Raw genomic sequence first — 56,544 nt, 5'->3', positions numbered from 1 at the left:
TGGCCAGACGGCTGCGCAACCTCTCCCACGCCCTCAATGTGCAGTTCCTCAGGCTGGGCCTGACCCGCGGTCTGCTCCCCGTCGGTCTCCTGGATGCGGCCCTCAGCGGGCAGGTGGAGCCCCTGCAGGCGCCCCCGAACCTGCTGCGGCTCTCCGTTCCCGTGGCGGTGGAGCCGGGGCCGGAGTCGGGCCCGGAGTCGATGGATCTGGTCGCTGTGCTGCTGCGCCTCCCCGATCTGGAACTGGAACAGCCCCAGCTGCGCACCTGCCGTAGCCGACTCCTCCAGCACCGCCAGGAGGTGCGCAGAATGGCGCAGCAGTATCGCCGCGTGCAGCGGCGGGTTCGGACCCTCGAGGCGGAGCGGCTGTGGCTGGAGGACAACCGCAGGCCCACGACCACCGGGGAGCAGAAGCAGCCTCCGCCGGACACCAGCCCCTCGCCGCCACACCCGAGAGCTGGCTGAGCACCCTGCAGCAGGCACTGCAACTGGAGGCGGACCGGGGCTTCACGGACCTGATGGGCCGCCGGGAGCGCTTCAGCGGCTTTCTGGCGCGCAACCTGCGTGAGGCCGACCCTGCAATGCCCGAGCCGCAGCAGCGTCAGGAGCTGGCCGCAGCCTTCGAGGGCTACGGGGAGCTGAGCCCGGGCCGGCGCCAGACCCTCGTGCGCCGCTGCCGGGAGCACCTGCACGCGCTGCGGCGCTCGCTGCAGCCGGCCACCCCGATGGGCCCGCCGCGGCTCCGCCTCACCGCGACGCCCTCGGCCCCTCCGGCCTCAACGGAGGGACGCGGCGGAGCGCCGGCTCCTGCCTGGAACCCGGAATCGCCCCTTGGCGAGATCCGGGGCATCGGTCCTCGAACCGCGGCGCGGCTGGCTCAGCTGGGCCTCTTCGTGGTGCGCGATCTGGTGCATTACTACCCCCGCGACTATCTCGATTACGCCAACCTGGTGCGGATCACGGGCCTGGAGGTGGGGCGCACCGCCACGATCGTGGCCACGGTGCGGCGTTGCCATGGATTCAGCAGTCCCCGCAACCCCAATCTGGCGATCCTCGAGCTCCACCTGAGCGACCCCACCGGGCGCATCCGGGTCAGTCGCTTCTTCGCCGGCCGGCGGTTCGCCAGCCCGGGCTGGCTGAAGAGCCAGGAACGGCAGTACCCGCCCGGAGCCACCGTGGCCGTCAGCGGCCTCGTGAAGGAGAGCCCCTACGGGCCTGCCTTCCAGGATCCACTGATCGAAGTGCTCGAAAGCCCCCAGGCCCCGGTGCGGCACAGCGCCATCGGCCGGCTGATGCCCGTCTACGGGCTCACCGAGGGACTGGGTGCGGACAGGTTGCGCCAGGCGATGGCCGCGGTGCTCCCCCTCGTCGAGCAGTGGGGGGACCCTCTGCCCGCCGACCTGCGGCGGGTGGAGCAGCTGATCGATCGGCCCCAGGCCCTGCAACAGATCCACAACCCCTCGACGCAGGAGCTGCTGCGGGCCAGCCGCCACAGGCTCGTGTTCGACGAATTTCTGCTGCTCCAGGTGGGCCTGCTGACACGGCGACGCGAACTCACCAGCCGGCCCGCCCAGCCGCTGCAGAGCCCCGGCGGCGACAGTCTGGTGACGCGCTTCCTGGCGTTGCTTCCCTTCCCCCTCACGGCGGCCCAGCAGCGGGTGCTCGATGAGATCCGCGCCGACCTGGCCCGCGAGCAGACCATGGCCCGCCTCGTGCAGGGGGACGTGGGCAGCGGCAAGACGGTCGTGGCGATCGGCGCCCTGCTCACGGCCATCGATGCGGGCTGCCAGGGCGCCCTGATGGCCCCCACGGAGGTGCTCGCCGAACAGCACTTCCGCAAGCTGGCTGCCTGGTTGCCCCAGCTGCACGTGAGTTGTGCTCTGCTCACCGGTTCCACGCCGGCGCGGCGGCGGCGGGAGCTGCTCACGGACCTGGCCAATGGCCAGCTGCAGCTTCTGGTCGGCACGCATGCCCTGCTGGAGGATCCGGTCGCCTTCGCCCGGCTGGGGTTGGTGGTGGTGGATGAGCAGCACCGCTTCGGAGTCGCCCAGCGGAACCGACTGCTCGCGAAGGGCCTCCAGCCCCATCTGCTCACGATGACGGCCACCCCGATCCCACGGACGCTGGCCCTGTCCCTGCACGGGGATCTCGAGGTCAGCCAGATCGATGAACTCCCACCGGGGCGGACGCCGATCCGGACCACCCTGCTGCGGGGCTCCGAACGGGATCGGGCTTACAGCCTGATCCGGGACGAGGTGGCCCGGGGCCAGCGGGCCTATGTGGTGCTCCCCCTGGTGGAGGAATCGGAGAAGCTCGATCTGCGCTCCGCGGTGGAGGTGCATCGGCAGCTGAGCCAGGAGATCTTTCCCGACCTCATGGTCGGGCTGCTGCATGGCCGCATGGCCAGCCAGGAGAAGCAGAAGGCGATCCAGGCCTTCGCCGCCGGCCAGAGCCAGGTGCTGGTCAGCACCACCGTGGTGGAGGTGGGCGTCGATGTGCCGGAGGCCTCGGTGATGGTGATCGAGCATGCCGAGCGCTTCGGCCTGGCCCAGCTGCACCAGTTGCGCGGCAGGGTGGGCCGGGGTGCGGCGGCCTCCCATTGCCTGCTGCTCAATGACAGTCGCCAGGCCCAGGCGAAGCAGCGGCTGGACGTGCTGGTGCGCTCCACGGACGGCTTCGAGATCGCCGAGATGGATCTGCGCCTGCGGGGCCCTGGCCAGGTGCTCGGCACCCGGCAGTCGGGCCTGCCGGATCTGGCCCTGGCGTCCCTGAGCGACGACGGGGCGGTGCTCGAGCAGGCCCGCCGCGTCGCCCAGCAGATCCTGGGACAGGACCCGGAGCTCGCCCACCATCCCCAGCTCGCGGCGTTGCTGGCCCGCCAGCGGGCGCGGCTGACTGCCGCCGTGCGGCTCAACTGACAGGTGCCAGCCAGCCACGGACGCGGCTGGCCCAGACTGGACGCTGCCGTTCGGCCCGCGATGGCGCTGCGTCCCTGGAATGGCCTGGCGATCCAGCCCAGCTCCGAGCCCCTCTGTCCCCTGCCCGCGGAGCTGCTCCGTCTGGAGCCCCATCCCTACAGCGCCCTCGGGGCGCCCTATGGCGCCGCTGCCGGACCGTTCCAGCTGCGCCAGGGGGTGATCGAGCGTCTGCTGATGGCCCAGGCCAGCCTGCAGCGACTCCGGCCGGAGTGGCGGCTGGCGATCTTCGATGGCTGGCGCCCCGTAGCCGTGCAGGCCTTCATGGTCGAGCACACCATCCGGCAGCGCTGCGCCGAGCTGGGCCTGGACCCTGACGCGGCATCACCGGCACGGGAGGCAGTGGAGGTGGAGGTGGCTCGCTTCTGGGCCCCCCCGAGTCCGGACCCCCTCAGCCCTCCCCCCCACAGCACCGGTGCCGCCGTGGACCTGACCCTGGCCGATCAGTCCGGGCTCGAGCTCGCCATGGGATCTCCGATCGACGCGCTCGGGGCGGTGTCCGAACCGGATCACTTCGGCGCGCTGGCGCAGCGCAGTGTTGACCAGCAGCAGCGGCAGGAGGCGCTGCTCTGGCACGGTCGCCGCGCCCTGCTGCGCCAGGTGATGGAGGCGAGCGGCTTCGCCCAGCACCCGAACGAGTGGTGGCATTTCAGCTGGGGAGATCAGCTGTGGGCCTGGCGCACCGCGCAGCCCGCCGCGTTCTACGGACGGGTGGAGCCGGTGGTCTGAGCGCTGACGAGCTCCGTCCACAGCGCCGAAGCCGTCTCCCTGTCCATGAGGCCCTTGCTCACACAGCGCTGCAGACTGGAGCGCGTCATGTCGAGCTGCACCTTCCGCAGTTGCGCCAGCACGGTGGGGCTCTGGCTGGCGTAGGGCTCCAGCTGCCGCTCGAACGCCTCCCGGATGGTGGCGGGCTGGCAGGTGAGGGGATCGGGGTCGTAGATGGTGGGCTTCGAGGCCGGCAGGGCCGGTGCCCGGCGCCCCTGGGCCTGCAGGGGCAGCTCGGCGTGACTGATCAGCAGCAGGGCACCGAGGAGGGAGCTCAGCCCCATCAGGAGGTGCCCCATGGTTCAGGCCGCCGCCAGCATGGCTTCGACGGCCGGGCGGCCGGTCCTGGCGACGAAATCACCGAAGCTGCGCCGCCCTCCGGCGCTCTGCCAGGCACGCAGCAGGGGTTCAAGCGTGGTCTCCAGCTCGGCCAGAGGCAGGCGCTCCAGGTAGGGCTCGGCCAGGCGGCTGAGGTTGGGGGTGCCGCCGAGCCACAGCTGGTACTGGTCCACGCCGCTGCCCACCAGACCGATCTCCGCCATGTAGGGCCGCGCACAGCCATTCGGACAGCCGGTCATCCTGACCAGCACCGGTCGGGTGATCCCGAGGGTCTCGAAGAGCACCTCCAGGCGCTCCAGCACATCGGGGAGCACGCGCTCCGCTTCGGTCACCGCCAGCCCGCAGAGCGGCAGTGCCGGACAGGCGAGGGCGTGGCGGGCCAGGGGGCGGGGAGCCTCGGGGGAGGCGAATCCGAGCTGCTCGAGTTCGGCGCGGATGCTGCTGCGCTGGGCCGCGCCGATGTTGCACAGCAGGATGTCCTGGTTCGGGGTGAGCCGCAGTTCCAGCTTGTAGGTGTCAACAAGGCGCCGCAGACCCGGCTTCAGCTCTCCGGAGATCCGACCGCAGAGGATCGGCAGGCCGACGAACCAGAGGCCCTGGCTCTGGCGGTGCCAGCCGAGATAATCCTCCAGCTTCGCCTTCGGCTCTAGGCGCATCCCCTTGATCGGATGGGCGAAGTACGTCGCTCTGAGCTCCTGGCGGAACCAGTCCACGCCCCGGTCGTGGATGAGGTACTTCATGCGGGCATGGCGGCGCAGCTGGCGGTCGCCATGGTCCCGCTGCAGGGCCACGATGGCCTGCACGAGCTCCAGCAGGTGCGGATAGGCCACATAACCCAGAGGGTCGGCCGTGCGGGCGAAGGTCTCCTCCTTGTTGTGGGTGCGGCCCATGCCGCCGCCGACGTAGACATTGGCCCCTTGCGGGCGCCCCTGGGGGTCGGTGAACAGGACCAGGCCGATGTCCTGGGTGAGCAGATCGACCGAGTTGTCTCCCGGAACCGTCACCGCCACCTTGAACTTGCGGGGCAGATAGGTGGCCCCGTAGAGGGGTTCCTCGGAGTCGCCGCTGTACACCCCACTCTGGTGCTGGGCCTCCTTCACCTTCCGGGCCGCTGGGCTGGGTTTGATGCGGTAGCTGAGGTCCCCATCGACCCAGAGATCCAGGTAGGAACCCTCGGCGGCCTGGGGGGCCAGCAGATCCGCGATGTCGTCGGCCAGCTGCCGGGCCGCGGGGTAGCCGCCCTTGGAGAACGGGGCCGCCGGAGCCATCACGTTCCGGTTGATGTCACCGCAGGCGGCCAGGGTGGAGCCCAGGGAGCGCACGATGGTGCCGATCACCTCCTTGAGGTTGTCCTTGCGCACCCCGTGCATCTGGAAGGCCTGGCGCGTGGTGGTGCGCAGGGTGCCGTTGCCGAGCCGGTCGGCCAGCTCGTCGATGGCCAGGTAGAGCTGTGCCGGCACCCGGCCGGCCGGGTTGCGCAGGCGCAGCATCATCTGCCAGTCCTTCGACTGGCCTTTCTGACGGTTGTCGCGGTTGTCCTGCTGGTAGCTGCCGTGGAACTTCAGGATCTGAACGGCACTGTCCGTGAAGTTCGGATCCGCATTGGCGAGTTCCGTGAGCAAGGGCTCGCGAAGATGCCCACTGGTGGCCTTGAGTTGCTCGAACTTCGTCGACCCAGACGTCACGGTTACGGCAACCACCCGATATCCGCCTGACGGTAGCGAACGGTGCAGGTCCTGAAGTCGGTCCGCCAGGGTCGGCTCCATAAAGTTGGCTGCTGCCGAAGCCCATCCCTTGTCGACGTTTCTGCTGGAGATCGGTACCGAGGAACTGCCGGCAGATTTTGCCCGGCTGGCCCTGCCCCAGCTGGAGACGGCCGTGCGGGCGGACCTGCGGGATCAGCGCCTGGTCCACGGGGCCATCCACTGCACCAGCACGCCGCGACGGCTGGCCCTCAGCGTGGAAGGACTGCCGGAGCGTCAACCGGATGCCAGCGAAGAACGCAAGGGTCCGCCGGCGGAGCAGGCGTTCAGGGACGGGCAGCCCACGCCGGCGGCGATCGGCTTCGCCCGTCGCTGCGGGGTGGAGCCCGAGGCCCTGGAGGTGAGGGCGACGCCCAAGGGCCCCTTCGTCTTCGCCAGCCGGGTCGAGCCGGGCCGCAGCACCGCTGCGGTGATGGCCCAGCTCATCCCGGCCTGGATCCAGGGGCTCCAGGGGAGGCGGTTCATGCGCTGGGGCGAGGGCGAGAGCCGCTTCTCCCGACCGTTGCGCTGGCTGGTGGCCCTGCTCGATGAGACGGTCGTCCCCCTGAGCCTCCCAGGTACGGATCCGGAAATCCGCTCAGGCCGCCTCAGCCGCGGACACCGGCTCCATGCCGACGCGGTTCCGATTGCGGCCGCCAACGCCTACAGCCAGACGCTCGGAGCGGCTGGGGTCATGGTGGAGCGGGAGCGCAGGGCCGCGCTGATCCGCTCCGGCGTGGAGCAGGCCGCTGCGGCACTGCAGGCCCGCCCCGACCTGCCCGACAGTCTCTTCGAGGAGCTCACCGATCTGGTCGAGGCCCCCCAGCTGATCGAGGGATCGATCGAACCCTCCTTCCTCTCCCTCCCGGCCGAGGTGCTGTGCACCGTGATGCGCGCCCATCAGCGCTACATCCCCCTGTACCGGCAGGGGGCGGCGGTCGACCCGCTGGCCTTCGAGGCCGCTGACGCACTGCTTCCCAGGTTTCTCTGCATCGGCAACGGGCTCCCCGCCGCGGACTCCCTGGTGCGCCGTGGCAATGAACGGGTGCTCAAGGCGCGGCTGGCGGATGCCCGGTTCTTCGTGGACGCCGACCGCGCCGTTGCGAGCATCGACCGGCGCGACCAGCTCGCCCGGGTGACCTTCGCCGAGGGGCTGGGGTCCCTGCGGGACCGGGTCGAGCGGATGGAATGGTGCACCGACGTGCTGCTGGAGGCCCTGCCCCTGCCGGACGTCGACGCCGACCATGCCCGCCGGGCCGCCCACCTCTGCAAGCACGACCTCGTCAGCCAGATGGTGGGGGAGTTCCCTGAACTGCAGGGCGTGATGGGCGCCAAGTACCTCCTGGCGGAGGGGGAGCCCCGGGAGGTGGCCGTGGCGGTGCTGGAACACTACCTGCCGCGTGGGGCCGGTGATGCCCTGCCGGCCACCGCAGCCGGTGCGGTTGTGGCCCTGGCCGAGCGGCTGGAGCTGCTGCTCAGCATCTTCGGAAAAGGGGAGCGTCCCACCGGCTCCTCCGATCCCTACGCCCTGCGTCGAGCCGGTAACGGAATCCTCCAGATTCTCTGGTCGCAGGGGTGGCGCGTGGATCTGGTCGCCCTGCTGGAACGGTGCACCAGCCACTGGGCGACGCTTCTGCCCGAGAGCCTTCCCGATCCCCAGGGGCTGGCGCTGGAGCTGATGGAGTTCCTCCGCCAGCGGATCAGCAGCCTGCTCGAGGAGGAAGGCCTCGACAGCGACCTGGTCCAGGCCGTGGCCGGTGAGTCCACCGCCACGGGGCGACTGCTGGGCGACCCCGGTGACGTGCGCGTCCGGGCCCGGCTGCTGCAGGATCTGCGCAGCCGGGGCACGCTCATGGCGATTCAGGCCGTCGTGACCCGGGCAGCACGGCTGGCGGACAAGGCGGAGCTGGCCCCGGATCTGCTCAGCCCCGCGCAGGTGGTGAACCCGAGCCTGTTCGAGAAGCCGAGCGAGGGGGCGATGCTGGCCGAACTGCAGCGGCTGGAACCCCTGGCTTCGGCCTCCACGGCCCAGGGATACGCAGGTCTCGCGGCTGCCCTGGCTGACAGTGCGCCGGTTCTGGCAGCCTTCTTCGATGGGGAGACCAGCGTGATGGTGATGGCGGAGGACCCCGGCGTGCGAGCCAACCGGCTGGCCCTGCTCGGGGTGCTCCGCAACCAGGCCGCGGTGCTGGGAGACTTCAGTCGCATCACGGGCTGACCCCCCCGGGACATGACGCCCGCCGCGGAACGTGCTTGGCGTGAGGTCCTCAGGGTGAGGTCCTCAGCGGGGCGCGTTCAGGGGCGCGCCCTCGCCTGCGCCAGGCTCACTTGCCGGAGAGAACCGGCTCGCGGCTGTCCCGCTCGACCTCCACGGCATCACGGCCGCCGGCCTCGGAGCCTGGGGTCGGCTCGCCGCGCATCCGGATGCCGCCCTTGATGGTGCTGACCGCGAGCATCGCATTGACCTCATCGTCGTCCCGCACGGCACTGTCGACCGGCTTGTAGCTCTGGGGAGCCAGGGCATTGCCCCGCAGGACGGCGCCGAGGGTGAGGAAGGTGAGCTTCAACTGCTGCCAGGGGTTCATGGCCACCACCCGCTTGTAGAGGTAGCTGTCGAAGGTGAGCCGCTGCACATCCTTGTCATCGCACATCTCCACGAAGGCCTCCCGTGCGGCATCGTTGCGGTAGAAGATGTTCTGGAGGATCTCCAGCACCTTGTAGGTGGCGCCGTACTGGCGGTCCCACTTCTTGAGGTACTTCTTGAGATCCGCCTCGGTGGGGATCCTCTGGCCGCCCTGGCTGGACTCCACGATCTGCTCGGCGCACATCCGGCCACTCTTGGCCGCGAAATAGATGCCCTCACCGGAGCTCTTGGTGACGTAACCGGCGGCATCGCCCACCAGCGCCATGCGTCCCACCACCCGCCGGGGGCGGGGATGCTCGGGAATGGGATGGGCCTCCACCTTGATGACTTCACCATTGGCCAGCCGCTTCCTGGCGCGCAGCCGGATGCCCTCCTGCAGACCCTTGATCAGGGACTGGTTCTCCTGCATGGTGCCGGTGCCGACCGCCACATGGTCGTACTTGGGGAACACCCAGGCATAGAAGTCCGGGGACACGTCGGTGCCGACGTACATCTCCGCCAGATCCTCGTAGTAGCTCATCTCCTTGGCCGGGAGCTTGATCCGTTCCTGGAAGGCAATCGCCACGTTGTAGTCGCCCGCATCCATGGCCTTGGCCACGCGGCTGTTGGCCCCATCGGCGCCGACGATCAGGTCGACCTCCAGGGTCCTGGTCTCGCCGGTGGCCTCACCGGTGCCGTAATCGGAATAGGTGAGCGTGTAGGGGCCCTGGCGGTTCGCCCCGGTGTCGATCTTCGTGACCAGGCCGTTGACGAGATGGGCACCCAGCTCGGCCGCACGGTTGCGCAGGAAGGCATCGAGCACCTCCCGGCGGCACATGCCGATGTACTCGGCCTCATTCTCGAGATTGATGTCCACCTCCCGGTTGGAGGGCGAGATCATCTTCATGTGGCGCACTTTCCGGTCGATGATCGATTCCGGAAGGTCGAATTCAGACACCATGCAGAGCGGGATCGCGCCGCCGCAGGGCTTGGCGTTATCGAGCTTGCGCTCGAAGATCCAGGTTTCGATGCCGGCCTTGGCGAGGACCTCGGCGGCACAGGAGCCACTGGGGCCGCCGCCCACCACTGCGACACGCAACATCGGACAAACGCTCCGCCAGAAATGGTTCTGGCCGGAAGCTAACACTGTTGCTCGGCCCGAGGACGCCCATTCCGGCCTCCGCCCATAGGATCGTCACGCTTGGAATCTCAAGGGGTGATCGGTGCCAGGCGGCAGGGCGCGGGCGGAGCAGCGGACGGGTCCTCAGGCAGGTCGTCAGACCGGTCCTCAGGCCGGTCCGGGATGGGGTTCGATCGCGGGTCGGGCCAGAGGTCGGGCCGGAGTCGGGCGGGGAGGTCGGCCTTGACGCCCCTGCGCAGCGGCAGCCGCGCCAGCTCCCGCAGGGCCTCCGGGACAACGGTGGAGGACATTCCGGTCGCCCGGCGCTCCGTACCGGCGACGCCGAAGGGTCCCGGACTGCTTGGACGGCTGGCCCTGGGGGCCGGAGCCATGGCCATCGTGGCCGCTGGCCTGGCGCTCGTCTTCCCCCAGCCCCTGCGGCGGCTGCTGGCACCTCCCCCGGTCGCCGGCCTCACTGCCCGCCCAGGAGCCGATGGACGCCTGCTCGGCCATTTCCCCTACCCGGAAGCACCTGCCAGCGCGCTGGTGAGCGTCGGCCCGGGCCAGCGCCTGCGCCGCGATGCGGCCGAGGCCCTGGAGGCGATGCGCCGGGCCGCCGCCGCTGATGGCATCGAGCTGGAACTCCTCAGCGCCTTCCGTTCCCAGGACCTGCAGAAGACGATTTTCTTCGACGTCAAGTCGGAACGGAATCAGAAGGCCGTGGAACGGGCCCAGGTGAGTGCCCCGCCGGGGTTCTCGGAGCACAGCACCGGCTACGCCGTCGATCTCGGTGACGCGCGGATGCCCCACACCCATCTCAGCCCGAGCTTCGACCAGACCGAGGCGTTCGCCTGGCTCGAGAAGCATGCGGCCCGCCACCACTTCATTCTTTCGTTCCCACCTGACAACCGCCAGGGCGTGAGTTACGAGCCCTGGCACTGGCGCTTCGAGGGCAGCGGCGAGGCGCTGCAGCTGTTCGAGCCGGCCCAGAGGCTGGCCCGCTGATGCAGCCCTTCCAGCCTCAGCGGAATCCGGAACTCCTGGCTCCCGCCGGGCACTGGGAGGCCCTGCGGGCGGCGGCGGCGAGCGGTGCCGATGCCGTCTACTTCGGGGTGGATGCCTTCAACGCCCGCATGCGGGCGGCCAATTTCCGGCGCCGCGAGCTGCCGGCGATCGTCGACTGGCTGCACCGTCGGGGCCTGAGGGCCTACCTGACCCTCAATGTGCTGATCTTCACCGACGAGCTCGAGGAAGCCGGGGAGCTGGTGCTGGAGGCGAGCCATGCCGGAGTGGATGCCTTGATCGTGCAGGACATCGGCCTGGCCCGGCTGGCCGGAATGCTCGCGCCCGAGCTGGCGGTGCACGCCTCCACCCAGATGTCGATCACCAGCGCCGCCGGCGTGGCCCAGGCCGCCGCCCTGGGTTGCCGCATGGTCGTGCTGGCGCGGGAACTCAGCTTGCAGGACTTGGAGCGCATCCAGCAGCAGCTGCTGGCCCGGGACCTCGTCGTGCCGCTGGAGGTGTTCGTGCATGGAGCGCTCTGTGTGGCCTACTCGGGCCAGTGCCTCACCAGCGAGGCCCTGGGACAGCGCAGCGCCAACCGGGGCGAGTGTGCCCAGGCCTGCCGTCTCCCCTACCAACTCGTTGTCGATGGGGTGGAGCGGGACCTCGGGGATCGGCGCTACCTGCTCTCCCCGCAGGATCTGGCGGCCTGGGACGTGCTGCCGAAGCTGCGGGAGCTGGGCATCGCCAGCCTCAAGATCGAGGGTCGCCTCAAGGACGCCAGCTATGTGGCTGCCGTCACCCAGGCCTACCGCCAGGGGCTCGACCGGCTCGCGCAAGGCGCGGTGCCCGAGCCGATGGACGCCGAGCGGCGCAGGGATCTGGAGCTGAGCTTTTCACGGGGTCTGTCCACCGGCTGGTTCGAGGGGGTCAACCACCGCCAGTTGGTGCATGCGCGCTGGAGCAAGAAGCGCGGTCCGGAACTCGGGGTGCTGCAACGGATCGAACCGTCAGGCTGGTGGCTGCTGGACACCGACGCCAGCCTCAAGCCGGGTGATGGCGTCGTGTTCGAAGCTGCCGGCGGCTCCCCCCTCACCGCGCCGCTGGAAGTCGGAGGCCGGGTCATGGCCGTCCAGCAGCGGGGTGAGGGACGGCTGGCCGTGCGCCTGGGCCCCGGGCGGATCGCCGGGGAGGGCCTGCCGCCGGGCAGTCCCTGCTGGCTCACGAGTGACCCCGAGCGGGAACGGCGCTGGAGCCGCCTGGCCGGGAGCGAACCGCCCGAGCGGCGGCGGCCCCTGCATCTGCTGGTGCAAGGGCGAAGGCAGCAGGTGCTGACGGTGCGCACGGTGGGACAGCCGGGGGGCGACCTGGAGGTGTGCAGCACGATCGCCCTCGTGCCGGCCGAGGGCGCCGGTCTCGATGCGCCGCGCCTTCAGGCCCAGCTCGGGCGCCTCGGCGGCAGCGGATGGTCGCTGGACACCCTGACCGTGGAGCTCGCCGATGGCCCCCTGTTCCTGCCCGTGGCGGAGCTGAACCGGATCCGCCGGCGGCTGGTCGCGCTACTGGACGCCCGGACTGGCGACCATGCCACCGATCGGAGCGTCGGCAACCCGGCTGAACCGCTCACGCCACTGCAGGCGCTGATGCGGCTGCAGCCCCCTCAGCCGGAGGGTTGCGGCGATGACGCGGCGCCGCAGGATCCCCATCTGGTGGTGCTGGTGCGGAGCCTGGAGCAGCTGCGGGCCCTGCGCCACGCGCCGGTCCACGCGGTGATGGCCGACCTGGAGCAGCCCCGCGAGCTCCGGGAGGCCGTGGCGATCGGGCAGGGGTGCTGGCCCGGGGGACTCTGGCTCGCCGGCCCCCGCATTGTGCGTCCCGACGAAGCCTGGAGCCTGGAGCCGCTGCTGCGGGCCCGACCGGATGGCTACCTGGTGCGCAATGCGGACCAACTGGAGCGGCTGACCCCGGAGGCACCCTGCATCGGCGATTTCAGCCTCAATGTCTCCAATCCCCTCAGCCTCGGATGGTTCCTGGAGCGCTGGGGCCTGCACCGTGTCACCGCCAGCCACGATCTCGACCTGCAGCAGCTGCTGGGGCTGCTGGTGGGTTCACCCCCGGGAAGTGTGGAGATCACGGTTCATCAGCACATGCCGCTGTTCCACATGGAGCACTGCCTGTTCTGCGCCTTTCTCTCCGACGGGCACGACCACACGGATTGCGGCAGGCCCTGCGAGCAGCACACCGTGCTGCTGCGTGATCGCAGCGGAGCCGAGCACCCCCTCAGGGCCGACCTGGGCTGCCGCAACACCCTGTTCAACGCCCGTGCCCAGAGTGCGGCCGAGGCTCTGCCGCAGCTCCTGGCGGGAGGTGCGCGCCACTTCCGCATCGAGCTGCTGGATGAGGACGCCACCGCAACCCGTCGTCGGGTCGTGGCGTACCGCGAGGCGCTGGCTGGACGCCTCAGTGGGCGTCAGCTGTGGCAGCAGGAACGGCTCGAAAGCCGGCTGGGGGTGACGCGCGGCAGCCTCAGGGCCAGGGCCTGAACTGCGGGAAACCGCCCGGTGGGGACCTCAGGGTGCATGGGATAGAGTGGCCGCTTGGCTTCATCCGTAACCGTAGGAATTCTCAATCTATGAGCGGCGCACATCCAGGCACGCCGATTCGCAACATTGCGATCATTGCCCACGTCGACCACGGCAAGACCACCCTCGTCGACGCGCTGCTCGCCCAGTCCGGCATCTTCCGCGACAACGAGGCGGTCCCCACCTGCGTCATGGACTCCAACGACCTGGAGCGTGAGCGGGGTATCACCATCCTCTCGAAGAACACGGCGGTCGATTACGAGGGGATTCGCATCAACATCGTCGACACCCCCGGCCACGCCGACTTCGGCGGTGAAGTGGAGCGGGTTCTCGGCATGGTGGATGGCTGTCTGCTGATCGTGGACGCCAACGAGGGGCCGATGCCCCAGACCCGTTTCGTGCTCAAAAAGGCCCTGGAAAAGGGTCTGAGGCCGATCGTCTTCGTCAACAAGATCGACCGGGCCCGGGTGGATCCCGAGGTCGCGGTCGACAAGGTGCTCGACCTCTTCCTGGAACTGGGCGCCGACGACGACCAGTGCGACTTTCCCTACCTGTTCGGCAGTGGCATGGGCGGCTACGCCAAGCCGGACATGAAGACCGACAGCGACACGATGCGTCCGCTGTTCGATGCCATTCTCCGGCACGTCCCGCCGCCGGTGGGTGATCCCGCCAAGCCCCTGCAGCTTCAGGTCACCACCCTCGACTACAGCGACTTCCTCGGTCGCATCATGATCGGGCGGATCCACAACGGCACCATCAAGGCCGGCCAACCGGCTGCCCTGCTGCGCGATGACGGCAGCGTCAAGCGCGGCCGGATCAGCAAGCTGCTCGGCTTCCAGGGCCTGCAGCGGGTCGAGATCGAGCAGGCCAGCGCCGGCGATCTGGTGGCCGTCGCTGGATTCGACGAAGTCAACATCGGCGAGACCATCGCCTGTCCGGACAACCCGGAAGCCCTGCCCTTGATCAAGGTGGACGAACCCACCCTGCAGATGACCTTCGTGGTCAACGATTCCCCCTTCGCGGGCAAGGAAGGGAAGTTCGTCACCAGCCGGCAGATCCGTGACCGTCTGCAGAAGGAACTGCTCACCAATGTCGCCCTGCGGGTCGAGGACACCGACTCACCCGACCGCTGGTCCGTCAGCGGGCGTGGCGAACTGCACCTCGGCATCCTGATCGAAACGATGCGGCGGGAAGGCTATGAATTCCAGGTGAGCCAACCCCAGGTCATCTTCCGCACCATCGACGGCACCCCCAGCGAGCCCTACGAGACCCTGGTGCTCGATGTGCCCGAGGCGGCCGTGGGTGCCTGCATCGAAAAGCTGGGCGTCCGCAAGGCGGAAATGCAGAACATGGAAAACACCAACGACGGGCGGACCCAGCTCGAGTTCGTGGTTCCCGCCAGGGGCCTGATCGGCTTCCGGGGCGAGTTCATCCGTGCCACCCGGGGCGAGGGGATCATGAGCCACTCCTTCCTGGATTACCGGCCGATGCAGGGGGACTTCGACGCCCGCCGCAATGGGGTGCTGATCGCCTTCGAGGAAGGCACCGCCACCTTCTATGCCCTCAAGAATGCCGAGGATCGCGGCCAGTTCTTCATCACCCCGGGCACCAAGGTGTACAAGGGCATGATCATCGGTGAGAACAACCGGCCCCAGGATCTCGAGATCAATGTCTGCAAGGCGAAGCAGCTCACCAACATGCGCTCCGCCGGCGCCGAGGAACTCGACACCCTCCAGGCTCCCGTGCAGATGACCCTGGAACGGGCCCTCGAGTACATCGGCCCCGATGAGATGCTCGAGGTCACCCCCGAGTCGATCCGGCTCCGCAAGCTGCCCGCCAGAAAGGCCGCCAAACGCTGAGCAGGGCAAGGGTTGAGGGCATGGGCTCAGCCGAAGCCATCGATCCGGCCCTGCCGACCGGCAGGGCCGGGGTCGACACCGAGGAGCTCGGCCTGCTGGCCGACCCACGGCTGGCCGTCGCCATCGACCAGTTCAACGCGGGCGACTGGTACGGCTGCCACGACGGCTTCGAGGAGCTGTGGCATGAGACGGCGGGTCTGTGCAGGCCCGTTCTGCAGGGCATCCTGCAGATCGCCGTGGGACAGCTCCATGCCGAGCGCGGCAACCGCCGTGGGGCGACGATCCTGACCGGCGAGGGGCTGGGTCGGCTGACCAGCGCACCGGACAGGGCTCTGGGCCTCGATCTGCTGGCCCTGCGTCAGACCGCCCGGACCTGGCTGAAGGCCCTGCAGGAAGGAACTCCCCTGGACGAGCTGCCCCCCCCGGTGCTGGCACGGCTTCAGGCCCCCGGGGGGGACTTGTAGATTGCTTCGAGCCGTCGGCTCCGGCCCCTTGCCACTGCCCGCGATCCGTCACGCCACCCTCGGTCTGCTCGGCCTCTGCCTGATTGCTCTGCCGGGCCTTCCCGCCCACCCGCAGCCGAACACCACCGCCCCCGGCGATGGGCCCGTCACGACCCCGGTGACGGGAATCGTGTCGATCGAATCCGACCTGCAGAAGGCCGACAATGCCACGGGCATCCTCACCGCCACGGGAAACGTTCGCATCCTCTATCCCGATCAGCGGGTCGTCGCGACGGCGCGGCAGGCCCAGTACTTCAGCCGGGAGGGCCGGTTGGTGCTGAGCGGCGATGTGGACGTGGTGCAGGGTGACGGTCACAGCATCCGGGCTGAACAGCTGACCTATCTGGTGCAGAACGAACGGCTCCTCGCCCAGCCGTCCCCCGGTGAACAGGTGATCACCCGCTACCGGCTGGACACCACCCCCCCGGCCGCCACGCCCGCGGGAGCCGACCTGCCGCCAGGGGATGCCCCCCGGCCATGACGCTGGAGCTGAAGGATGTGGTCCTGGCCATCGGTGGCCGGGTTCTGGTCAACCGTGTATCGCTCCATCTGGAACCCGGCGAAGTGGTCGGCCTGCTCGGACCGAATGGGGCCGGCAAGACCACGACCTTCGGCCTGGTCACCGGATTGATCCGACCTGACGCAGGCCAGGTGCTCCTGGACGGGCGGGATATCGGCCGTCTGCCGATGCCCACCCGGGCCCGCCTCGGCATCGGCTACCTGCCCCAGGAGCCCAGCGTGTTCCGTCAGCTCAGCGTGCGCGACAACCTGCGTCTGGCGCTCGAGGCGAGCCACACGCCCCGCCCTCTGCGCCGTGAGCGACTGGAGAATCTGATCGCAGACTTTCACCTCGGACCCTTCCAGGCCCGCCGCGGCTTCCAGCTCTCAGGTGGCGAGCGTCGCCGTACCGAGGTGGCCCGGGCCCTGGCCGTCGGCGCCGAGGGGCCCCGCTATCTGCTGCTCGACGAACCCTTTGCCGGGGTTGATCCGATCGCCGTGGCCGACCTGCAGCAGTTGATCGAACAACTGCGCCATCGGGGCATGGGGCTGCTGATCACGGACCACAACGTGCGGGAGACGCTGGCGATCACTGATCGGGCCTACATCCTCTCGGAGGGCGCGATTCTGGCGTCCGGCAGTTCGCGCGAGGTGGGGAATGATCCCCTCGTGAGACGCCATTACCTCGGGGAGGGCTTCCGCCTGTGACACAGCTCCACGCCGCCGGTGCCTCCGCCCGCCACCGCCTGCTGGCGCCCTGGCGTCGCCTGCCCCTGGTGGATCGCTGGATGCTCGGGGAGCTCATCGCTCCGCTGATCTTCGGTGTCGCTGCCTTCACCGCGGTGTCCCTCTCGGTGGGTTCGGTGTTCGAGCTGGTGCGACGCGTGGCCGAATCCGGCCTGCCCCTCGATGTGGCGCTGCAGATTCTGGTGCTGGAGCTGCCCTCGTTCCTGGTGCTCTCCTTCCCGATGGCCACCCTGATGGCCAGCCTGCTGACCTACAGCAAGCTCTCGGGCAACAGCGAACTGACGGCCCTGCGCAGCATCGGGGTGCCCACCTGGCGGATGGTGGTGCCGGCCGTGGCCCTCTCCCTGGTGATGACGTTGCTCACCTTCGCCTTCAACGAGGCGATCGTGCCCCGCACTCTCTCCCAGGCCGATGCCACCTTGAACCGGGCGATCGGCCGTGCCGTGGCCGGCGAGGAAAAGGACGACGTGCTCTTCTCCAAGTTCGGGCGGGTGGAGATGCCGGACGGCGACTCCGAGAAGGGGCTGACCCACATCTTCTATGCCCGCCGCTTCAAGCAGGGGGTGATGGAGGATGTGACCCTCCTGGATCTGAGCCGATCAGCCAACAGGCTGCTGCTGAGGGCCAACCAGGCCCGCTGGAGTGACCGGGAGGCTCAGTGGGAATTTCTCGATGGGCAGATCATCGGCGTTGGCGGCGGATCGGTCGAATCGATCACCACGGCCCGGTTCGATCGTTACCTGTACCCCCTGGGCAACCAGCCGATCAGGGTGGCCAAGCTGCCGCATGATGCCAATGAGATGACGATCGGCCAGGCCCGCACCGCCGAACGGTTGCTGCGCGAATCAGGTGACGCCCAGGCGGCGCGGAAGCTCAGGGTGCGCATCCAGGAGAAGTTCTCCTTCCCGGCCGTCTGTCTGGTGTTCGGCCTGATGGGCAGCAGCCTCGGCGGCCGGCCCCATTCCCGCCGCAGCCGCAGCCAGGGTTTCGGCCTGACCGTGCTGTTGATCTTCGGCTATTACCTGGTGGCCTTCAGCTTCAGTTCCCTCGGCGTGAAGGGAACCCTGCAGCCCGTCCTGTCGGCCTGGCTGCCCGTGCTGATCGGGCTGGGAACGGCCCTGATCCTGTTGCGGCAGGCCAGTCGGTAGCAGCGAGTCACCGTGAACAGCCAGACTGGGCCGGCATCTCCCTGTCACCCTTGCCGAACCTGCTGCACGATCCAGTCCTGGGCCTGGGGCTCGCGGCCTTCGCCCTGCTGCTGCTGGTGCTTCCCCTGTCCTTCTGGTCCCTGAGCGGGGGGCGCAGCAGCGGTCTGGTGAGGATCCTGGTTGCCAGCGCCAACCTCTGCCTCACCGCCCAGCTCGTGCTGCGCTGGATCGACTCCGGTCACTTCCCGATCAGCAATCTCTACGAGTCACTCTGTTTCCTGGCCTGGGGATGCACCCTCACCCAGCTGCTGGTGGAACGCTCCTGGCCCTCACCGCTGGTGCCGGCCGCCGCCACCCCGGTGGCGCTGGGATGCGTGGCCTTCGCCAGCTTCGCTCTGCCGGAGCGGCTTCAGGAGGCCTCACCGCTGGTGCCGGCCCTGCGCTCGAGCTGGCTGGTCATGCACGTGAGCGTGATCATGCTGAGCTATGCGGCCCTGCTGGTGGGCTCGCTGCTCTCCCTGGCGGTGCTGTTCACCGAACGGGGGCAGGAGCTGCAGCTGCGCAGCAGCTCGATCGGCAGCGGCGGCTACCGCCAGGCCCAGCTGGCGGCCGACGGGCCGGGCGCGATGGCTGCCCCGATGAAGCTGCGCAGCGTGGCGATCTCCCTGGCCGAGCAGCTGGATTCGCTCAGCTACCGCACGATCACGGTGGGCTTCCTGTTGCTGTCGGTCGGCCTGGTCAGCGGCGCCGTCTGGGCCAACGAGGCCTGGGGCAGCTGGTGGAGCTGGGACCCCAAGGAAACCTGGGCCCTGATCTGCTGGCTGGTGTACGCGGCGTACCTGCACACGCGGCTGATCCGCGGTTGGCAGGGGCGGAAACCGGCGATCGTGGCCTCGGTGGGACTGGTGGTGATCGTGGTCTGCTACATCGGCGTCAACCTGCTGGGCATCGGCCTGCACAGCTACGGCTGGTTCTTCGAGAGCTGAACCGTCCCTGAACCCACCGCTGCCCCGGGCACCAGACCATGAAAAAACTCCCCCCGGATCGCGGGGGGAGTGTGATCTCGCCCGTCAGGCTGACGTTGGCGTGGCTGCTCAGGCGGCCACGGGTGCCGGCCGGCGGCTGTTGCGGATCCCGGTGATCGCCTCGGCGTAACTCGGCTGGTTGAAGACACCGGAGCCGCTCACGATGGCGTTGGCCCCGGCCTCGATCACCTTCCAGGCGTTCTCGGCCTTGATGCCGCCATCCACCTCGATCCAGGGATCGAGGCCCTTGGCCTCGCACATGCGGCGCAGGTCACGGATCTTGTCCACCTGGCTGTCGATGAAGCTCTGCCCTCCGAAACCGGGGTTGACGCTCATCACCAGCACGAGGTCACAGAGCTCGAGGCAGTACTCCAGGGTGTCGATGGGGGTGCTGGGGTTGAGCACGGCGCCGGCCATCTTGCCCAGATCCCTGATCTGGGCAAGGTTGCGGTGCAGGTGGGGACAGGCCTCGACCTGCACCGAGATGATGTCGGCGCCGGCCTTGGCGAATTCGGGAACGTACCGCTCGGGCTCGACGATCATCAGATGGACGTCGAGGGGCTTGGTCGTGACCGGCCGGAGCGCCTGCACGATCAGCGGACCGATCGTGATGTTCGGCACGAACCGGCCGTCCATCACGTCCACGTGGATCCAGTCCGCACCGGCCTGATCCACGGCACGCACGTCATCCCCGAGCCGGGAGAAGTCGGCGGAAAGAATCGAGGGCGACACCACCAGGGACTTGGTGCTCATGCTGCGGCCAGGGGCAGGGGAAGGCCGATTGTAGGTAGGGCACCGGCGGCCACCCGCCGGAGGGCTGGCGGCCGCCGCGCGCCCGGGGAAGGCTGGATGGATGCCGCTGATACAGTGATGACCGCTTCTTTCCTGAAATGCCGTGCAGCAGCTGGCATCTCAGGTCCCCTTCCGAAGCCTCCACCCTTGCCGGACCACTGTGGATCGCACCCTCATCCAGGAAATTCTCGAGGTCGTTGAACAGGCCGCCATCGCGTCAGCGGAGCTGACCGGTCTGGGCCAGAAAGACGAGGCGGACGCCGCTGCGGTGGAGGCGATGCGCAAGCGGATGGGTCAGATCCAGATGCAGGGACGGATCGTCATCGGCGAGGGCGAGCGCGACGAGGCGCCGATGCTCTACATCGGCGAGGAAGTGGGCAGTGGCACGGGCCCCGGTGTCGACTTCGCAGTGGATCCCTGCGAGGGCACCAACCTCTGCGCCAACAACCAGCGCGGTTCGATGGCCGTGCTGGCGGCCTCCGACCGGGGCGGCCTGTTCAACGCGCCCGACTTCTACATGAACAAGCTGGCCGCTCCCCCGGCCGCCAAGGGCAAGGTGGACATCCGCAAGAGTGCCACCGAAAACATCGAGATCCTCAGCCAGTGCCTCGGCCTCGCCAAGAGTGAGCTGGTGATCGTGGTCATGGACCGGGCCCGTCACAAGGGCCTGATCGCCGAGATCCGGGCCACCGGTGCCCGCGTGCAGCCCATCTCCGACGGTGACGTGCAGGCTGCGATCGCCTGTGGCTTCGCCGGCACCGGCACCCATTGCCTGATGGGCATCGGGGCAGCTCCTGAGGGGGTGATCTCCGCCGCCGCCATGCGGGCCCTCGGTGGCCACTTCCAGGGCCAGCTCGTCTATGACCCAGCTGTGGCCCAGACCAAGGAGTGGGAGGGGCTGACCCGGGAAGGCAACCTTGCCCGCCTGGCCGAGATGGGCATCACCGATCCGGACAAGATCTATGAAGCCGAGGAGCTCGCTTCCGGCGAAAACGTGGTGTTCGCCGGAAGCGGCATCACCGATGGTCTGCTCTTCGACGGCGTCAAGTTCGAGAAAGATTGCACCCGTACGAGTTCGCTGGTGATCAGCACCCTCGACAACACCGCCCGCTTCACCAACACCGTGCACATCAAGCCCGGTGCCCAGAGCATCGCGCTGCGCTGATCAAGTTCTGGTCAGCCCAACGCGAGCAGCCACCATGCACATCGCAGTCGTCGGACTGAGCCATCGCACGGCTCCGGTGGAGATCCGTGAGAGGCTCAGCATCCCGGAGCAGGCCATGGATGCCTCGCTCCAGCAGCTGCGCAGCGATGATCAGGTGCTCGAGGCCTCAATCCTCAGCACCTGCAACCGCCTCGAGATCTACACCCTGCTCCGCCATCCGGAGCACGGCATCTCGGCCGTGGGGCAGTTCCTCAGCCAGCATTCCGGGCTGGCCGTCGATGAGCTCACCCCCCACCTGTTCACCTACCACCATGAGGAGGCCGTGGGCCACCTGCTGCGGGTCGCGGCAGGACTCGACTCCCTTGTGCTCGGCGAGGGGCAGATTCTCTCGCAGGTGAAGAAGATGGTGCGCCTCGGCCAGGAGCACCGCTCCGTGGGGCCGATCCTCAACCGGTTGCTCAACCAGGCCGTGAGCACCGGCAAGCGGGTGCGCACCGAGACCAACCTGGGCACCGGCGCCGTCTCGATCAGTTCGGCCGCCGTGGAACTGGCCCAGCTCAAGGTGGGCCAGAGCCGGGGCGTGGATGAACTCGTCCCGCTCGACCAGGAGCAGGTGGCCGTGGTGGGCGCCGGCCGCATGGCCCGCCTGCTTCTGCAGCATCTCCAGGCCAAGGGCTGCAGGGGGGTCGTGCTGCTCAACCGCACGGTCGCCCGGGCCGAACAGCTGGCGGCGGACTTTCCCACGCTGCCGGTGCAGTGCCGTCCGCTCGAGGACCTGGACCATTGCCTCAGCACCTGCTCGCTGGTGTTCACCAGCACCGGTGCGGAGGATCCGATCATCACGGCAGAGCGGCTGGCGGGCCTGAACCGTCGCAGCTCCCTGATGCTGGTGGACATCGGCGTACCGAGGAACATCTCCCCGGACACGACGGAGCTGCCGGGGGTTCAGGCATTCGACGTGGACGATCTCCAGGAGGTCGTGGCGCGCAACCAGGAGGCGCGGCGTGAAATGGCCGCGGAGGCTGAAGGTCTCCTCGACGAGGAAGCACGGCTCTTCCTGGAGTGGTGGGATGGCCTGGAGGCCGTGCCGGTGGTGAACCGGTTGCGGCGCCACCTGGAGGAGATCCGCGAGCAGGAACTGCAGAAAGCCCTCAGCCGCATGGGTCCCGATCTCTCCGCCCGGGAACGGAAGGTGGTGGAGGCCCTGAGCAAGGGCATCGTCAACAAGATCCTCCACACCCCGGTGACCAACATCCGGGCACCCCAGCCGCGCCCCCAACGCCATACGGCCATGCGGGTTCTGGAGGATCTGTTCGAGCTGCGGGATGAGCTGCAGGACGGCTGAACCGGGGCGTCACCTCCCCTTGGCCTACCCCTGCAGGGTCACTGCAACAGTTCATGCCGGCGGTGACCCCGGCACTCGCCCCAGGGCCGCACGCTCCAGTACGGTCCCCCCAACAGGAGGAAGGAATCAGAAACAATGAAACGTGTTCTCGCCATCATTCTGGGAGGGGGTGCTGGAACCCGCCTCTATCCGCTCACCAAGATGCGGGCAAAGCCGGCTGTTCCTCTGGCCGGCAAGTACCGCCTGATCGACATTCCAATCAGCAACTGCATCAACTCCCAGATCAACAAGATCTATGTGTTGACGCAGTTCAACAGCGCTTCCCTGAACCGCCACCTCACGATGACCTACAACCTCTCGGCCGGATTCGGCCAGGGGTTCGTGGAAGTTCTGGCCGCCCAGCAGACCCCGGACAGCCCCAGCTGGTTTGAGGGCACCGCCGATGCGGTCCGGAAGTACCAGTGGCTCTTCCAGGAGTGGGATGTGGACCACTACCTGATCCTCTCCGGTGACCAGCTCTACCGGATGGACTACAGCAGTTTCGTGCAGCATCACATCGACACGGGTGCCGATCTCTCCGTCGGTGCCCTGCCGGTGGATCCTGGGCAGGCCGAGTCCTTCGGCCTGATGCGCACCGACAGCGACGGCCGCATCCAGGAGTTCCGCGAAAAGCCGAAGGGTGAAGACCTGGAGGCCATGCGCGTCAACACCGAGAGTCTTGGACTCTCCCGTGAAGAGGCGCAGCGACGTCCCCATCTGGCCTCGATGGGGATCTACGTGTTCAGCCGCGACACCCTCTTCGATCTGCTCAACTCCCACTCCTCCTTCACCGATTTCGGCAAGGAAATCATCCCGGCCTCGCTGGCCCGTGGGGATCGTCTGCAGAGTTACCTGTTCGACGATTACTGGGAGGATATCGGTACGATTGGAGCCTTCTACGAGGCCAACCTCGCGCTCACCCAGCAGCCAAATCCGCCATTCTCGTTCTACGACGAGAAATTCCCGATCTACACCCGCCCGAGGTACCTCCCACCGAGCAAGCTTCAGGATGCCCAGGTGACCGAGTCGATCATCGGTGAGGGATCTCTGTTGAAATCCTGCAGCATCCACCACTGTGTGCTGGGGGTACGGTCCCGCGTGGAGGACGAAGTGGTGCTTCAGGACACCCTCGTGATGGGCTCGGATTATTTCGAATCCTCCGAGGAGCGCCTCACATTGCGCCAGCGCGGCGGCATTCCGATGGGGGTCGGGAAGGGAACAACCGTCAAAGGGGCGATCCTCGACAAGAACGTGCGCATCGGCACGAACGTCACCATCGTCAACAGGGACCGCATCGAGGAGGCGGACCGTCCCGAGCTGAACTTCTACATCCGCAACGGGATCGTCGTGGTGGTCAAGAACGGCACGATTGCCGATGGGACGGTGATCTGAACCTGACACCACCCTGCTCTTGGGCGGCCTCCCTCCCCACCCACGACCCCGGGTGCCGCGCAGCTCCGGCGCAGCGCCTGGCCCACCGCCAGCCCATGACGCCTCTCCCCACGGCAGCGGGCCCTGAGCAGGGTTTGTGCCGGGCGCCAGAAGCCTCCCATCAGCCTCCTCAGGCCAGGAGATGCTGACAACCAGCGCTTCAGTTGTGACGGATCGGCACCGCCCGTGGATGGTCTGGCCACACTGTGCGGGAAGCCACGGACCTCGTACATGGGCACGGCACATTTCGGCCTGATCGGCCTTGGGGTGATGGGCGAAAACCTGGTGCTCAATGCTGAGCGGAATGGGTTTTCCTCCGTCGTCTACAACCGCACCTACGCCAAGACGGAGGCCTTTCTCCAGGGCCGGGGGGCCGGCAAGGACATCGTCGGAGCCAGAACCCTCGAAGAGTTCGTGGCCACGCTGGAACGCCCCCGCCGCATCCTGATGATGGTGAAGGCCGGGCAGCCCGTGGATGACACCATCGCCTCCATCTCACCGCTTCTGGAGGAGGGAGATCTGCTGATCGACGGCGGCAATTCCCTCTACACAGACACGGAGCGGCGTGTCGCCGAACTCGAAAGCAAGAGCTTCGGTTACATCGGCATGGGGGTCTCGGGAGGGGCCAAGGGTGCCCTCGAGGGACCCAGCATGATGCCCGGGGGGACACGCACCGCCTATGACGCGATCGAATCCCTGGTGCGCAAGATGGCCGCCCAGGTGGACGACGGTCCGTGTGTCACCTACATCGGACCGGGCGGGGCCGGGCACTTCGTCAAGACGGTGCACAACGGCATCGAATACGGCATCGAACAGATCCTGGCGGAGGCCTACGACCTGATGAAGCGGGTCGGTGGCATGGACGGGGACGCGATGGCCGATGTTCTGGCGCACTGGAACACCACCGAGGAACTCGCCTCCTTCCTGGTGGAGATCACGGAGGTGTGTCTGCGCACCAAGGATCCGGCCGGCGGCGGCGATCTGGTGGAAGTCATCGTCGACGCCGCCGGCCAGAAGGGGACCGGGCTCTGGACCGTGGTCAGCGCCCTGGAGATGGGAGTCCCGGTTCCCACCATCTATGCGGCCCTCAATGCCCGGGTTCTGAGTTCGCTGCGTCCCGAGCGTCTGGCCGCCGAGGCCGTGATCGCGGCACCGCCCGCCGGGGGGGCCATGGATCTCGGCGACCCCGCCGCCGGTCTGCCGCCGCTGATGGATGCCTGCATTGCCGCCTGCATCGTCAGCTACGGCCAGGGGATGGCCCTGCTGCAGGAGGCGTCCCGGCTGCATGACTACGCCCTGGACTTCGCGGCGATCGGCCAGATCTGGAAGGGGGGCTGCATCATCCGGGCCCGGCTGCTGCAGCGGATCCAGAACGCCTACACCGCCGATCCGGCGCTCCCCAACCTGATGCTCGATCCCTGGTTCGCCGAGCAGATCAACCGGCGGCTGCCGGGACTGCGACGCATCGTGGCCGGTGCAGCCATGGCCGGCATTCCGGTGCCCTGCCTGTCGAGCACGCTCGACTACATCGACAGTTACCGCAGCGGGCGGCTGCCCCAGAACCTCGTGCAGGCGATGCGCGACTGCTTCGGCTCCCACACCTATGAGCGCCTCGATCAGCCCGGGGCGTTCCACACTGAGTGGATCAGCTGAGACGCCAGGATGCCCAACGCCACCGCCTACAGGGTTGAACGGGTCGAAGCCGGCGAAGCCCTGGCGCGTCGGGCCGCCGAACTGATCGCCACGGGCATCGATCTGAGCCTGGCCGAGCGGGACCGCTGCCGCATTGCCCTGGCCGGTGGCAGCACGCCCGAGGCGTCCTACGCCAAGCTCGGCGGCCAGCACCTGCCCTGGAACCGGGTGGACGTGCTGCTGGGGGATGAACGGTGGGTGCCCGCCGATGACCCCGCCAGCAATGCCCTGATGCTGCGCCGCAGTCTGCTGGCCCAGGAGCCCGGCCGCGGAGCCTGCCTCCACCCCGTCCCCACGGCGATGGCCACCCCCGAGGAGGGGGCGGCGGCCTACGCCGAGCTGATCCGCCTCCTCTGTCCCGGGGAACCGCCGGTGCTCGATCTCGTGCTGCTCGGGCTCGGTGATGATGGTCACACCGCCTCCCTGTTTCCCGGCACGGACGCCCCGGCGGTGACCGACCGGCTGGTGACGGTCGGCATGGGGAAGGGACTGCCGCGGATCACGATGACCGTGCCGCTCCTGTCCGCGGCGCGCCATGTCATCTTTCTCGTCAGCGGCGGCGGCAAGGCGGAGGCCCTGCGGCGGCTGCTCGATCCAACCGAGAGTGCTGAGCGGACCCCGGCGCGGCGGGTACAGCCGTCCACGACGATCACCGTGCTGGCCGACAATGCAGCGGCGGCGTTGCTGAACGATTGATCCAGATTGCGGCAGGCGACGGGTTCAGCGGCTGGCATGCCCTGAACGACACGATCATGGGCGGTCGCAGCCAGGGTGTCTGCCAGGCCGGTGCGGCTGGTCTGCAGTTCCAGGGCTTGCTGGTGGAGGAAGGAGGGGGCTTCGTGAGCTGCCGCTCGCCGCTCTTCTCGCCCCCGCTGGATCTCTCGGCCGCGGAGGGGCTCGAACTGGAGCTGCGCGGTGAGGGGAGAACCTTCAAGCTCGCCGTGGCCTGCGCGGATGGACTGGCCGGCCTGACGGAACTCATCCCCGGCGGACTGCGCTGGGTGGCGGGATTCGGGACCGAACCCGAGGGCATGACCCGCCTGCGCATTCCATTCGCCAGCCTTCGCCCATCGGTGCGGGCACGCCCGGTGGGATTGCCGCTCCGCTTCGACCCCAGCCGCGTCAGCCGGGTCCAGCTGCTCCACTCCCGCTTCGGTGACGATGGAAGCCCCAACCCCGGCTTCAAGGCCGGTCCGATCCAGTTCACCCTTCAGGCCCTGCGTGCCTACCCCTGAGCCGCCACCACTCCCCAACACCGATCTGGCCCAGCTGGTGGCCGCAGCGGCAGACCTCTGTCGCAAGCCACTGCGCCATGCCGTGCTGCCTGGCCAGCCTGGTGAGGTGCCTCGCATCGAGGACTGCTGCCTGAAGATCGAGGTGCGGGGCCCGGATGGGGAACGCCTGCCCCGGGAGGATCTCGAGCTGGAGCTCTACCGCAGTGGCGGCCAGCTGAACCTGACCCTCGCCTGGGCGACGGAGCCCGAACGTCCGATGCTGTGGCATGGACTCCATCCGGTCTGGATGGCAGGCGAGACCGGGCAGCGCTGTGCCAGGCCCCTCGACGGCGCACCCCTGGAAGCCCTGGCCCGGCGGCTACGGGCCCTGCTGGCCTGATTCAGAACAGGTCCTGGTCGGTCAGGGCGCCCTGGCTGCTGCTGCCGACCAGGCGGGCGTACTTGCCCAGCACTCCCGTGCGGTAGCGGGGTGCCGGTCTGACCCAGCTGGATCGACGACGCTCCAGCTCCTCGTCGGGCACGTTCAGCTGGATCAGCAGCTGGTGGGCATCCACGGTGATGCTGTCGCCCTCCTGCACCAGGCCGATGGTGCCGCCGACGGCCGCCTCCGGCGCCACGTGTCCCACCACCAGGCCGTAGGAACCGCCGGAGAAGCGTCCGTCGGTGATCAGGGCCACCGATTCGCCTAGGCCCTGGCCGATGATCGCCGCCGTCGGGCTGAGCATTTCCCGCATGCCGGGGCCGCCGACGGGACCCTCGTTGCGCACCACCACCACGTCGCCGGCCTGGATCCGCTCCGCCAGGATGGCCTCGAGGCAGGACTCCTCACTCTCGAAGACCCGGGCCGGGCCGGTGATGACCGGGGTCTTGACGCCGGAGATCTTGGCAACGGCCCCCTCGACGGCCAGGTTGCCCTTGAGGATGGCGAGGTGCCCGCGGGCATAGAGGGGGTTGCTGAGCGGCCGGATCACGTCCTGGTCGGCGGGGGGTTCACTGGGGACGTCAGCCAGAACCTCGCGGATGGTCTTGCCTTCGATCGTGCGGCAGTCACCGTGCAGCAGCCCGGCATCGAGCAGCAGCTTCATCACCTGGGGAATGCCACCCGCCTGGTGGAGGTTGACCGTGACATAGCGACCGCTGGGTTTGAGGTCGCAGATCACCGGGACCCGCTGACGGATGCGCTCGAAGTCGTCGATGCTGAGCGGCACCCCCGCGGTGCGGGCGATGGCCAGAAGGTGCAGCACCGAGTTGGTCGAGCCCCCCACCGCCATGATCACGGCGATGGCATTCTCGAGGGCCTCCCGGGTGATCAGATCCCGGGGGCGGATGTCCTTGGCGATCGCCTCGACCAGAACTTCGGCGGAACGGGCGGCGCTCTCTGCCTTCTCCGGATCTTCCGCCGCCATGGTGGAGCTGTAGGGCAGGCTGAGGCCCAGCACCTCGAAGGCGGAGCTCATCGTGTTGGCGGTGAACATCCCGCCACAGCTGCCGGCCCCTGGACAGGCGTTCTTCTCGATGGCGGTGAGTTGCTCCTCATCGATCCGGCCACCGGAGAATTGACCCACGGCCTCGAAGGCACTCACCACGGTGAGATCACAGGGCCCGAGTCGGCCCGGCTTGATGGTGCCGCCGTACACGAAGATGGCCGGAATGTTCATACGGGCCATGGCCAGCATGGCGCCGGGCATGTTCTTGTCGCAGCCCCCGATCGCCAGCAGGCCATCCATGCTCTGGGCGTTGCAGGCCGTCTCGATCGAATCGGCGATCACCTCCCGGCTCACCAGGGAGTACTTCATCCCCTCGGTGCCCATGGAGATGCCATCACTGACGGTGATCGTGCCGAACGTCTGGGGCATGGCACCGGCCGCCTGGGCCGCGTGCTCGGCACGCCGGGTGAGATCGTTGAGCCCCAGATTGCAGGGGGTGATGGTGCTGTAACCGTTGGCGATGCCGATGATGGGCTTGCCGAAGTCGTCATCGCCGAAGCCGACGGCCCGCAGCATGGCCCTGTTGGGCGACCGCTGGACGCCCTGGGTGATTGCATCGGAACGGAGCATGGCCGCAGAGGGGAGTGCCTGCAGGCAACCTACCGGCCGGTGGCCAAGGCCTCGAGCTGCCGACGCACGTCGTCGATGGCCTCATTGAGCTGGTGAACCTTGCTGTGCAGCTCCTGCTCCGTGGGGGAAGCCGCGAACCGGGCCGGGGGAACGCCGTCGAGGGCGCCACCGCTCTCCTGATAGCGCGACAGCCGCAGAACCCTCTGCTGGCGGGCATGCAGGCGGCGCTTCTCCGCCTCGGACAACAGCCACCAGGCCAGCCCCGCCGCTCCCAGCACCGCCCCGGCCAGAGCGCTGGCCAGCACCATCGACCTGCTGCCGGAGGGTCCGGAGGCAGTGCCGCGGAAACCGCCAGGATCGGCTTGCGGAGCGACCATCAGAAGCGGATAACTGAAGCCAGCCTAGGCAGGGGCGACGGCCGAATCCACGGGGAGATCGCCGCTGGAGGGCCGGGCCTGGAGCGAGATCCCGAACAGGCGCTCTTCCACGTTGCCGATGCCGGGGTCGATGGCGGAGGAGGGGCTCAGTCCAGCGTCGATGCAGGCGGTGTAGATCGTCAGCGTCGGACAGCGTTCACCCAGCAACTTCAAGCCAGCCGACGAGGCCAGGGCGGTGATCACCCGCAGCCGCTCGCCCGTGACCGAGCGCTGGGCCAGGGCGTCGAGCAGGTTGGCCAGGGAGTCCCCGCTGGCGATCTCCGGGGTGAAGACCAGCACACCACAGCGGGTCTCGATGCTGTCCGGCAGGGTCCTGCCGTGGCGATCGACATGGAGCACGCGGGCCGCCGGGATCACGGCCCGGGCCCCGTCCCAGAGCCCCAGACCGGCCCGAAGCACGGGCAGAGCCAAAATCGGCACGGCGGGGTCGACGATGGACCCCTCCGTATCCCCCTGGCATCCAGGGATGGGGATGGTGCGCTGGGGCAGCCAGTCCCGCAGGGCCTCGTAGGTGAGCCAGCGGCCCAGCTCGAGGGTGGCCGTGGCGTAGAGGGCCGGGGGGGTGGACCGGTCGCGCAGCACGCTGAGCCAGTGGCCGATGAGGGGATGGGGGGGAACCACCACCCGCAGGGTCATGCCCATGGTTGCCATAACTTTGGTCTCACCGTAGGGCTGCGTGCATGGTCCAGTTCCGTTTCGCCCTGTCGGGGCTGGGCAGGTTGACGGCCCATCTGCTGAATCTGTCGCGGGGGGGGCTGGTTCTGGGGGTGCTGCTGGCGGTGCTGGCCCTGGGCGCCCCCCCCGCCTCTGCCATCACCGCGCCGGAACTGCGGGCTCAGAAGGCCGTGCAGGATCTGCAGCCGGACATGCACGGCCGCAACCTCCAGCAGCAGGAATTCCTCAAGGCCAGCCTGGATGGGTTCGATTTCAGCGGTGCGGACCTGCGGGGCGCCGTGTTCAACGCCAGTTCGCTGCGCCAGGCCGACCTGAGCCATGCGGATCTGGGGGACGTGGTGGCCTTTGCGACCCGTTTCGATGGCAGCAACCTCTCCGGTGCCATCCTGCGCAACGCGATGCTGATGCAGAGCCGCTTCAGCGGCTCAGCGATCGAAGGTGCCGACTTCACCGATGCGGTGCTCGATCTGCCGGAGCAGAAAGCCCTCTGCGGCAGGGCCAGCGGCACCAATCCCACCACCGGGGTTTCCACCCGTGACAGCCTCGGCTGCCGCTGAGTCGCTTGCCCATAGGATCGGCATCCGGTTCCGGTGGGGATCAGCCACCGGAAGCAATGGGGAAAGCCCGGTGAAAGCCCGGCACTGTCCCGCAGCTGTGAAGGCAGACCGGAGCCTCCGGAACCTCTGCCCAGTCAGAACGCCCGCCGGTTTCACCCATCCTTCGGCGCGGACCGTTTCATGAGATCCCCTCAACCTTCCAGCCCGTCCCAGGCCGGGCCCACCCCCGTGCGGGCGGCCCTGCGGCTGGGGCCGGCAGCCGGGCTGCTGGTTGCTCTGCTGGCTGCCGTGCTGAGGGCCCAGCCCGCCCAGGCGCACCATCTGGTCGAGATCAACGCGCTGCAGGCCTCACCCCTGAACGGCCTGATCAGCGGTCTGCTCCATCCTGTGCTGGGGCCGGACCATCTGATCTTTCTGCTGGCGCTCTCCCTGGTGGGCCTGCGCCACCGTCGTGGCTGGATGCTCGGCCTGCTGGGCGTGGGCCTGCTGGGCAGCGGCGCCGGCCTGATCGCTCCGGGTCTGCCCGGAGCCGAACTGATCACCGCTGCGACAATCGCCCTGGTGGGGCTGGTGCTGCTGGGACGTCTGCCGGTAGCTGTCCTGCTGCCGGCGATGGCCATGCACGGCTATGTGCTGAGTGGGCCTGTGCTGGGGTGGTCTGCCATGCCGGTCGCCTTCTATGCCGTGGGCCTGTTGCTGAGCCAGGCGGCCCTGCTCCTGCTCGCCCTGGCCGGCCTGCGCTCCCTGGTCGAGCGGTTGAGCCCGGCGCGGCTGCGGTGGATGGGGATTGCCCTGCTGGGCGCTGGCGCGGTGCTCGCCCGCGCCAGCTTCAGCGCCTAGGTCCCAACCCATGGCTGACCTTTCGCAACGCCTGCCCGTCACGGTTGTGACCGGCTTCCTCGGTGCCGGCAAGACCACCCTGTTACGGGAGCTGCTGCTGCATGGCGGGCAGCGGCTGGCCGTGCTCGTCAACGAGTTCGGTGAGGTGGGCATCGACGGTGATCTCCTGCGCAGCTGCGGGTTCTGCCCCGAGGAGGACGTGGACTCCCGGCTGGTGGAACTGGCCAACGGCTGCCTGTGCTGCACCGTGCAGGAGGACTTCCTCCCCACCATGCAGCAGTTGCTGGAGCGGGCCGACCAACTCGACGGGATCGTGGTGGAGACCAGTGGTCTGGCCCTCCCCGAGCCCCTGTTGGCCGCCTTCCAGTGGCCGGAGATCCGCTCCCGCACCCGGGTCAATGGGGTGGTAACCGTGGTGGACGGCGAAGCCCTCGCCAGCGGCTCGGTGGTGACGGATCCGGCCGCCCTTGAGGCCCAGCGGGCCGCCGATCCCAGCCTCGACCACGCCAGTGCCATCGATGAGCTGTTCGCGGAGCAGCTCGAGTGCGCGGACCTCGTGCTGGTCAGCCGCTCCGACAGCCTCGACGCCCACCAACAGCAACGGGTTCGGGAACGGCTCGAGCCCCTGCTCCGGCCCACCACCCCGGTGCTGGCGATGGAGCGGGGCCGGATCGATCCGGCGGTGGTGCTGGGACTCGAGCCCCGCAGCACCACCACAGGGCAGCACAGCCCGGCCGATCACGAGCAGGGGCACGCCTCCGACGACCACGACCATGACCACGACCACGACCACGACCACGACCATGACCACACCCATGTGGCGATGGAGTCGGTGGCCCTGCAGTGGACAGGTGCCTTTGAGCGGGAGCCTCTGGAGCGCGCGCTCCGTCAGCTCTGCCTGGACCACAGCCTGATCCGGCTGAAGGGCCGGCTCTGGCTGAAGGGCAAGGCGCGGCCCCTCGTGCTTCAGGCCGTTGGCCCCCGCTTCGAGAGTGTTTTTGAGGCCGAGCCCCCAACCGGCGCCAGCACGGTCGGCGCCAAGCCCCTGGGGCTGGAGCTGGTCATGCTGGGCTTCGACCTGCAGCGGCGCGATCTGCCGAGCCGGCTGCAGGAGCTGCTGGCGGGAACGGGGCCAGGCACCGCCCCCGTGATGCCGGGCGCGATCGTCGCGACGGGTCCGTCAGCCGGGACGGCCTAGTCGAGGGGCAAATCACCCTGGGCACAGATGCCGTCCCAGCAGAGGGCGGGATCCTCGCTCCAGCTGGCCTCCACCGGAATCCAGTTGGAGTGGTCCCGCTGCATCGCAAAGGCGCCTCGGCCGTCCTGACGGAACTCGATGCGTTGGCCCCCCACGATCAGGCTCCAGCGCTCACCCACACTCTCCACCTCCATCCGGCAGGGCTTCCACGGACCACTGCCCTCACGGCAGCGCAGGTCGATCCCGCGGGGCTCTGCCGTGGCCGGTGTGCCTGGGGCCAGCATCAGGAGCGCGGTGAGCAGCCCGAGGGCCGGGCCCCTGACCAAGGGGCGCGGCTGTGCCCACCCGGGCTGTGCCATCCCAGGCTGTGCCCTCCGGAGCCATGCCATCCGGGGCAGCGCCATGGAGGGGCCCACGCGGCGGGACATCGCGCTGGATCAGTTACCTCTTCAACCTGCACCTGCCAAGGGGGCCGGGACAAGCGAGCTGCCAAGATTTAACAAACTCCGGCTTCTCCGTGCCCGTCTACAGCGCTCGCGTTCAGGTTTCGCTCCGCCCGTCCGTGCTCGATCCAGCCGGGGAGGCGACGAGGGCCGCCGCTGCCCGCCTTGGGGTGGATGGTGTGCGCCGGCTGCGGATCGGCAAGGCCATCGAACTGGAGCTGGAAGCTCCCGATCAGGCCACGGCGCAGCAGCAGCTGGAACTGCTGAGTGATCGGCTGCTGGCCAACCCGGTGATCGAGAACTGGAGCCTCGACCTGACCGAGCTGAGCGCCGGGGAACTGGCATGACGGTCGGGATCGTGGTGTTTCCCGGCTCCAACTGTGATCGGGACGTGCGCTGGGCCCTCGAGGGCTGCCTCGGGCTGCAGACCCGCTTCCTGTGGCATGAGGAGCGCGACCTCTCCGGATTGGAGGCGGTGGTGCTGCCCGGAGGCTTCAGCTACGGCGACTACCTCCGCTGCGGGGCGATCGCCCGCTTCGCCCCGGTGCTCGAGGAGCTGCGTCACTTCGCCGAGCGGGGCGGCCCCGTGCTGGGCATCTGCAACGGCTTCCAGGTGCTGACGGAGATGGGACTGTTGCCCGGAGCCCTCACCCGGAACGAGCGGTTGCACTTTCTCTGTGAGCCGGCCGATCTTCAGGTGGAGCCGGGCTCCTGCCGCTGGCTGCAGAACTACGGCGAGGGGGAGAGGATCGCTCTGCCGATCGCCCATGGCGAGGGGCGCTTCCAGGTCGATCCGGAGCAGCTGGCCGCTCTGGAGGACCGTGGCCAGGTCGTGTTGCGCTATGCCGCCAACCCCAACGGCTCGATGGGTGACGTGGCCGGACTCACCAATGCCGGCGGCAATGTGCTCGGCTTGATGCCGCATCCCGAACGGGCCTGCGATCCCCTCACCGGCGGCACCGACGGTCAGCGGATGCTGGCCAGCCTGCTGGGCTGACCTCGTTGCGCCCACCCTTCGCGATCGGCCGTGGGCAGGACGCCGCCGTCCAGCCGTAGCGGGGAGATCATCCGCCCAGAGGGGTGCTCCATCCGGACAGCAGAAAGGGGGCCAGGGGCCCCCCGATCTGTGGATCTGCTTCATCTGTGGATCTGCCTCGGCTCTGCGGATCAGGGCGCGGAGGGCGCCGGCAGAGTCACTGGATGAACGCGGTCGCTGGAGTCAGTTCACGGCAGCGAAGAAGTCCTTGGACTTCACCGGATCAGGGTTCATCGTCTTGTCGCCGGGCTGCCAGTTGGCGGGGCAGACCTCATCGGGATGGGACTGGACGTACTGGAAGGCCTGCAGCACACGCAGGGTCTCATCCACACTGCGGCCGACGGGCAGGTTGTTGATCGTGCTGTGCATGATCACGCCGTCAGGATCGATGATGAACAGACCGCGCAGGGCCACGCCGGCCTCTTCGTCCAGCACGTTGTAGGCGCGGGCGATCTCCTTCTTCAGGTCGGCCACCAGGGGGTAGTTGCAGGTGCCCAGGCCGCCGTTCTTGCGGTCGGTCTGGACCCAGGCGAGGTGGCTGAACTCACTGTCCACCGACACACCGAGAACCTCGGTGTTCTTGCTGGTGAAGTCCGCGTAGCGGTCGGAGAAGGCGGTGATCTCCGTGGGGCAGACGAAGGTGAAATCGAGGGGGTAGAAGAAGAGCACCACGTACTTGCCGCGGTACTGGGAGAGGGAGACCGTCTGGAACTCCTGATCGACCACAGCGGTGGCCGTGAAGTCAGGGGCCTGCAGACCGACGAGCCGGGACATGCGCGAGTGGGGTGGGTAGACGAAGGGTGGACCGAAAGCGACGCGGAGCCTGGGTGCTCGAACTCGTATCGACTTCCAGTTACGAGCAACAATTTATCACAACCGGCTGCGGGCCGGGCCATAGGCTGGCACGAACCACGGGGCCAACGGGATGGGATGGGATCCGAGCGTTCTGCGCAAATACAACACCACTGGGCATTTCCGGCTGCTCAGCCGGCTGCGCAGCGAACTGAAGTCGAACCCCCTGGTGCGGCCCAAGGATGGACAGACCATCGGGGAGGTGAACCGGAGCAAGGGCCTGATCCGCGCCATGGAAGCCCGGGGTACCGGGCGCAGCCGCAGGGCGGCCGCTGCCGCGATGGCAGCGGCTGCCTTTCCGGTGGTCGTGAGCGCCGAAGAGGCGGATGGCGCCCGCTCTGAACAGAAGGCCGCTGAACGCAAGGCCTCGGAACGGAGGATGGGCGCGCGGAGCACGGCGGAGCTGAGCACGGCGGAGGGGAGCCGAGCTGAGCGCCACAGCGCTGATCACCACAATGCTGATTGGAACAGCGGGGATTGGGACGGTGGGGACTGGGACCGTGCGGATCGGAATCCCGCCGACAGCGCCTCTGCCGACCAGGGGAGCGGTCCATGCTCGTTCCGCGACCGGCTGAACGCGATTGATCTGCGCTGAGGTGCAGGGCGCCACGGCACTGGCCCGGCGCAACGTCGGGTCAGTCCAGGAGGGATGGCGACGACGCAACGATGCGCAAAGACTGTGAACAGAAGCTGTGAGCAGGGCATCACAGCAGAACAAAGCACAATGGCTCGGGGGAGACTTGAACTCCCGACCTTGGGGTTATGAATCCCACGCTCTAACCAGCTGAGCTACCGAGCCGCGGTGGGATGAGTGTATCAGGCGCGCGGCGGCAGGAACTGGAGCGGATTGGCAGCCCCTTTGGAGGGGGGGTGGATCTCGAAATGGAGGTGAGGACCGGTGCTGCGACCGGTGCTGCCCATCAGGGCGATCAGGGTGCCCTGGGCCACGTCCTGGCCGACCGACACCATCAAGCGGCTGTTGTGGGCATAGATGGAGCGGCTCCCATCGGGGTGGGAGAGCGTGACGAGATAGCCGTAGCCACCGTCATGCCATCCCGAGAACACGACCCGGCCGCGTCGCGCGGCCACGATCGGCGTGCCGACGTTGTTGGCCACGTCGATGCCCTTGTGCATGCGACCCCAGCGCCAGCCGTAACCGGAGGTGAACACCCCCTTGGCCGGCCAGATCCAGCCATCGGCCGTGGAGCCGTCGAAGGGCTCGGGCTCCGTGCCGAGGCCAGGAATCTGGGGCCAGCTCAGGCCGCCGCTGGTGCTGGGCTTCAGCCCGAGGACGGCCCGGGGACGCTGGGGAGCGGCCTGGACGAGCTGAACTTCGGTGCCGGCCACCAGCCGGGCCGTCTGCATGCCGGGATTGAGGCGCAGCAGCTCCGCCATGGTCAGGCCGTAGCGCTGGGCGATCTTGAAGACGGTGTCACCCAGACGGACCTCTCCCTTGGCCTGGACGGGTGGGGGGGCCTGCAGCGGCGGGCTGCGGCGCAGTTCAGACGTGTCGATCGAAGCCAGCATCTTGATCTGGCGGGTCTGCTGGGTGGGAACAACCAGCCAGTCACCGCGCTCGAAGCGGTGATCTTCATCGACGTCATTCAGCTGGGCGAGCCGTTCCTCCTGCAGGCTCAGCTGGGAGGAGAGCTCCTCGATGCTGACGGGACGGCGCACCTTGACCCAGAGCTTGTCGTTGCTGGGCTTCGGGAGAGCAGCCAGCAGGGTTTCGATGGGGGCCTCGTCCTGGTTGACGGGGCCGAAGGCAAAACTGACCGCCGGCACGCCGGTGGCGAGACCCGCGGCGAGAAGGAAGGTGGTTCGAAAAGATTGCAATGGCTTCATACGGTGTCCCCCAAACGACAGAGCCCAGTAGAGAAGCCGAGATCCCTGGACCGCGCAGACAGTAGCGGACGGAACCTTCGGCATCAAGTCGCCAGGGCAACAGCGAGACAGGCCAAGACCAGTAGAATCCCGGCCCTCACAGGGTTCCGGGCTCGGGCAGATCGAGTTGGCGCAGGGCCTCGAACAGCACGACACCCACCGAGACCGAGAGGTTGAGGCTGCGCACGCCCCCGTCAGGGTGCTGCCGCGGACGCCGCATCGGAATGGTGAGGCAGGTGCTGGCCTCCGCCGTCACCTCGGCCGGGAGCCCGTCGCTCTCCCGACCGAACAGCAACCAGTCGTCCGCCTGGAAGCGAAAGCCGGTGTAGGGCAGCTGGGCCTGGGCACTGAGGGCGATCAGCCGACCACCCCGATCGGTCCTGCAGGAGAGGAAGGCCGGCCAGTCGGCATGGCGGTGAAGCGGGACGTAGGGCCAGTAATCCAGACCGGCGCGCCGCAGCGTGCGGTCGTTGATGCTGAAACCGAGGGGCTCGACCAGGTGGAGTTCCTGGGCCGTCGCCGCGCAGGTGCGTGCGACGTTGCCGGTGTTCGGTGGGATCTGGGGTTGGAACAGAACGATCCTTGGCATCGCCCGAGGCTGATCAGCGGGGGACAGGCAGACCGAGACCGCTGAGGTCGAGGGCCCGCCCCGCCACCACCAGCCAGGTGGTGTCGCAGCGGGCGGCGAGCTGCTGCTCGAGGGCACCGAGCCGGTCGCGGAAGAGTCCTCCCACGGCCGTCGCGGGCACCACGCCCCAGCCGGTCTGCTCGGCCACCAGGATGACGCGCCCCGGGGAGGCAAGCAGGGCAGCCTCCAGGGCATCGCAGCGGGCCTGCCAGGCTCCCCGATCCTGATCGAGGCCCCAGGCCACCCAGGTGCCGAGCGAATCGACCAGAGCCAGTTCGCCGCCGGCAAGCTCCTGAAGCACCCGGGCCAGCTCGGCCTGGAGCTCCAGGGTGCGCCAGTGGGGCGGCCGCCGCCGCCGATGCGCCTGAACACGTTCCTGCCAGGCGGGGTCGTTCGGCAGGGCAGGCCCGGTGGCCACATAGCTGACCGGGCCGGTGTGTGCGGAGGCCAGGTGCTCCGCCCAGCGGCTCTTGCCGCTGCGGGCAGGCCCGGTGACCAGCTGAAGCCGGGGCGGCACCGCGGCAGAGCGGGCCGGCCCGGGGGGAGTCTGGAGCTCAGCCACCTCCATTCATGTTGCGCAGGGTCGCCACCGAGGAGGGAGAGACGCGGTTGAGATAGCGGAAGATCCAGTACTTGAACACCGTGGCGAGCACCACAGGGAAGGTGGCGATGAACAGCATGATGAAGTTCTGCCGAGCCGGCAGTCCGAGATGGTTCGCGACTCCATCCAGCAACACAGTCCAGCCTTCGGGACTGTGAAATCCAACAAAGATGTCCGTGAACAAAATGATGGCAAAGGCCTTGGCACTGTCGCTGAGGCCATACACCAGTTCGTCCAGAAAGCCTCGCAGAACCTGCAGATCGCGGCGCCAGACGACACACACGAAGAGAAAGCCGAACAGCCCGGCCAGGTCAGCGAAGACGTTCTTGATGGCGTGGGTGCTCTCCTGGTCGGCCTGCTCCTTGAGCTCCTGGGCGCGGGACGCCAGTTTGGCGTGGAGCTCCTCCCGGGAGGGGAGCGGCTGTCCGGTCAGCAGATAGTCGAATTCGATCTCGGCGCGGTAGACCCTGAGTTTCTCCACGGCCCGCTCCTCGAGCTGGGGGCTCGGGTAGCTCAGAAAGGCATGGTCGGGGGCAAAGCGGTCCACCAGGGGGGAGACCAGGTAGGTGCGGCTGACCTGCTGGACCAGCACCGGCACCAGGATCAGCAGCAGCAGGATCCGCAGCGACACCAGGGTGGAATCGCGGCGCCGCCGGAAGCCCGCAACCATGTTGGCTTCGGCCTCAGGATCGAGCTGGCGGCGCACCTGATCCACAACCCCCAGCAGGCTGCGGGGGAGCACCTCCGGCGAACGGCTGATCGCCGGCAGGGGTTGGCGGCGGACGGGGTAACGGGAGACGACCGTCTCGATCAGCTGCAGCTGGCGTTGCTCCTGGCCGATCAACTCGCCGCGATGGGCCTCCAGGGTGACCAGGCTCTGCCGGCAGATCTCCAGAGCGGCCCGAAAGCGGCGCAGGAGCTGGGCCTGGGCAGCCCGGGGAAGCGCCAGCTCGAGTTCAGGACGGACAGGTCTGTCGTTGTAGTGCTCGAGCTCGATGCTCTGAATCAGCAGAGCAGCCTCATAGCCCCGATCCAGGTCGTGGCTGACATCGTGGGCCTCCGCCCGACGAAAGGCACCGAGCCAATCGGTGAGGGCCATCGGTGATCAGCGGGAAAAGACCCACCAGGTGGCCATCGGCACGATGGTGCCGACCACGAGCAGCACGATCACCCAGGTGAAGGCGTTGCTCTCGGCGGTCTCCTCACGGGTGGGGATGTTGGTGGGTGCCGCGACGATCTCCGCCGTGACGGGCTCGCCAGGATCCTCGCCGCCCTGCAGCACGCTGAGCAGACGGTCAATGCCATCCAGACTCGCCTGGCGGAAACGGGCGCCTTCACGGATCGGCAGCGCCATCGTGGTGCGGGCCGTGCTGCGCAGCAGGCTGGGGGGCAGCTGCCCCTCCAGGCTGGGCGACGCAACCACGGCAGCGGTGTTCGTCTGGCTGTCGATCAGGAACAGCAACTGGTTCTGGAGGCCGGCGCTGCCCTGCCAGCGCTCCAGCAGCTGCTCGCCCAGCTGGGGAAGGCTCAGGCCGTAATCCAACCGCTTGACCGTGACAAGGTGCGCATCGATGCGCTGGTCGGTGAGCCCCTCGAGCTGGTGGCTCACCTCGGCGTTGGCGGCACGGCTCAGCACGGCGGCGGTATCGAGCACCCTCTCCTCAGGTGCAGTCGCAGGGAAGCCCTCAGCCGAAACGGCCAGGGCCGGTGCAGCCAGACCAAGCAGCAGCAGCATGGCCACAGCCCAGCCGGTGCAGCGGCGCAGCCAGTGCCCGGGGCCGGCGGCGGCGCTGCCGAAGGGGACCGCAGGGTGGGGCCGGCGCAGGTGGGGAATCAAGGGCCTGGGGCATGCTTGTGCCTAGTTTGCCTGCTGTGGCCAGGAGTGTCCGCGCCATCGCGGCGCTCCCTCCCCATCCGCTCGTGGCGCATGAACCTCCCCACCCCTGCCCGGGTCTGTCTGTCCCTCGGGGTGGTGGGACTGGCGCTGGTGGTGGCCAACCAGCTCACCGCCCCCCGGCTTGATCCAGCTCTCGAGCGCGCCGGGGTGCTGGCCAGTCTGCTGGCGGTCGGGCTGATGCTCGTCGCCGTGCTCTGGACCAGGGCCGTGCCGGAGGCGGCGGCACGGGCCCCCCTCGAGGGCACCGATGGGCTGTGGCGCTTGCCCGACCTGCCTGAGGCGGTCAACGAGGAACTGGGCTGGGGAAGCCAGATGCTGCTGACGGCGACGCCGGCCGTGGTGATCGCCGTGCACTGGGAGGGGCGGTGCCTGCTGCGCCGCGGGCTGCTGGGGCAGGGGAGCTTCGAGCCCGGTGCGATCTGCCGGCGCGCCATGGAACGGGGGAAGCCCCTCTCCCTGGTCAATCTGAGCCTCTACCCGGGCCGTGAGGAATTCCAGGGCCTGCTGCCGGATCTCCCGGCGGTGCTGATTCAACCGCTGGGGGAGGCCGGGGTCGTGGTCCTGGGTGGATGGTCAACGCGCTGCTTCAGCCGCAGCGACCTGACCTGGGTGGAGGGTTGGGCCCAGCGGCTCACAGGGCGATTGCTGGACGCTTCCGTTTCCGATCGGTGTCAGGATCGGCGGGAGCACCCGGAAGGCCGGGCTGACCTCCTGGCGGCAGACGGAACTCCGTCGTGACGCGCCCGCCGCTCCCGCCGAACTGCACAAAGCCATTTTTCGCGACGCGACCGGCCAGACGCTCCGAGCGGGTGACCTGGTCGGGGTCCTGACGCCGCAGCGTGACCCCGCCGACGGCCTCCACCGCTCCGGTGCTCCAGTTCCAGTGGCACCGAGCGGCTGTCAGCAGGTCGCCGGGCTGGGTCAACCGGCAGGCTCCGCCCACTTCCGCCGTGGTGGCGGCCAGGTCGAGGCGGAGTCGGTCACCGGAGAGGGTCGCCCGCCCCAGGCGTCCGGTGAAGGGCTCGGCTGTGGAGACGAGCCGGCCCGCGAGGTCCAGCCGGGCCTGGCGGGCCTCCAGGGAACCGTCCTTGGCAGGGTCACTGAGGCGCACTGGACCCGCCAGGTCGATGATCTGGGTGCGGGTATTGGCGCGCAGCGATGGGGCCGTCAGGGTCTGGAGCGAGCTGTCCGGCTGGAGGCGCTGGCCGCGCACGGGGCCGACCGCGCGCAGGTCTCCGGAGCCGGGCAACCAGTCGAGCGAGGCCACCTTCAGCCGGAGCGGATCCTGGCCTTCTCGCACCAGCTCGGGCTGACCGCGAAGCTCCAGGCGGTCCTGGTCGATCAGGAACCGGACCTGCTGGCTGGTGAGCCGCAGGTCGGACTGGGTCGCCAGCGGAGAACGGTCGATCTCCATGAGCTTGCGGGCCGGGTACCAACGCACCCGCTGGGCCGTGATCACCAGGGGATGGTCGGAATCGAGGCGCTGCACCCGGGTCGGCCCCTCCAGCTGCACCAGCTCGCCATCATTGAGCACCACGCCGTTGGCAGCCGTGAAGCGGTAGAGAGCCCGCCCCTGGCTGTAGAGAACGCCGCGGAGGTCCCGCGACTGGGCGACCCGCCGGCTGAGGTCATAGCGCGTCTCGGGACTGGTGAGCTCCCAGAGGGGGCGTCCGGCCGCATCCTGCTGGCGGAGGTTGAGGCTGCGGAAGACGAAGGGCTGGATGCGCTCCTCCTGCGCTTCGGGGGCGCGGCAACCAGCGATCAGAAGGGGCAGCAGGAGCCCCAGCCCGAGGCTAGCCCGCCCTGCCGCCGCGAAGGGTCTCACAGCGGTGCGTCGAGTTCCAGCCGCGCCAGCACCGGCTCGGGCGCGGGCAGGGGCTGGCCGGGCTGAAGCAGACCCCATTGCTGGGCCTGGAGCCAGGGGGCGCCCCTGGATGGCGCTGAACAGGGCTCGGCGGAAGGGCTGGGGTCCGAGGGGCTGGGTTCCGAAGGGCTGACAGGACCGCTGGCGAAGGGCGCGAGGGCCAGCTGGCTGAGCATCCGCTCGGAGAGATCGGGCAGCAGCGGGGCCAGCAGGACGGCCACCCAACGGGCCGCTTCGAGCACCGCATACAGGTCGGCGGCCACCTGGACCTCCTGGCCTGGCTGCTTCATCCGCTTCCAGGGGGCCTGGTCATTGAGATAGCCGTTGGCCGCCGTGGCCAGCTGGAGCGTGGCCTCGGCCGCCCGTCTGAAGTCGAGCTGATCGAGCCCCTCCCGCACCCGCTGGCCCGCTGCCAGGGCCGCCACGGCCAGGGGGTGCCCAGCCACGGCTCCGTCTCCAGCCGGCGGGATGGATCCGTCGAACCACTTGCGGGCCATCGAACTGGTGCGGTTGAGGAGATTGCCGATGGTGTTGGCCAGGTCGTTGTTCACCAGATCCGTGAAGCGCTGCTGCTGAAAATCGCCGTCATCGCCGAAGGGGATGTCGCGGAGCAGATACCACCGCACCGGGTCCCGGCCGCAGCGGGTGAGCAGCACGTCAGGATCGAGCACATTCCCCAGCGACTTACCCATCTTCTGGCCCTCCCGGGTGAGGAAACCGTGGCCGAAGACCCGCTCCGGCAGGGGGAGGCCCGCCGACAGCAGCATCGCGGGCCAGTAGACGGCGTGAAAGCGCAGGATGTCCTTGCCGATCACGTGCAGCTGGGCCGGCCAGCCCTGCGCGAGGATGTGCTCCAGCTCGATCGACGCCTCAGGCTCCAGCAGGGCCGTGAGGTAACCCAGCAGGGCGTCGAACCACACGTAGAAGGTGTGGCCGGGATGGCCGGGCACCGGAATCCCCCAGGGCAGGTCGACCCGGGAGATCGAGAAGTCGCGCAGGCCCTGGGCCACGAAGTTCTCCACCTCGCGGCGGCGGCTGGGGGGCTGGATGAAGTCCGGCTGGGCGATCAGCGATTCGATCGCCCCCTGGTAGCGGGAGAGCCGGAAGAAGAGGTTGACCTCATCACGCCACTCCAGGGGCTTGCGGTGGATGGGGCATTCGGGGTCCTGCGCTTCATGCGGGTCATCCTTGAATTCCTCACAGGCCACGCAGTACCACCCCTGCTGACGCCCCTCCAGGACGTCGCCGCTGGCCTCCACCCGGGCGAAGAACTGCTCCACCAGCTGACGGTGGCGCGGATCGGTGGTGCGGATGAAGCGGTCGTGGCTGATCTGCCAGCGTTCCCAGAGGTCCCGGTAGCCGGCGCTGACGCTGTCGCAGTGGGCCTGGGGACTCAGACCGGCGGCCTCGGCGGTGCGCTGGATCTTCTGGCCGTGCTCATCGCAGCCGGTGATGAACACCACCCGTTCACCCCGCAGCCGCCGGTAGCGGGCGATCGCATCGCAGGCCAGCGTCGTGTAGGTGCTGCCCAGGTGGGCGCGGTCGTTGACGTAGTAAAGCGGGGTGGTGAGGGTGTAAGACATGCGGCGGGAATTGGCCCGGCGGGACTCTGGGCTCGCTGCGCCGCCGGAGCGGCCCTGTGCCGGGGCCGGATCCTACCCATCGTGCCCGTGATTCCCGATGACTGAGCAGCAGGTGCCCCTGGCGGTCTGGGGCGGCGGTACCGGTGGTGCGGCGGCAGCCATCCAGGCGGCCCGAGCCGGTGCCCCGACCCTCCTGCTCACGCCAGGGGCCTGGCTCGGGGGAATGGTCAGCGCCGCAGGGGTCTGCTGCCCGGACGGCAACGAGCTGACGCCCTGGCAGACCGGGCTGTGGGGAGCCCTGCTGCGGGAACTGGCCCGCCGGGAGCCCGCCGGACTCGATCACAACTGGGTCAGCTGCTTCGGGTACGCGCCCGCAACGGCCGAAGCGGTCCTGCGGGCCTGGGTGGCCGAGCTTCCCTCCCTCACCTGGTGGCCCAACTGCAGGCTGCTGGGGGTGCGCCGGATCGGAGCACGGATCGAGGGACTTGAACTCGAGCGCCTCGATGGCGAGGGACGGGTCGCGGCACGGGTGGAGCTCCGGCCCCGGCTGGTGGTCGATGGCAGCGATCGCGGCGAGCTGATCGGCCTCGCCGCGGCGCCCCATCGGCTGGGCTGGGAGCCCAGGGAGCTGTGGCAGGAGCCGAGCGCACCGGCTGCCAAGGACCTGGCGGAGGATCCCTTCTTCAGGCGGCAGCCCGTGCAGTCGCCGACCTGGGTGGCGATGGGGCAGCTGCGTCAGGACCGGGTGTGCCCCGCGGGAGCCCCCAGCCTGCGCGAACCCTTCGCCCAGGCCACGGCAGCCTTCGGGCTGGAGCGCACCCTCACCTACGGCCGCCTGCCGGGCGACCGCGTGATGTTGAACTGGCCCCTGCACGGCAACGACTGGCACCGCGGCCTGGATGGGGCCTTCGGTGACGATGCGGCCCGGGAGGCCGAGCTGGTGCTGGCGATGCAGGAGCACAGCCTCGCCTTTGCCGCTGCCCTCACGGAGGCCAGCCAGGGATGGCTGGAGCTGGCGGAGGTGTTTCCGCGCAACGGCCGGAGCGCGGACCTGGCAGGCCCCTCCCCCCTCGCCCTGATGCCGTACTGGCGCGAGGGACGCCGCCTGCAGGGGCTGTCCACGGTGATCGAGCAGGACCTGCTGCCCCGGGGGGCCGGGGCAGCGATCGCCCCGCTCCCCGGAGGCGACGGCCGCTCGAGCGCTGTCGCCGTGGGTAATTACGCCAACGACCACCACTATCCAGGGCCGGACTGGCCGCTGGCGGCCAAGAGCTGCCGCTGGGGCGGGCGCTGGAGCGGCACGCCCTTCTGCATCCCCTACGGAGCCCTCGTGAGTGAGGCGGTGGTGAATCTGCTGGCGGCCGACAAGGCGATCAGCGTGAGCCACATGGCGAACGGGGCGACACGGCTCCAGCCACTGGTGCTCAATCTCGGCCAGGCCGCCGGGATGGCGGCCGCCCTGTGCCTTCAGGGGAACCGGGAGCCGGCCGAGCTGCCGCTGGAGCCGTTGCAGCGGGCCCTCGTGCTCGACCCGCGGGCTCCGGCCGCTCCCATGCCCCTGTGGGACACCCCCTGGCACCATCCCAACTGGCGGGAGCGGCAGCTGGCGGCCCTGGAGGATCCCGCCCTGCTGGGCACCGATGGGCACCTGGCGTGCCCCGGCAGCCTGCGGCAGAGCCTCGGTGAGGATCTGCTCCCGAGCCAGGCGCCGAAGGAGCCCGGTGAGCAGAGCTGGCGGGGCAGCCTCAGCGCCGATGGGGAGGGTGGCTATCGGCTCACGACCGCCACCGACTGCTGGCCCGTGATCACCCTGGAGCCGGCCCTGCACCGCTGGCTCGAGGACCTCGACGGGGCCAGGACGGTGACCGTGGTGGGGTGCTGCAACCCCTGGGGCCCCTGGCTGCGGATCTCGCGCCTCGACGGCTGACCCCGGAGGCCAGGGCGCTCGAGGCGCCCTGGGGCTGAGGCTGCCTCAGGCCGTCGCCACCAGCTGGAGCTGGTCGCGGAGGGGGTCGACCCGGTGCACCCGCACCAGCAGGGCCGTGCCGGGTTCCGAGCCGCCCGGACATTGGGCCGCCAGGTCCATGGCCAGCTCGTCGACATGGACCAGACCGAGGCCGTCCTGGGGGCGAAGCCAGCGCAGGAACTGGGCCATCCACTGGCCAGAACGATGGGCCTCGAACCACACCTGCTGCCAGTGGCGCTGGTCTTCGCGGCTGATCTGGATGCCCTGGCGGATGGGCCCCTCCAGTTCGGTCAACAGGGCCTGCACCGCCTCGGCCTCGAGGGGCCGGCCGGCCTGCTGTTGCGCGAGGAGCTGACGCTGCACCAGCAGGTCTCCATAGCGGCGGATCGGCGAGGTGGCCTGCACGTAGGCCGGCAGCCCCAGGCTGAAGTGGGGGCTGGGGGTCGCTCCGGTGTGTCCGCGGCTGAGGCAACGCTTCAGGGCGGCATGGCGCACCGGCCCGGGGGGGAGGGCATCGAGTTCGGCCCCAGGCGGCAGCGTCGCCGGCAGCTGGCTCCTGTAGGGCAGGGCCAGCCCATGCTCCATGCCGTGGGCCGCCACGACCGACCCCGCCAGGACCATGGCCTCGGCCACCATCAGCCGCGAAGCACTGGGTTCGGTGATCTCCAGCACGGGCTCGCCGGCCTGAACCCGGATGCGTCCCTCGGGTTGGTCCATCAGCAGGGCCCCGCGCGCCACCCGCCAGTCGCGACGGCGGCCGAGCAGCCGGTGCAGATCGCTGAGATCCCGTTCCTGGGGAGGGGCCAGCTCGATCAGCTCGTCGGCGTCCTCGTAGGAGAGGCGGTAGGTGGGGCGCACCCAGCTGCGCACCAGCCGGTAGGCGCTCACGGCACCTGCGGCATCGAGATCCACACCGACGCTCCAGGCGGCGCAGGTCTGGCCGGCCCGCAGGCTCAGCGGACCCAGGGCCAGGGCCTCGGGGAACATCGGCAGGATGCCGCTGGCCAGGTACAGGCTGCTGGCGCGGCGGCGGGCCTCCAGGTCGAGCGGAGAGCCGGCGGCCACGAGGCGCCCGGGGTCGGCCACGTGGATCCAGATCCGGAGATCCCCGGAGGGGAGACGCTCCAGCGCCAGGCCGTCATCGATGTCACGGGTATCGGCATCGTCGATGGTCACGCAGCGCTGGAGCAGCAGATCGACCCGCTGGTCATCGCCGGGCAGTGCGGAGCCGGCACGCTCGATCAGCTGCTGGGCTTCAGCCTCGAGCTCGGCACTGAAACCGGTCTCCCAGCAGGTGTCCTGCAGGGAGGGCAGATGGTGGGCCTGCCACTGACCCAGATCCACCAGCAGGTGGCGGATGGCGCCACTGTCGGCGGGGCAGTGGGCGGCCTGGAGGGCCCGGCGGAGCTCCACCGGCAGCTCCCCCACCCCCCGACCGGAGGCCCAGTCGATCAGCAGATCCAGGTCGGCCTGCTGCCGGGGATCCAGGCTGCTGCGCTCCAGGGGTTGTCGCCGTTGGAGGGCCTCCTGCCACTGCGACTGGCGGCGCTGCTGCAGGGCGATGCGGTGGCGGTCCTGGCGGAGCTGGCGAAGGTCGTGCGGGGCCCGGGCGGCGATGCCCTGATGCCGCGTCCGGAACAGCAGCTGGGAGCCATGCAGCCACAGCCAGCAGGAGGCCAGCACGACGGGATCGGTGCTGGACGCCACCAGCTCCACCCAGTCCGCCAGGCAGAGCTCCTGGTCCGCTTCGAGCAGAAGCAGCCAGGCGGCGGCGAAATCCCGGGGCCGGGGCTGGGCCTGCTGCAGGTCCTCGGCACTGAACAGCCAGGGGAAGACCCCCAGGCGCTCCGGTGCGGAGGCACCGGGGGGCAGGGGGCTGATGGGCTCGATGGCCCGCTGCGGAAGCTGCTGACGCCGGCCCTGAAAACCAACGCTCAGCTCCAGCCTGGATCCCTTGGGCTGCAGCACCACGGCGAGGTGGACGCCGCGGTCGTCACGGACGCCGACGAGATCCCCGGGATGGAGGGCAGCCTGGCTCAGGACGACGTCAGCCTTCGGGGTTCACGAACGGCAGCAGGGCCACGATCCGAGCACGCTTGACGGCATTGGTGAGATCGCGCTGCTGCTTGGCCGTCAGGCCGGTGAGACGACGGGGCAGGATCTTGCCGCGCTCGGTGATGAATTTCTTGAGCAGATCGACGTCCTTGTAGTCGATCGGGTCACCGGGCTTGATCGGCGAAAGGCGCTTCTTGAAGAAGGAACTGGACATGAAGGGGCAGGAAGGGAAGGAACGTGGAAGTTGCCGCTGCGATGGACCCGAACCCGAAGGGACGGGCGGGACGGCAGGTTCACTTGATCTCTTTGTGAACGGTCGCCTTGTTGCAGTGGGGGCAGAACTTCTTGAGTTCCAGCCGTTCGGTGGTGTTGCGGCGGTTCTTCTCGGTGGTGTAGCGGGACACACCAGGAGACCGCTTGGCGGGGTTGGACCGGCATTCGGTGCACTCGAGAGTGATCACGATCCGGACGCCCTTGTTCTTAGCCATGAAGGACGTTGCGCCGCGTGTGCGAAGCGAGATGACAACTTCGCACCTTACCTCCCGGAGGGACCGGACCCCGACCAATCTCTAGGATCCGCTCCTCGTGATGTGGTCGGCGGTCGATGCGGGTCTCGCTCCGGTGGTTGAGGGAGCTGGTGGGGGCCCCGGCCGCAGACTCCGCCTCGGCGGCGGCCGACGGGTTGTTCGGGCCTGAGTTCCGGGCGGAGGAGCTGGCGGAACGGCTGTCGATCGCCGGATTCGAGGTGGAGGCGATCGACGACCTCTCCGCCCAGGCCCGCGGGGTCGTCGTGGGCTACGTGGCGGAACGGGCCCCCCACCCCAACGCGGACAAACTGAGCGTCTGTCAGGTGGAGGTCGGCGGCGATCAGCGGCTGCAGATCGTCTGCGGCGCCGCGAATGTGCGTGCCGGCATTCACGTGCCCGTGGCCCTGGTCGGCACCACCCTCCCGGCGGTGCAGCTCACGATCAAACCGGCGGAACTTCGGGGGGTGGCCAGCAGCGGCATGATCTGCTCGCTCACGGAGCTCGGCCTCGGCGACAGCTCCGGCGGCATCGCCGTGCTGGACGATCTTCTTGACGAGGTCCCGGAGCTGGGGAGTCCCGTCGGTCCGAGCCTCGGCCTCGACGACACCATTCTGGAGCTGGCGATCACCGCCAACCGTCCCGATGGGCTCTCGATGCAGGGCATCGCCAGGGAGGTGGCCGCCCTGCTGGGTCTGGAGACCCGCTTCGAGGCGCCGCCGGAGGCCATCGACGCCAGGCCGCTGCCCGGCACCGCCGAGACCCGCCGGGCCATCGAGGAGGGCGGACTGTTCAGTCTCACGGCCCTCACGGGGCTGGCCGTGACGGCCTCACCGCTGTGGATCCAGCGCAGGCTGCAGAACGCCGGGGTTCGGCCGATCAACAGTGTGGTCGACATCACCAACCTGGTGATGCTGGAAACGGGGCAGCCCCTGCATGCCTTCGACCGCGACCGTCTGGCGAAGCTGGCTCCGGCCGCCGGCACGCCAGGTCCAGCCCGTCCCGAAGCCGATCCAGCCGCCGTCGGCCTCCGCCACGCCCTCGAGGGCGAGCGCCTCACGACCCTCGATGGCGAGGAGCGTGTGCTCGGCCCGGAGGCCCTCACGGTGACCTATGGGGATCGGCCGATCGCCCTGGCCGGACTGATGGGAGGAGCCGACGAGGCCGTGCAGGAGGCCACCACGGCCATCTGGCTGGAGGCTGCGGTCTTCGCCCCCCAGGCGGTGCGACGGTCGGCACGGAGTGTGGGGTTGCGCACCGAGGCCAGCAGCCGCTTCGAGAAGGGCCTGCCCCTGGAAGCCACGCTGGCCGCCAGCGACCGGGCCTGCCAGCTGCTGCAGCAGATCTGTGGGGGCCAGGTGGAGTCGCGCTGGCTGCATCGGCGTGAGGCGTGCGAGAGCGCTCCGCTGCACCTGCGCCGTGATGCGCTTCACAACCTGCTCGGACCGGTTGTGGTGGATGGTGAGGCCGACGATCTCGCTGACGAGCGGATCGAGCAGACCCTCGCGGCGATCGGCTGCAGCCTGGCGGCCGAACCGGAGGGCTGGGTGGTGCGGGTGCCGCCATCCCGGGCGATGGACCTGCGCCGGGAAGTGGATCTGATCGAGGAGGTGGCCCGCCTGGTGGGCTACGACCACTTCGCGAGCCACCTGCCCGATCCGATCGAACCCGGGGGGCTGCGGCCGGAGCAGCAGGCCGAACGCCGGCTGCGCCGGGGCCTCTGCGCCGCCGGGCTGCAGGAGGTCTGTTCCTACTCCCTGGTGAACGCCGACCCGGCTCGTCTTCCCCTGGCGAACCCCCTCCTGGCCGACTACGGCCACCTGCGGGACACGATCCACCAGGAGCTGCTGGAGGCGGCCCGTCGCAATCTCCAGGCAGGGCAGGCGGGGTTCTGGGCCTTTGAGATCGGGGCCGTGTTCAACCGGGAGGGCGGCCAGCGGGAACTGCTGGTCGGCGTGATCAGCGGTGAGCGACGGGCCGAGCGCTGGAGCAGCAGTGGCAAGCCCAGGCCACCAGGCTATTTCGAGGCGCGGGGATGCCTGGAGCAGGCTCTCGCCGGCCTCCAGATCGTCACCGAGGACCGGGTGCTCAGCGATCATCCCCTGCTCCATCCCGGCCGGGCGTCTCTGGTCGTGGTGGAGGGCCGTCCGGCGGGCTGGTTCGGCCAGCTCCATCCCGAACAGGCTGAGCAACAGGACCTCCCCGCGGCCACCTACGTGTTCCAGCTGGAGATGGCGGCCCTGGTGACGGCAGCCACGCGCCGGAACCGCTGGCAACCGAGCTTCAGCCCGTTCCCGACCGTGCCCGCGTCGGAACGCGATCTCGCCCTCGTGGTGCCGACCAGCACCCGGGCCGCCGACCTGCTGCAGGTGATGCGCAAGGCCGGCCGCCCCCTGCTGGAGCAGGTGGAGCTGATCGATCGCTACGAGGGAACCCAGGTCGGGGAGGGGCAGTGCAGCCAGGCCTTCCGCCTTCGCTACCGCGATCCCAGGCGCACCCTCACGGATGCCGATGTGGAGGAGGCCCACAGCCGCATCCGCCAGGCCCTGGAGCGGCAATTGGGGGTCCAGTTGCGCAGCTGAGCACAAAGAGGAAGCCCCGCCGCTCAGCCGGTGCGCCTCAGCACCGCCAGGGTCTCGATATGGCTGGTCTGGGGGAAGAAGTCGAGCGGCTGCACCGAAGCGATGGCATAGAGCCCCCCCTCGACCAGCTGGCCCAGATCCCTCGCCAGGGTCGCCGGATCACAGCTGAGGTACAGCAGGCTGGCGGGGGGGCACTGCCGGATCAGCCGGAGCACCGTCGGGTCGAGTCCCTTGCGGGGAGGATCGACCAGCAGAGCGTCACAGCCGGTGAGCCGGGCCTCGAGGATCTCGGCCACGTTGGCCGTCTCGAAACGGGCGCGGTCCGTCAGGGTGTTGATCTCGGCATTGATCCGGGCCAGGCGGATCGCCTCGGCGTTGCGTTCGATGCCGTGCACCGTCCAACCCGCTGCAGCCAGGGGGAGGCTGAAGGTGCCGATGCCGCAGTAGGCGTCCACCAGCACCCCCGGGGTCTCCGCGGCCAGGGCGGCCAGCAGCAGGGTCACCACCCGTTCCGCCTGGGTGGTGTGGACCTGGAAGAACGTGTCGGTGGCGATCCGCAGGTCCAGCCCACTGAAGCGCTCCATCAGCCAGCTGCGGCCTGCCACCAGCGTGGTCTGGGGCCCCATCAGGGTGTTGGTGGGTCGTGGCTGGAGGTTGAGGGTGACCCCCACCAGGGTGGGCCAGCGGTCCAGCCAGCGCTGCGCCCAGTCGGCGAGATCCGGGAACTCATCATGGCTGCTGATCAGGGTGAGCAGCACCTCTCCGGTGTGGTGGCCCACCCGAAGCGACAGATGACGGAGTCCGCCGCCATCGCGGAGATCACGGTCCACCGGCCAGCCGCTGATCTCCAGGTCCGCTTTCAGGGGGGCAATCAGCGCATCGAGGCGCGGATCCAGCACCGGACAGCGGTTCATGTTGACGATCCGGTGGGATCCGCGGCGGTAGTAGCCCGCCCGCAACGGGCCTTCAGGAAGCCGCTCCAGGGGGATGATCGCGCGGTTGCGATAGCCCAGAGGCTGCGGAGAGGCCAGGGTGGGGGCGACGATCGGATCCAGGTGGGCCAGGCGACGCAGCGTCTCCACGAGCCGGCTGCGCTTCCAGTCGGCCTGGGCAGGGTCGTCCAGATGCTGGAGGGAGCAACCACCGCAGTGGTCGGCCAGGATGCAGGGAGGTCGGCGCCGGTCAGCGGACGGCTCGAGAACGCGCTCCAGGACGGCCAGCCGCAGGCGATGGGCACGGCTGTGCAGCCGCACCGCGACCCGCTCACCGGGCAGGGCACCGGGGACGAAGCAGGCCTGGCCATCGAGGCGGCCCACGCCCTGCCCGTCATGGGAGAGACCATCAATGCGGAGCTCCACCCGTTCGTTCATCTGCAGCCTCTGCTCCCGAAGGGGACCCTAGGCTCTGCAAAGTGCCGTTACACCTTGTTCCTGGGCCAGGGGGGAGCCCGGCGAACTCGATACACTGACGCCTGCACGTGGTCGCAGCGATGAGCGTCGTTCGGGATCTGATCCTTCAGGCAGATGATCAGCTCCGCTATCCGAGCGGCGGCGAGCTGCGCTCGATGGTCGATTTCCTCAGCGGAGGGTCCCGGCGCCTTGCGGTGGTGCGGGTGCTCACCGACAACGAGAAAAAGATTGTCGATGAGGCCGCCAAGCAGCTCTTCGCCCGCAAGCCCGATTACGTCGCCCCGGGCGGCAACGCCTATGGCCAGAAGCAGCGGGCCCAGTGCCTGCGGGACTACAGCTGGTACCTGCGGCTGGTGACCTACGGGGTCCTGGCCGGCAGCACCGAGCTGATCCAGCAGATCGGGCTGGTCGGAGCCCGGGAGATGTACAACAGCCTGGGTGTGCCGATGCCGGGGATGGTCGAGGCGATGCGCAGCCTCAAGGAGGCCGCTCTCGCCTTGCTGAGCACGGAGGAGGCCAGCATGGCTGCCCCCTACTTCGACTTCCTCATCCAGGGGATGCAGACACCCACCTGATCCAGCTCGGAGGCTGCTGATCGCCGCAATCCGGCCAGCGGCCAGTCTATCCGTCTCATTCAAGACTCGCGCTGGCCGCATCCGTTGTCTCAACCGAGACAGCCGATGGGGCCACCACCAGTCAGCGCCTCAACCGACGAAATCGAGGCGTGAGGCTCCCAGTGTTTCCCTGCCAGCAAGAAGGGCGACCAGGTCATCACCCTTGTTGCCCTTGTGAAAAATCCCAAGGCCAACGTCGCCGGCACGCTTGGTCATCGCAAACCGATACTCCGACCGGGAGCCGTGCAGCACGACCTCGTCACCCTTTCGGAAGTCCTCGATGATCGCAAAGGTGACATCCTTGGCGCGTCGGCTGCTCTTGAGATAGAAACTTCCCTTTTTCGAGCCCAGCACGAAGTCATCCTTGCCACGGCGACCACGCAGCCATTCCCGCGAGATGCCCGTACCGACCATGCGATCGGCACGGCGGGTGCCGACGATCCGCAGCACGCCGGGCTGGCTGTCATCGATGGTTCCATCCCCGCGCAACTTGAGACCTGAGGACGTGCTGATCAGCCCGGTGGGCTGAGAATCATCGACTGTTCCATCACCCCGGAGTTTGACGGGTACACCGTCGATGATGACGATGTCGTCATCGCTCGATGACCCCGATGAGGAAGAACTGTCATCCGAGCTGGAAGAGTCATCCGAGCCCGAGGACGACGAGGAATCGTCATCCGAACCACGCCGCAGCAGGGTCGTGACATCGTCAGAGGCGGTACGTTCAGTCATGGTGGATTCCCTCGGACAGGTGTGGTCAGAGCGCTCAGGTGGTGACACCGATCAGCGGCCTGGAAGGCCCTCTGGCGAGCTCTGGGGCAATCGGCGCAGGGGGCCCGGGGCTCAAGCTCTGTCACGAGCGATCCAGGGGCCGCCAGGTGCAGAGGCGGTCATGGATCCAAGCCTAGACCCTCTCTAGGACCCTGGCTGGGCCACCGAAAGACCGCAAGCCCCAGGGCGACCCACGCGGCCACAAGCCAGGAGTCCCAGCTACGAGGCGCAGCTGGACACGGAGCACGACTCACCCGGGCCAGTTGAGACAGCGGATACGGCTGCACGAGGGGGCGGGGACGGAGCTCGGGAATGCTGCTGAGGCTTCGCCTCCTGGCGGACCCATCACCTCCGACCACGGAGGAGGCGAACCCACGCAAAAGGCGCGGAAGCCAAGAGCAAAATTGATCTTGCTGGTCTTGTCCAGGACTAGGTACTGGTCTCAGCCAGACACCTGAACGGGATAGGCAAGAGGGCTGGAGGGTCTCGGCGCAGGCTCATCCTGGGCGCCAGCCTGCAGCGCCGGGCCTGAAGCGCGGTGGTGTTCCAGCTGCGTACCTGCAGTAGACACAGATACGCGAAGGGGGCATATGACGGCTATGACTGGACTCTGACGACGTGACCAGCCCTCCTGGACAGAGGCTCACGGACCTGTTGGCCAGAGCCGTCGAGGCGAGTTCAGCGTGTCAGCCGCGAATCCACCGAGGCCAAGACCGCATACCCAGCGCAGACAGAATCGACGAAAAAGAGCAGTCCCGGAGATCGCAGATGAGACCGTATGCAGGGAGCAGGGCAGGACCGCTCTGCGATTCATGAGACGTTCTGCGATCCTTGCCATTGGACACGCGCCTCGGCGCAGATCCGGGTGGATCTGAGGTCTGTCCCGCAAGGGACAGATGAGACGCACCACTGGTCTCGAGCCGAGACTTGACCAAGAGGACTGGTCAGCCGGTGCGGTACAACTCCTTCAGCAGTTGGTAGGCCTCATTGAGCCGCCGCATCGCCTCCTCGGAGCCGCCGGCGTCCGGATGCTGGGCGAGGGCCATCTGGCGGTAGGCCTCACGGATCTGGGGCAGGGTGAACCGCTGGCCCGGATCCGTGGGCAGTTGCAGGAGGCGAAGCGCGCCGTGCACCGTCATCGTGTGCTCCAGGGTCTGGAACGACGTCCCCCGCCTGCGCCGCCGGAAGCGATGCACGAAGCGTCGGATCAGGGTGGGGATGCGCAGCTCCAGTGTCGCGGTGCTGAAGGGGTCCTCCAGCACCCCCGCCATCACCATCACCCGCTCGAAGCTGGCCGGCCCGGGAAGCCAGCTCGGCGCCAGGGTCTGCAGCACATCGCTGGCCAGCGACCAGGTGAACGGCCGCCCTTCGCTCTGATCGCTCTGGGGCCAGAGTTCCTGGGCCATCCAGAGCATGGCCGCTTCCAGAACGGCCTCATTGGCTTCCTGGCCGTACAGCTCGAGCCAGTGTTCCCGGGCACGCTGCAGGGCACTGTCGATTCGCGTCGCCGAGACCTGGGGGAGCGGCTCCACCCGGCCCGGATCGCTGGTGGGTTCATGGTGAAGACTGCGGCGCAGCTGGTCCGTGCGTCGCTGCACGAAGCCAGGCAGATCGATGCCGCGGCTGGTTCGGCGCGCCGCGCGCTCGCCCTGCCCGGGGGGCGGATCGGGATGGTCATCAGGGTGATCGCGCTCCTGGTCCGCCAGCAGCTGCCCCCCCGAGCTGCGTCCCACCAGCACCAGGGCGCTGCTTTCATCAAACCGGCTGGGCGGTACCTCAGCCGGAGTGGTGAGCACGAGCTGGTGGGTCTGGCCGGCACTGCCAGCGCCTTCATCGGCCAGACCATCAGGGGAGTCCTCACCGTTCTCCTCGCCGTCGAGAAGGTTGTGGAGGAGGCGCTCCACGATGGCGCCGCGGCTGCGGCAGCCCAGTTCACCCTTGAGGGCATCCAGCCGCTCAATCAGCTCTGCAGAGAGCTGAAGGCTGATCTTGCGCCGGTCCTGCTGGTCGTCGTCAGCCACCGTCGTGCGGATTGCTCCCGCTCATCGCTGCATCAGATCCCGCATCATCTTGCGCTGGGCATCGAGCGCTTCCTGGTACCGATCGAGCAGGCTCTGGCTGACGGCCGGCGACGGGGTCCGGGAATTGGGGGAGGTTGCGCTGGGTGTCGCCCTCAGCACCGTGGTGGGGCGGGGAGAAGGCTCGCGCACGACAGGCGCCGCGGGTCTGGGCAGAACAGGCGGCTGGGGGCTCCTGGGCTGGGGGGCTCTGGGCTGGGGAGCTCTGGGCTGGGGAGCAGTGGCGGGTCGGGCGACGGGTGGGGTGGCTGGGGCCGCTGCCCTGGCGGCGGCCTGCAGGGCCTGGCTCTGCTGCACCCGGGCCAACTGGCTGGCAGGCACCACGCTGAGCAGGTGGCCGGGGGTGGCGTCAGCGGGATAGACCAGACTCACCCGGACGGGATTGGGCACCCCGGGGTTCAGGTTGAGCTGCGCCAGCGAGAGGCTCTCACCGGAGCGCAGACCGACATGGATCTCCTGCAGACCCTCGGGGGTGCGGACCTGCATGGAGCCCCGGAATGCCGTGAACGGGGGAGAGTTGCCTCCGGGGACCGGGTGGCTCAACACCAGCTCATAGGGACCGGAACCCTGAAGGTTCAGGTCGATGTCAAACCGCACCCCATAGGTACCGACGTTGTCGAGGGAGGAATCGATCATCCGGGTGGCCAGCTGGTTGACCTGGATATCTCGGGTACCGAAGTGGTGACGCTGGGTGCTGGTGAGGGGAACGTGCAGGGGGCCATCCCGGCGGAGATCGTGCTTGAGCTGGGCTTCGTAGGAGTCCCCGAGGGCCACGCCGCCGACGCGGGAGAAGATGCGACGGTTCTGAATCTCGGCGATGCGGTTGAGGTACACCCGGCCGGGGGCCAGGCGCCGCTGGTCGAGAACCGCCACCAGATCGGCATCGCTGCGGGGTTCGCTGGCGGCCACGACGGCCATCTGGAAGGGACCGGTGCTGCGCCCCCGCAGCAGGGCATTGGCAATCCCGAGGGCGGGCAGTTGGGTATGGAACAGAACGATCCTGCTCCGCGGCGGAATCGTCACCTGGTCGCTCAGGCGCTGATCCAGCTTGCCGCGCAGCATCTGCACCGCCGTGGCATCACCGGGACCGGTGTTCCAGGGACGGACACCCAGCGGCTTGACACCCATCAGGTTGTTGGCGAGGTAGGGCGCCTCGAAGCTGTTGCGCACGGCACCCCGCTCGAAACTGATCTGCACGGCTCGCTGGCCGGGGTTGATCAGGATCAGGCCGAGGGTGAGTTCGGTGCGCCGTTCCCCGGGCCGGATCTGGCTTCGGTACGTGGGGAAGTACTTGTGGTGCATGTGGATGCCGAACTCCCCGTTGAAGGTGTATTCGGCATTGCGCAAGGCCATCCCGTTCTCCG

The 56,544-nt window shown here is 68.7% G+C and carries 49 protein-coding genes, 1 tRNA gene, 3 pseudogenes and 1 riboswitch (2 of these 54 running past the window's edge); of the genes and pseudogenes, 29 read left to right on the top strand and 24 right to left on the bottom strand.

All coding sequences use genetic code 11. The features are described 5' to 3' along the window. The 3 genes in view from ACLNEE_RS00830 to ACLNEE_RS00820 are tightly spaced (at most 60 nt apart) and all read left to right on the top strand, a layout consistent with a single transcriptional unit that may run on beyond the window. Positions 1–464: the 3' portion of a hypothetical protein gene (locus ACLNEE_RS00830; RefSeq protein WP_411422544.1), read on the top strand. Its footprint begins 712 nt before the window's first position; only the last 464 of its 1,176 coding nucleotides appear in the window; its start codon lies beyond the left edge, outside the window; the stop codon is at positions 462–464. Beyond that, positions 461–2,917: an ATP-dependent DNA helicase RecG gene (recG, locus tag ACLNEE_RS00825; protein ID WP_411422562.1), complete on the top strand. Its 2,457-nt coding sequence runs from the start codon at positions 461–463 to the stop codon at positions 2,915–2,917. The genes ACLNEE_RS00830 and recG overlap by 4 nt, the downstream gene beginning before the upstream one ends. 60 nt (positions 2,918–2,977) lie before the next feature. Then, positions 2,978–3,703: a M15 family metallopeptidase gene (locus tag ACLNEE_RS00820; protein ID WP_411422543.1), complete on the top strand. Its 726-nt coding sequence runs from the start codon at positions 2,978–2,980 to the stop codon at positions 3,701–3,703. Here ACLNEE_RS00820 and ACLNEE_RS00815 read toward each other — a convergent pair. Continuing rightward, positions 3,676–4,041, bottom strand: coding sequence for a hypothetical protein (locus ACLNEE_RS00815; RefSeq protein WP_411422542.1), 366 nt, complete (start codon positions 4,039–4,041; stop codon positions 3,676–3,678). The two genes, ACLNEE_RS00820 and ACLNEE_RS00815, sit on opposite strands and share 28 nt — an antisense overlap. 3 nt (positions 4,042–4,044) lie before the next feature. Continuing rightward, positions 4,045–5,847: a sulfite reductase, ferredoxin dependent gene (sir, locus tag ACLNEE_RS00810; RefSeq protein ID WP_411422541.1), complete on the bottom strand. Its 1,803-nt coding sequence runs from the start codon at positions 5,845–5,847 to the stop codon at positions 4,045–4,047. A 28-nt stretch (positions 5,848–5,875) separates the two neighbouring features. Here sir and glyS point away from each other — a divergent pair, with 28 nt between their 5' ends. Continuing rightward, the gene (gene glyS, locus ACLNEE_RS00805) at positions 5,876–8,041 is read left to right on the top strand and encodes a glycine--tRNA ligase subunit beta (protein ID WP_412006673.1); all 2,166 of its coding nucleotides are present in this window, start codon (positions 5,876–5,878) and stop codon (positions 8,039–8,041) included. A 292-nt stretch (positions 8,042–8,333) separates the two neighbouring features. On the opposite strand, the pseudogene chlP reads toward glyS, so the two are convergent. After that, positions 8,334–9,548: pseudogene (gene chlP / locus ACLNEE_RS00800) on the bottom strand (geranylgeranyl reductase); the annotation flags it as partial. A 261-nt stretch (positions 9,549–9,809) separates the two neighbouring features. Here chlP and ACLNEE_RS00795 point away from each other — a divergent pair. The 8 genes from ACLNEE_RS00795 to ccsB all read left to right on the top strand — a co-directional run bounded on the left by ACLNEE_RS00795 (position 9,810) and on the right by ccsB (position 18,891). Next, on the top strand, positions 9,810–10,571 hold the full coding sequence (locus tag ACLNEE_RS00795; protein WP_411422539.1) for a M15 family metallopeptidase: 762 nt from the start codon (positions 9,810–9,812) through the stop codon (positions 10,569–10,571). Next, complete coding sequence (locus ACLNEE_RS00790; protein WP_411422538.1) at positions 10,571–13,111, top strand: U32 family peptidase; 2,541 nt, start codon at positions 10,571–10,573, stop codon at positions 13,109–13,111. The genes ACLNEE_RS00795 and ACLNEE_RS00790 overlap by 1 nt, the downstream gene beginning before the upstream one ends. Before the next feature lie 89 nt (positions 13,112–13,200). Beyond that, positions 13,201–15,009, top strand: coding sequence for a translational GTPase TypA (gene typA, locus ACLNEE_RS00785; RefSeq protein WP_411422537.1), 1,809 nt, complete (start codon positions 13,201–13,203; stop codon positions 15,007–15,009). Positions 15,010–15,029: 20 nt separating this feature from the next. Further along, on the top strand, positions 15,030–15,473 hold the full coding sequence (locus ACLNEE_RS00780; protein ID WP_411422536.1) for a DUF309 domain-containing protein: 444 nt from the start codon (positions 15,030–15,032) through the stop codon (positions 15,471–15,473). A gap of 28 nt (positions 15,474–15,501) precedes the next feature. Beyond that, positions 15,502–15,993 carry an LptA/OstA family protein gene (locus ACLNEE_RS00775; protein WP_412006672.1) on the top strand — a complete coding sequence of 164 codons (492 nt, stop codon included), beginning with the start codon at positions 15,502–15,504 and terminating at the stop codon, positions 15,991–15,993. Next, on the top strand, positions 15,990–16,718 hold the full coding sequence (gene lptB / locus ACLNEE_RS00770) for an LPS export ABC transporter ATP-binding protein (RefSeq protein ID WP_411422534.1): 729 nt from the start codon (positions 15,990–15,992) through the stop codon (positions 16,716–16,718). Before ACLNEE_RS00775 ends, lptB begins: the two co-directional genes overlap by 4 nt. Continuing rightward, on the top strand, positions 16,715–17,905 hold the full coding sequence (locus ACLNEE_RS00765; RefSeq protein ID WP_411422533.1) for an LptF/LptG family permease: 1,191 nt from the start codon (positions 16,715–16,717) through the stop codon (positions 17,903–17,905). Before lptB ends, ACLNEE_RS00765 begins: the two co-directional genes overlap by 4 nt. Positions 17,906–17,964: 59 nt before the next feature. Continuing rightward, a complete protein-coding gene (gene ccsB / locus ACLNEE_RS00760) occupies positions 17,965–18,891 on the top strand; it encodes a c-type cytochrome biogenesis protein CcsB (RefSeq protein WP_411422561.1) in 927 nt (308 codons plus the stop codon). 108 nt (positions 18,892–18,999) lie between these two features. Here the strand turns inward: ccsB and rpe are convergent, their stop codons facing one another. Then, complete coding sequence (rpe, locus tag ACLNEE_RS00755; RefSeq protein WP_411422532.1) at positions 19,000–19,683, bottom strand: ribulose-phosphate 3-epimerase; 684 nt, start codon at positions 19,681–19,683, stop codon at positions 19,000–19,002. Positions 19,684–19,882: 199 nt separating this feature from the next. Here rpe and glpX point away from each other — a divergent pair, with 199 nt between their 5' ends. The 7 genes from glpX to ACLNEE_RS00720 all read left to right on the top strand — a co-directional run bounded on the left by glpX (position 19,883) and on the right by ACLNEE_RS00720 (position 27,008). After that, the gene (glpX, locus tag ACLNEE_RS00750) at positions 19,883–20,887 is read left to right on the top strand and encodes a class II fructose-bisphosphatase (RefSeq protein WP_411422531.1); all 1,005 of its coding nucleotides are present in this window, start codon (positions 19,883–19,885) and stop codon (positions 20,885–20,887) included. A gap of 34 nt (positions 20,888–20,921) precedes the next feature. Next, positions 20,922–22,232 carry a glutamyl-tRNA reductase gene (locus tag ACLNEE_RS00745; RefSeq protein WP_411422530.1) on the top strand — a complete coding sequence of 437 codons (1,311 nt, stop codon included), beginning with the start codon at positions 20,922–20,924 and terminating at the stop codon, positions 22,230–22,232. A 135-nt stretch (positions 22,233–22,367) separates the two neighbouring features. Then, a complete protein-coding gene (locus ACLNEE_RS00740; protein ID WP_411422529.1) occupies positions 22,368–23,663 on the top strand; it encodes a glucose-1-phosphate adenylyltransferase in 1,296 nt (431 codons plus the stop codon). A gap of 270 nt (positions 23,664–23,933) precedes the next feature. After that, positions 23,934–25,355, top strand: coding sequence for an NADP-dependent phosphogluconate dehydrogenase (gene gndA, locus ACLNEE_RS00735; protein ID WP_411422528.1), 1,422 nt, complete (start codon positions 23,934–23,936; stop codon positions 25,353–25,355). Between the two features lie 9 nt (positions 25,356–25,364). Then, positions 25,365–26,090 (top strand): 6-phosphogluconolactonase, encoded by a 726-nt coding sequence (pgl, locus tag ACLNEE_RS00730; protein WP_411422527.1) that lies wholly within the window; start codon positions 25,365–25,367, stop codon positions 26,088–26,090. Next, positions 26,087–26,629 carry a CIA30 family protein gene (locus ACLNEE_RS00725; RefSeq protein ID WP_411422526.1) on the top strand — a complete coding sequence of 181 codons (543 nt, stop codon included), beginning with the start codon at positions 26,087–26,089 and terminating at the stop codon, positions 26,627–26,629. Before pgl ends, ACLNEE_RS00725 begins: the two co-directional genes overlap by 4 nt. Beyond that, positions 26,616–27,008 (top strand): hypothetical protein, encoded by a 393-nt coding sequence (locus ACLNEE_RS00720; protein ID WP_411422525.1) that lies wholly within the window; start codon positions 26,616–26,618, stop codon positions 27,006–27,008. The genes ACLNEE_RS00725 and ACLNEE_RS00720 overlap by 14 nt, the downstream gene beginning before the upstream one ends. Before the next feature lies 1 nt (position 27,009). Here ACLNEE_RS00720 and ilvD read toward each other — a convergent pair whose 3' ends face one another. From ilvD to upp, 3 genes are read right to left on the bottom strand one after another with little or no spacing between them, the layout of a single operon-like run. Continuing rightward, positions 27,010–28,686, bottom strand: coding sequence for a dihydroxy-acid dehydratase (gene ilvD, locus ACLNEE_RS00715; RefSeq protein WP_411422524.1), 1,677 nt, complete (start codon positions 28,684–28,686; stop codon positions 27,010–27,012). Positions 28,687–28,715: 29 nt separating this feature from the next. Beyond that, a complete protein-coding gene (locus ACLNEE_RS00710; protein ID WP_411422523.1) occupies positions 28,716–29,063 on the bottom strand; it encodes a hypothetical protein in 348 nt (115 codons plus the stop codon). Between the two features lie 24 nt (positions 29,064–29,087). Next, on the bottom strand, positions 29,088–29,765 hold the full coding sequence (gene upp / locus ACLNEE_RS00705; protein WP_412006671.1) for a uracil phosphoribosyltransferase: 678 nt from the start codon (positions 29,763–29,765) through the stop codon (positions 29,088–29,090). 38 nt (positions 29,766–29,803) lie between these two features. Between upp and ACLNEE_RS00700 the strand changes: the two genes are divergently transcribed. The 3 genes from ACLNEE_RS00700 to cobW all read left to right on the top strand — a co-directional run bounded on the left by ACLNEE_RS00700 (position 29,804) and on the right by cobW (position 32,393). Beyond that, on the top strand, positions 29,804–30,355 hold the full coding sequence (locus tag ACLNEE_RS00700) for a pentapeptide repeat-containing protein (RefSeq protein ID WP_411422521.1): 552 nt from the start codon (positions 29,804–29,806) through the stop codon (positions 30,353–30,355). Between the two features lie 8 nt (positions 30,356–30,363). Further along, positions 30,364–30,520: riboswitch (cobalamin riboswitch) on the top strand. A gap of 15 nt (positions 30,521–30,535) precedes the next feature. Next, a complete protein-coding gene (locus ACLNEE_RS00695) occupies positions 30,536–31,195 on the top strand; it encodes a HupE/UreJ family protein (protein ID WP_411422520.1) in 660 nt (219 codons plus the stop codon). Between the two features lie 10 nt (positions 31,196–31,205). Continuing rightward, positions 31,206–32,393: a cobalamin biosynthesis protein CobW gene (gene cobW / locus ACLNEE_RS00690; RefSeq protein ID WP_411422519.1), complete on the top strand. Its 1,188-nt coding sequence runs from the start codon at positions 31,206–31,208 to the stop codon at positions 32,391–32,393. Here cobW and ACLNEE_RS00685 read toward each other — a convergent pair. Then, complete coding sequence (locus ACLNEE_RS00685; RefSeq protein ID WP_411422518.1) at positions 32,390–32,719, bottom strand: hypothetical protein; 330 nt, start codon at positions 32,717–32,719, stop codon at positions 32,390–32,392. The genes cobW and ACLNEE_RS00685 overlap by 4 nt on opposite strands. Before the next feature lie 191 nt (positions 32,720–32,910). Here ACLNEE_RS00685 and purS point away from each other — a divergent pair, with 191 nt between their 5' ends. Next, on the top strand, positions 32,911–33,183 hold the full coding sequence (gene purS, locus ACLNEE_RS00680) for a phosphoribosylformylglycinamidine synthase subunit PurS (protein WP_411422560.1): 273 nt from the start codon (positions 32,911–32,913) through the stop codon (positions 33,181–33,183). Continuing rightward, entirely contained in the window at positions 33,180–33,833 is a 654-nt protein-coding gene (purQ, locus tag ACLNEE_RS00675; protein ID WP_411422517.1) for a phosphoribosylformylglycinamidine synthase subunit PurQ, read from the top strand. Before purS ends, purQ begins: the two co-directional genes overlap by 4 nt. Before the next feature lie 222 nt (positions 33,834–34,055). On the opposite strand, the gene ACLNEE_RS00670 is transcribed toward purQ, so the two are convergent. Beyond that, positions 34,056–34,646 carry a peroxiredoxin gene (locus ACLNEE_RS00670; protein ID WP_411422516.1) on the bottom strand — a complete coding sequence of 197 codons (591 nt, stop codon included), beginning with the start codon at positions 34,644–34,646 and terminating at the stop codon, positions 34,056–34,058. A gap of 151 nt (positions 34,647–34,797) precedes the next feature. Between ACLNEE_RS00670 and ACLNEE_RS00665 the strand changes: the two genes are divergently transcribed. Continuing rightward, on the top strand, positions 34,798–35,319 hold the full coding sequence (locus ACLNEE_RS00665) for a hypothetical protein (RefSeq protein ID WP_411422515.1): 522 nt from the start codon (positions 34,798–34,800) through the stop codon (positions 35,317–35,319). 130 nt (positions 35,320–35,449) lie between these two features. Here the strand turns inward: ACLNEE_RS00665 and ACLNEE_RS00660 are convergent. The 6 genes and pseudogenes from ACLNEE_RS00660 to psb32 all read right to left on the bottom strand — a co-directional run bounded on the left by ACLNEE_RS00660 (position 35,450) and on the right by psb32 (position 39,674). After that, positions 35,450–35,523, bottom strand: a tRNA-Met gene (locus tag ACLNEE_RS00660). 17 nt (positions 35,524–35,540) lie between these two features. Then, positions 35,541–35,918 (bottom strand): annotated as a pseudogene (locus tag ACLNEE_RS17170) (M23 family metallopeptidase); the annotation flags it as partial. A 787-nt stretch (positions 35,919–36,705) separates the two neighbouring features. Beyond that, positions 36,706–37,197, bottom strand: a complete 492-nt coding sequence (locus ACLNEE_RS00650; RefSeq protein ID WP_411422513.1) for a tRNA (cytidine(34)-2'-O)-methyltransferase — start codon at positions 37,195–37,197, stop codon at positions 36,706–36,708. Positions 37,198–37,210: 13 nt separating this feature from the next. Beyond that, entirely contained in the window at positions 37,211–37,798 is a 588-nt protein-coding gene (gene cobU / locus ACLNEE_RS00645) for a bifunctional adenosylcobinamide kinase/adenosylcobinamide-phosphate guanylyltransferase (protein WP_411422512.1), read from the bottom strand. Then, positions 37,791–38,936 (bottom strand): proton extrusion protein PcxA, encoded by a 1,146-nt coding sequence (pxcA, locus tag ACLNEE_RS00640; protein ID WP_411422511.1) that lies wholly within the window; start codon positions 38,934–38,936, stop codon positions 37,791–37,793. Before pxcA ends, cobU begins: the two co-directional genes overlap by 8 nt. Positions 38,937–38,942: 6 nt before the next feature. Then, the gene (psb32, locus tag ACLNEE_RS00635) at positions 38,943–39,674 is read right to left on the bottom strand and encodes a photosystem II repair protein Psb32 (RefSeq protein WP_412006669.1); all 732 of its coding nucleotides are present in this window, start codon (positions 39,672–39,674) and stop codon (positions 38,943–38,945) included. Positions 39,675–39,764: 90 nt separating this feature from the next. Between psb32 and ACLNEE_RS00630 the strand changes: the two genes are divergently transcribed. Then, positions 39,765–40,472 (top strand): cofactor assembly of complex C subunit B, encoded by a 708-nt coding sequence (locus ACLNEE_RS00630; RefSeq protein ID WP_411422509.1) that lies wholly within the window; start codon positions 39,765–39,767, stop codon positions 40,470–40,472. Here the strand turns inward: ACLNEE_RS00630 and lptC are convergent. Both lptC and metG read right to left on the bottom strand, forming a co-directional pair. After that, positions 40,366–41,559 (bottom strand): LPS export ABC transporter periplasmic protein LptC, encoded by a 1,194-nt coding sequence (gene lptC, locus ACLNEE_RS00625; protein ID WP_411422508.1) that lies wholly within the window; start codon positions 41,557–41,559, stop codon positions 40,366–40,368. The genes ACLNEE_RS00630 and lptC overlap by 107 nt on opposite strands. Continuing rightward, positions 41,556–43,190 (bottom strand): annotated as a pseudogene (gene metG / locus ACLNEE_RS00620) (methionine--tRNA ligase); the annotation flags it as partial. The gene lptC and the pseudogene metG, both read right to left, overlap by 4 nt. Positions 43,191–43,278: 88 nt before the next feature. Here metG and ACLNEE_RS00615 point away from each other — a divergent pair. Then, the gene (locus ACLNEE_RS00615; protein ID WP_412006668.1) at positions 43,279–45,108 is read left to right on the top strand and encodes an FAD-dependent oxidoreductase; all 1,830 of its coding nucleotides are present in this window, start codon (positions 43,279–43,281) and stop codon (positions 45,106–45,108) included. A 45-nt stretch (positions 45,109–45,153) separates the two neighbouring features. Here ACLNEE_RS00615 and ACLNEE_RS00610 read toward each other — a convergent pair whose 3' ends face one another. From ACLNEE_RS00610 to rpmG, 3 genes are all read right to left on the bottom strand, one after another. Further along, positions 45,154–47,118, bottom strand: a complete 1,965-nt coding sequence (locus ACLNEE_RS00610; protein WP_411424545.1) for a ribonuclease catalytic domain-containing protein — start codon at positions 47,116–47,118, stop codon at positions 45,154–45,156. Between the two features lie 76 nt (positions 47,119–47,194). Then, the gene (rpsR, locus tag ACLNEE_RS00605) at positions 47,195–47,416 is read right to left on the bottom strand and encodes a 30S ribosomal protein S18 (protein ID WP_006041316.1); all 222 of its coding nucleotides are present in this window, start codon (positions 47,414–47,416) and stop codon (positions 47,195–47,197) included. Positions 47,417–47,495: 79 nt separating this feature from the next. Next, positions 47,496–47,690 carry a 50S ribosomal protein L33 gene (rpmG, locus tag ACLNEE_RS00600; RefSeq protein WP_411424544.1) on the bottom strand — a complete coding sequence of 65 codons (195 nt, stop codon included), beginning with the start codon at positions 47,688–47,690 and terminating at the stop codon, positions 47,496–47,498. Positions 47,691–47,806: 116 nt separating this feature from the next. Here rpmG and pheT point away from each other — a divergent pair, with 116 nt between their 5' ends. Then, a complete protein-coding gene (pheT, locus tag ACLNEE_RS00595) occupies positions 47,807–50,308 on the top strand; it encodes a phenylalanine--tRNA ligase subunit beta (protein ID WP_411424543.1) in 2,502 nt (833 codons plus the stop codon). Positions 50,309–50,331: 23 nt separating this feature from the next. On the opposite strand, the gene rlmD is transcribed toward pheT, so the two are convergent. Further along, positions 50,332–51,678, bottom strand: a complete 1,347-nt coding sequence (rlmD, locus tag ACLNEE_RS00590; RefSeq protein WP_411424542.1) for a 23S rRNA (uracil(1939)-C(5))-methyltransferase RlmD — start codon at positions 51,676–51,678, stop codon at positions 50,332–50,334. 119 nt (positions 51,679–51,797) lie between these two features. On the opposite strand from rlmD, the gene ACLNEE_RS00585 reads away from it, so the two are divergent. Continuing rightward, positions 51,798–52,292 carry an allophycocyanin gene (locus ACLNEE_RS00585; protein WP_411424541.1) on the top strand — a complete coding sequence of 165 codons (495 nt, stop codon included), beginning with the start codon at positions 51,798–51,800 and terminating at the stop codon, positions 52,290–52,292. Positions 52,293–52,421: 129 nt separating this feature from the next. Here the strand turns inward: ACLNEE_RS00585 and ACLNEE_RS00580 are convergent, their stop codons facing one another. The 3 genes from ACLNEE_RS00580 to ACLNEE_RS00570 form a co-directional block, all read right to left on the bottom strand. Next, positions 52,422–53,063, bottom strand: a complete 642-nt coding sequence (locus ACLNEE_RS00580; RefSeq protein ID WP_411424540.1) for a hypothetical protein — start codon at positions 53,061–53,063, stop codon at positions 52,422–52,424. Between the two features lie 983 nt (positions 53,064–54,046). After that, complete coding sequence (locus tag ACLNEE_RS00575; protein WP_411423481.1) at positions 54,047–55,123, bottom strand: ribbon-helix-helix protein, CopG family; 1,077 nt, start codon at positions 55,121–55,123, stop codon at positions 54,047–54,049. Between the two features lie 21 nt (positions 55,124–55,144). Continuing rightward, on the bottom strand, positions 55,145–56,544 hold the 3' portion of the coding sequence (locus ACLNEE_RS00570) for a DUF3370 family protein (RefSeq protein WP_412006667.1). It continues 196 nt past the right edge of the window; the window shows 1,400 of its 1,596 coding nt (coding positions 197–1,596); the start codon falls outside the window, past its right edge; its stop codon occupies positions 55,145–55,147.

Source organism: Aphanothece stagnina RSMan2012, assembly GCF_046764815.1.
GTDB lineage: Bacteria > Cyanobacteriota > Cyanobacteriia > PCC-6307 > Cyanobiaceae > NIES-981.
Note: the sequence above shows the minus strand (reverse complement) of the source record. Positions and strands in the feature narration are given on the sequence as shown.

Excerpts from the sequence above, each read along its gene's own strand:
- ACLNEE_RS00820 (WP_411422543.1), top strand. The coding sequence starts at position 2,978 with ATGGCGCTGCGTCCCTGGAATGGCCTGGCGATCCAGCCCAGCTCCGAG.
- ACLNEE_RS00815 (WP_411422542.1), bottom strand. The coding sequence starts at position 4,041 with ATGGGGCACCTCCTGATGGGGCTGAGCTCCCTCCTCGGTGCCCTGCTG.
- sir (WP_411422541.1), bottom strand. The coding sequence starts at position 5,847 with ATGGAGCCGACCCTGGCGGACCGACTTCAGGACCTGCACCGTTCGCTA.
- ACLNEE_RS00790 (WP_411422538.1), top strand. The coding sequence starts at position 10,571 with ATGCAGCCCTTCCAGCCTCAGCGGAATCCGGAACTCCTGGCTCCCGCC.
- typA (WP_411422537.1), top strand. The coding sequence starts at position 13,201 with ATGAGCGGCGCACATCCAGGCACGCCGATTCGCAACATTGCGATCATT.
- ACLNEE_RS00780 (WP_411422536.1), top strand. The coding sequence starts at position 15,030 with ATGGGCTCAGCCGAAGCCATCGATCCGGCCCTGCCGACCGGCAGGGCC.
- lptB (WP_411422534.1), top strand. The coding sequence starts at position 15,990 with ATGACGCTGGAGCTGAAGGATGTGGTCCTGGCCATCGGTGGCCGGGTT.
- rpe (WP_411422532.1), bottom strand. The coding sequence starts at position 19,683 with ATGAGCACCAAGTCCCTGGTGGTGTCGCCCTCGATTCTTTCCGCCGAC.
- ACLNEE_RS00745 (WP_411422530.1), top strand. The coding sequence starts at position 20,922 with ATGCACATCGCAGTCGTCGGACTGAGCCATCGCACGGCTCCGGTGGAG.
- ACLNEE_RS00740 (WP_411422529.1), top strand. The coding sequence starts at position 22,368 with ATGAAACGTGTTCTCGCCATCATTCTGGGAGGGGGTGCTGGAACCCGC.
- gndA (WP_411422528.1), top strand. The coding sequence starts at position 23,934 with ATGGGCACGGCACATTTCGGCCTGATCGGCCTTGGGGTGATGGGCGAA.
- pgl (WP_411422527.1), top strand. The coding sequence starts at position 25,365 with ATGCCCAACGCCACCGCCTACAGGGTTGAACGGGTCGAAGCCGGCGAA.
- ilvD (WP_411422524.1), bottom strand. The coding sequence starts at position 28,686 with ATGCTCCGTTCCGATGCAATCACCCAGGGCGTCCAGCGGTCGCCCAAC.
- ACLNEE_RS00710 (WP_411422523.1), bottom strand. The coding sequence starts at position 29,063 with ATGGTCGCTCCGCAAGCCGATCCTGGCGGTTTCCGCGGCACTGCCTCC.
- upp (WP_412006671.1), bottom strand. The coding sequence starts at position 29,765 with ATGGGCATGACCCTGCGGGTGGTGGTTCCCCCCCATCCCCTCATCGGC.
- ACLNEE_RS00700 (WP_411422521.1), top strand. The coding sequence starts at position 29,804 with ATGGTCCAGTTCCGTTTCGCCCTGTCGGGGCTGGGCAGGTTGACGGCC.
- ACLNEE_RS00695 (WP_411422520.1), top strand. The coding sequence starts at position 30,536 with ATGAGATCCCCTCAACCTTCCAGCCCGTCCCAGGCCGGGCCCACCCCC.
- cobW (WP_411422519.1), top strand. The coding sequence starts at position 31,206 with ATGGCTGACCTTTCGCAACGCCTGCCCGTCACGGTTGTGACCGGCTTC.
- purQ (WP_411422517.1), top strand. The coding sequence starts at position 33,180 with ATGACGGTCGGGATCGTGGTGTTTCCCGGCTCCAACTGTGATCGGGAC.
- ACLNEE_RS00670 (WP_411422516.1), bottom strand. The coding sequence starts at position 34,646 with ATGTCCCGGCTCGTCGGTCTGCAGGCCCCTGACTTCACGGCCACCGCT.
- ACLNEE_RS00665 (WP_411422515.1), top strand. The coding sequence starts at position 34,798 with ATGGGATGGGATCCGAGCGTTCTGCGCAAATACAACACCACTGGGCAT.
- ACLNEE_RS00650 (WP_411422513.1), bottom strand. The coding sequence starts at position 37,197 with ATGCCAAGGATCGTTCTGTTCCAACCCCAGATCCCACCGAACACCGGC.
- pxcA (WP_411422511.1), bottom strand. The coding sequence starts at position 38,936 with ATGGCCCTCACCGATTGGCTCGGTGCCTTTCGTCGGGCGGAGGCCCAC.
- ACLNEE_RS00630 (WP_411422509.1), top strand. The coding sequence starts at position 39,765 with ATGAACCTCCCCACCCCTGCCCGGGTCTGTCTGTCCCTCGGGGTGGTG.
- ACLNEE_RS00615 (WP_412006668.1), top strand. The coding sequence starts at position 43,279 with ATGACTGAGCAGCAGGTGCCCCTGGCGGTCTGGGGCGGCGGTACCGGT.
- rpsR (WP_006041316.1), bottom strand. The coding sequence starts at position 47,416 with ATGTCCAGTTCCTTCTTCAAGAAGCGCCTTTCGCCGATCAAGCCCGGT.
- rpmG (WP_411424544.1), bottom strand. The coding sequence starts at position 47,690 with ATGGCTAAGAACAAGGGCGTCCGGATCGTGATCACTCTCGAGTGCACC.
- pheT (WP_411424543.1), top strand. The coding sequence starts at position 47,807 with ATGCGGGTCTCGCTCCGGTGGTTGAGGGAGCTGGTGGGGGCCCCGGCC.
- rlmD (WP_411424542.1), bottom strand. The coding sequence starts at position 51,678 with ATGAACGAACGGGTGGAGCTCCGCATTGATGGTCTCTCCCATGACGGG.
- ACLNEE_RS00585 (WP_411424541.1), top strand. The coding sequence starts at position 51,798 with ATGAGCGTCGTTCGGGATCTGATCCTTCAGGCAGATGATCAGCTCCGC.
- ACLNEE_RS00580 (WP_411424540.1), bottom strand. The coding sequence starts at position 53,063 with ATGACTGAACGTACCGCCTCTGACGATGTCACGACCCTGCTGCGGCGT.